This is a genomic window from Microbacterium sp. NPDC089188, assembly GCF_040685155.1.
Lineage (GTDB): Bacteria > Actinomycetota > Actinomycetes > Actinomycetales > Microbacteriaceae > Microbacterium > Microbacterium galbum.
In genome coordinates this window covers 1-57,671 of the sequence record NZ_JBFBHH010000005.1, presented here as the reverse complement: position 1 = coordinate 57,671, position 57,671 = coordinate 1, and the positions used below count along the sequence as shown (strand labels likewise).

General features: G+C 71.6%; 47 protein-coding genes (1 of these 47 running past the window's edge). 29 read left to right on the top strand and 18 right to left on the bottom strand.

What is annotated here, in order from left to right:
• The 3 genes from AB0N80_RS16330 to AB0N80_RS16320 all read left to right on the top strand — a co-directional run.
• Positions 1–134 carry the 3' portion of an ABC transporter family substrate-binding protein gene (locus AB0N80_RS16330; protein ID WP_315995356.1) on the top strand. Its footprint begins 1,543 nt before the window's first position, so only the last 134 of its 1,677 coding nucleotides appear in the window; the start codon falls outside the window, past its left edge; the stop codon is at positions 132–134.
• 159 nt (positions 135–293) lie between these two features.
• Positions 294–2,207, top strand: coding sequence for a translational GTPase TypA (gene typA, locus AB0N80_RS16325; protein ID WP_315995357.1), 1,914 nt, complete (start codon positions 294–296; stop codon positions 2,205–2,207).
• Positions 2,207–2,932, top strand: coding sequence for a creatininase family protein (locus AB0N80_RS16320; protein ID WP_363579464.1), 726 nt, complete (start codon positions 2,207–2,209; stop codon positions 2,930–2,932). Before typA ends, AB0N80_RS16320 begins: the two co-directional genes overlap by 1 nt.
• Positions 2,933–2,940: 8 nt before the next feature.
• On the opposite strand, the gene AB0N80_RS16315 is transcribed toward AB0N80_RS16320, so the two are convergent.
• Both AB0N80_RS16315 and AB0N80_RS16310 read right to left on the bottom strand, forming a co-directional pair.
• Positions 2,941–4,344, bottom strand: coding sequence for an amidohydrolase (locus tag AB0N80_RS16315; RefSeq protein ID WP_363392165.1), 1,404 nt, complete (start codon positions 4,342–4,344; stop codon positions 2,941–2,943).
• Complete coding sequence (locus tag AB0N80_RS16310) at positions 4,341–5,369, bottom strand: LacI family DNA-binding transcriptional regulator (protein ID WP_363579462.1); 1,029 nt, start codon at positions 5,367–5,369, stop codon at positions 4,341–4,343. Before AB0N80_RS16310 ends, AB0N80_RS16315 begins: the two co-directional genes overlap by 4 nt.
• Positions 5,370–5,550: 181 nt before the next feature.
• Between AB0N80_RS16310 and AB0N80_RS16305 the strand changes: the two genes are divergently transcribed.
• The 5 genes from AB0N80_RS16305 to AB0N80_RS16285 are packed head-to-tail and all read left to right on the top strand — an operon-like array spanning position 5,551 to position 11,689.
• Entirely contained in the window at positions 5,551–6,597 is a 1,047-nt protein-coding gene (locus AB0N80_RS16305; RefSeq protein WP_315995361.1) for a BMP family ABC transporter substrate-binding protein, read from the top strand.
• Positions 6,597–8,129, top strand: a complete 1,533-nt coding sequence (locus AB0N80_RS16300; protein WP_315995362.1) for an ABC transporter ATP-binding protein — start codon at positions 6,597–6,599, stop codon at positions 8,127–8,129. The genes AB0N80_RS16305 and AB0N80_RS16300 overlap by 1 nt, the downstream gene beginning before the upstream one ends.
• Positions 8,126–9,214, top strand: a complete 1,089-nt coding sequence (locus AB0N80_RS16295) for an ABC transporter permease (protein WP_315995363.1) — start codon at positions 8,126–8,128, stop codon at positions 9,212–9,214. Before AB0N80_RS16300 ends, AB0N80_RS16295 begins: the two co-directional genes overlap by 4 nt.
• On the top strand, positions 9,211–10,485 hold the full coding sequence (locus AB0N80_RS16290) for an ABC transporter permease (RefSeq protein ID WP_363579459.1): 1,275 nt from the start codon (positions 9,211–9,213) through the stop codon (positions 10,483–10,485). Before AB0N80_RS16295 ends, AB0N80_RS16290 begins: the two co-directional genes overlap by 4 nt.
• Before the next feature lie 4 nt (positions 10,486–10,489).
• Positions 10,490–11,689 (top strand): amidohydrolase family protein, encoded by a 1,200-nt coding sequence (locus AB0N80_RS16285; protein ID WP_315995365.1) that lies wholly within the window; start codon positions 10,490–10,492, stop codon positions 11,687–11,689.
• A 4-nt stretch (positions 11,690–11,693) separates the two neighbouring features.
• On the opposite strand, the gene AB0N80_RS16280 is transcribed toward AB0N80_RS16285, so the two are convergent.
• A complete protein-coding gene (locus AB0N80_RS16280) occupies positions 11,694–12,062 on the bottom strand; it encodes a DUF2200 domain-containing protein (protein WP_363579457.1) in 369 nt (122 codons plus the stop codon).
• Positions 12,063–12,174: 112 nt separating this feature from the next.
• Positions 12,175–12,726 carry a helix-turn-helix domain-containing protein gene (locus AB0N80_RS16275; RefSeq protein WP_363579455.1) on the bottom strand — a complete coding sequence of 184 codons (552 nt, stop codon included), beginning with the start codon at positions 12,724–12,726 and terminating at the stop codon, positions 12,175–12,177.
• Positions 12,727–12,792: 66 nt separating this feature from the next.
• On the opposite strand from AB0N80_RS16275, the gene AB0N80_RS16270 reads away from it, so the two are divergent.
• The gene (locus AB0N80_RS16270) at positions 12,793–13,506 is read left to right on the top strand and encodes an AzlC family ABC transporter permease (protein WP_363579453.1); all 714 of its coding nucleotides are present in this window, start codon (positions 12,793–12,795) and stop codon (positions 13,504–13,506) included.
• Complete coding sequence (locus AB0N80_RS16265; RefSeq protein ID WP_363579451.1) at positions 13,503–13,817, top strand: AzlD domain-containing protein; 315 nt, start codon at positions 13,503–13,505, stop codon at positions 13,815–13,817. Before AB0N80_RS16270 ends, AB0N80_RS16265 begins: the two co-directional genes overlap by 4 nt.
• A gap of 199 nt (positions 13,818–14,016) precedes the next feature.
• Here AB0N80_RS16265 and AB0N80_RS16260 read toward each other — a convergent pair whose 3' ends face one another.
• On the bottom strand, positions 14,017–16,869 hold the full coding sequence (locus AB0N80_RS16260; protein ID WP_363579449.1) for a hypothetical protein: 2,853 nt from the start codon (positions 16,867–16,869) through the stop codon (positions 14,017–14,019).
• A 654-nt stretch (positions 16,870–17,523) separates the two neighbouring features.
• On the opposite strand from AB0N80_RS16260, the gene AB0N80_RS16255 reads away from it, so the two are divergent.
• The 5 genes from AB0N80_RS16255 (at position 17,524) to AB0N80_RS16235 (ending at position 21,459) form a co-directional block, all read left to right on the top strand.
• Positions 17,524–17,922 (top strand): histidinol dehydrogenase, encoded by a 399-nt coding sequence (locus tag AB0N80_RS16255; protein ID WP_363579447.1) that lies wholly within the window; start codon positions 17,524–17,526, stop codon positions 17,920–17,922.
• Between the two features lie 52 nt (positions 17,923–17,974).
• Positions 17,975–18,295 (top strand): ferredoxin, encoded by a 321-nt coding sequence (gene fdxA / locus AB0N80_RS16250; protein ID WP_076676249.1) that lies wholly within the window; start codon positions 17,975–17,977, stop codon positions 18,293–18,295.
• A 3-nt stretch (positions 18,296–18,298) separates the two neighbouring features.
• Positions 18,299–19,402 (top strand): succinyldiaminopimelate transaminase, encoded by a 1,104-nt coding sequence (gene dapC, locus AB0N80_RS16245; RefSeq protein ID WP_363579445.1) that lies wholly within the window; start codon positions 18,299–18,301, stop codon positions 19,400–19,402.
• A 321-nt stretch (positions 19,403–19,723) separates the two neighbouring features.
• Positions 19,724–21,019 carry a citrate synthase gene (locus tag AB0N80_RS16240; RefSeq protein ID WP_315995373.1) on the top strand — a complete coding sequence of 432 codons (1,296 nt, stop codon included), beginning with the start codon at positions 19,724–19,726 and terminating at the stop codon, positions 21,017–21,019.
• A gap of 155 nt (positions 21,020–21,174) precedes the next feature.
• Positions 21,175–21,459: a hypothetical protein gene (locus AB0N80_RS16235; RefSeq protein WP_363579443.1), complete on the top strand. Its 285-nt coding sequence runs from the start codon at positions 21,175–21,177 to the stop codon at positions 21,457–21,459.
• 88 nt (positions 21,460–21,547) lie between these two features.
• Here AB0N80_RS16235 and dapD read toward each other — a convergent pair whose 3' ends face one another.
• Positions 21,548–22,468, bottom strand: a complete 921-nt coding sequence (gene dapD / locus AB0N80_RS16230) for a 2,3,4,5-tetrahydropyridine-2,6-dicarboxylate N-succinyltransferase (protein ID WP_363579441.1) — start codon at positions 22,466–22,468, stop codon at positions 21,548–21,550.
• Between the two features lie 43 nt (positions 22,469–22,511).
• On the opposite strand from dapD, the gene dapE reads away from it, so the two are divergent.
• The 3 genes from dapE to AB0N80_RS16215 all read left to right on the top strand — a co-directional run bounded on the left by dapE (position 22,512) and on the right by AB0N80_RS16215 (position 25,089).
• The gene (dapE, locus tag AB0N80_RS16225; protein ID WP_363579439.1) at positions 22,512–23,588 is read left to right on the top strand and encodes a succinyl-diaminopimelate desuccinylase; all 1,077 of its coding nucleotides are present in this window, start codon (positions 22,512–22,514) and stop codon (positions 23,586–23,588) included.
• Positions 23,585–24,808, top strand: coding sequence for a hypothetical protein (locus AB0N80_RS16220; protein WP_363579437.1), 1,224 nt, complete (start codon positions 23,585–23,587; stop codon positions 24,806–24,808). Before dapE ends, AB0N80_RS16220 begins: the two co-directional genes overlap by 4 nt.
• A gap of 107 nt (positions 24,809–24,915) precedes the next feature.
• On the top strand, positions 24,916–25,089 hold the full coding sequence (locus tag AB0N80_RS16215; protein WP_076490128.1) for a DUF3117 domain-containing protein: 174 nt from the start codon (positions 24,916–24,918) through the stop codon (positions 25,087–25,089).
• A gap of 81 nt (positions 25,090–25,170) precedes the next feature.
• Here the strand turns inward: AB0N80_RS16215 and AB0N80_RS16210 are convergent, their stop codons facing one another.
• Positions 25,171–25,809 (bottom strand): class I SAM-dependent methyltransferase, encoded by a 639-nt coding sequence (locus AB0N80_RS16210; RefSeq protein ID WP_315995378.1) that lies wholly within the window; start codon positions 25,807–25,809, stop codon positions 25,171–25,173.
• A 72-nt stretch (positions 25,810–25,881) separates the two neighbouring features.
• Here AB0N80_RS16210 and AB0N80_RS16205 point away from each other — a divergent pair, with 72 nt between their 5' ends.
• Complete coding sequence (locus AB0N80_RS16205; protein ID WP_315995379.1) at positions 25,882–26,253, top strand: Sec-independent protein translocase TatB; 372 nt, start codon at positions 25,882–25,884, stop codon at positions 26,251–26,253.
• Between the two features lie 150 nt (positions 26,254–26,403).
• On the opposite strand, the gene AB0N80_RS16200 is transcribed toward AB0N80_RS16205, so the two are convergent.
• Genes AB0N80_RS16200 through AB0N80_RS16190 form a run of 3 tightly spaced genes read right to left on the bottom strand, consistent with a single transcriptional unit; the run spans position 26,404 to position 29,413 of the window.
• Positions 26,404–27,552, bottom strand: coding sequence for an Mrp/NBP35 family ATP-binding protein (locus tag AB0N80_RS16200; RefSeq protein WP_363579435.1), 1,149 nt, complete (start codon positions 27,550–27,552; stop codon positions 26,404–26,406).
• Positions 27,549–28,094 carry a DUF1003 domain-containing protein gene (locus AB0N80_RS16195; RefSeq protein ID WP_315995381.1) on the bottom strand — a complete coding sequence of 182 codons (546 nt, stop codon included), beginning with the start codon at positions 28,092–28,094 and terminating at the stop codon, positions 27,549–27,551. The genes AB0N80_RS16200 and AB0N80_RS16195 overlap by 4 nt, the downstream gene beginning before the upstream one ends.
• The gene (locus tag AB0N80_RS16190; protein ID WP_363579433.1) at positions 28,094–29,413 is read right to left on the bottom strand and encodes a CBS domain-containing protein; all 1,320 of its coding nucleotides are present in this window, start codon (positions 29,411–29,413) and stop codon (positions 28,094–28,096) included. Before AB0N80_RS16190 ends, AB0N80_RS16195 begins: the two co-directional genes overlap by 1 nt.
• A 71-nt stretch (positions 29,414–29,484) precedes the next feature.
• Between AB0N80_RS16190 and AB0N80_RS16185 the strand changes: the two genes are divergently transcribed.
• A complete protein-coding gene (locus AB0N80_RS16185) occupies positions 29,485–30,282 on the top strand; it encodes a general stress protein (protein WP_315995383.1) in 798 nt (265 codons plus the stop codon).
• A 77-nt stretch (positions 30,283–30,359) separates the two neighbouring features.
• Complete coding sequence (locus tag AB0N80_RS16180) at positions 30,360–30,965, top strand: alpha/beta family hydrolase (protein WP_363579565.1); 606 nt, start codon at positions 30,360–30,362, stop codon at positions 30,963–30,965.
• Between the two features lie 35 nt (positions 30,966–31,000).
• Here the strand turns inward: AB0N80_RS16180 and AB0N80_RS16175 are convergent, their stop codons facing one another.
• The 3 genes from AB0N80_RS16175 to AB0N80_RS16165 form a co-directional block, all read right to left on the bottom strand.
• Positions 31,001–32,782, bottom strand: a complete 1,782-nt coding sequence (locus tag AB0N80_RS16175) for a gamma-glutamyltransferase (RefSeq protein ID WP_363579431.1) — start codon at positions 32,780–32,782, stop codon at positions 31,001–31,003.
• Complete coding sequence (locus tag AB0N80_RS16170) at positions 32,779–34,224, bottom strand: aminopeptidase P family protein (RefSeq protein ID WP_363579429.1); 1,446 nt, start codon at positions 34,222–34,224, stop codon at positions 32,779–32,781. Before AB0N80_RS16170 ends, AB0N80_RS16175 begins: the two co-directional genes overlap by 4 nt.
• A 75-nt stretch (positions 34,225–34,299) precedes the next feature.
• Complete coding sequence (locus AB0N80_RS16165; RefSeq protein ID WP_363392120.1) at positions 34,300–35,331, bottom strand: endonuclease/exonuclease/phosphatase family protein; 1,032 nt, start codon at positions 35,329–35,331, stop codon at positions 34,300–34,302.
• 192 nt (positions 35,332–35,523) lie between these two features.
• Between AB0N80_RS16165 and AB0N80_RS16160 the strand changes: the two genes are divergently transcribed.
• A complete protein-coding gene (locus tag AB0N80_RS16160) occupies positions 35,524–36,384 on the top strand; it encodes a PHP domain-containing protein (RefSeq protein ID WP_315995387.1) in 861 nt (286 codons plus the stop codon).
• A gap of 74 nt (positions 36,385–36,458) precedes the next feature.
• On the opposite strand, the gene AB0N80_RS16155 is transcribed toward AB0N80_RS16160, so the two are convergent.
• Positions 36,459–37,913, bottom strand: coding sequence for a DEAD/DEAH box helicase (locus AB0N80_RS16155; protein ID WP_363579427.1), 1,455 nt, complete (start codon positions 37,911–37,913; stop codon positions 36,459–36,461).
• Between the two features lie 149 nt (positions 37,914–38,062).
• Here AB0N80_RS16155 and AB0N80_RS16150 point away from each other — a divergent pair, with 149 nt between their 5' ends.
• Entirely contained in the window at positions 38,063–38,779 is a 717-nt protein-coding gene (locus tag AB0N80_RS16150) for a ferritin-like fold-containing protein (protein WP_315995389.1), read from the top strand.
• Positions 38,780–38,993: 214 nt separating this feature from the next.
• Here the strand turns inward: AB0N80_RS16150 and AB0N80_RS16145 are convergent, their stop codons facing one another.
• Both AB0N80_RS16145 and AB0N80_RS16140 read right to left on the bottom strand, forming a co-directional pair.
• Positions 38,994–39,278: a hypothetical protein gene (locus AB0N80_RS16145; protein WP_363579425.1), complete on the bottom strand. Its 285-nt coding sequence runs from the start codon at positions 39,276–39,278 to the stop codon at positions 38,994–38,996.
• 10 nt (positions 39,279–39,288) lie between these two features.
• Entirely contained in the window at positions 39,289–39,513 is a 225-nt protein-coding gene (locus tag AB0N80_RS16140) for a DUF3107 domain-containing protein (RefSeq protein ID WP_315995391.1), read from the bottom strand.
• A 417-nt stretch (positions 39,514–39,930) separates the two neighbouring features.
• Here AB0N80_RS16140 and AB0N80_RS16135 point away from each other — a divergent pair, with 417 nt between their 5' ends.
• Together AB0N80_RS16135 and AB0N80_RS16130 are read left to right on the top strand one after the other, a co-directional pair.
• Positions 39,931–43,074, top strand: coding sequence for an ATP-dependent DNA helicase (locus AB0N80_RS16135; RefSeq protein WP_363579423.1), 3,144 nt, complete (start codon positions 39,931–39,933; stop codon positions 43,072–43,074).
• Entirely contained in the window at positions 43,071–46,358 is a 3,288-nt protein-coding gene (locus AB0N80_RS16130) for an ATP-dependent DNA helicase (protein WP_363579421.1), read from the top strand. Before AB0N80_RS16135 ends, AB0N80_RS16130 begins: the two co-directional genes overlap by 4 nt.
• A gap of 231 nt (positions 46,359–46,589) precedes the next feature.
• Here the strand turns inward: AB0N80_RS16130 and AB0N80_RS16125 are convergent, their stop codons facing one another.
• Positions 46,590–48,044 (bottom strand): phosphotransferase, encoded by a 1,455-nt coding sequence (locus AB0N80_RS16125; RefSeq protein ID WP_363579419.1) that lies wholly within the window; start codon positions 48,042–48,044, stop codon positions 46,590–46,592.
• 109 nt (positions 48,045–48,153) lie between these two features.
• Between AB0N80_RS16125 and nudC the strand changes: the two genes are divergently transcribed.
• Both nudC and AB0N80_RS16115 read left to right on the top strand, forming a co-directional pair.
• Positions 48,154–49,077: an NAD(+) diphosphatase gene (nudC, locus tag AB0N80_RS16120; protein ID WP_363392109.1), complete on the top strand. Its 924-nt coding sequence runs from the start codon at positions 48,154–48,156 to the stop codon at positions 49,075–49,077.
• The gene (locus tag AB0N80_RS16115; RefSeq protein WP_363579417.1) at positions 49,074–50,825 is read left to right on the top strand and encodes an ATP-dependent helicase; all 1,752 of its coding nucleotides are present in this window, start codon (positions 49,074–49,076) and stop codon (positions 50,823–50,825) included. Before nudC ends, AB0N80_RS16115 begins: the two co-directional genes overlap by 4 nt.
• A 933-nt stretch (positions 50,826–51,758) precedes the next feature.
• Here the strand turns inward: AB0N80_RS16115 and AB0N80_RS16110 are convergent.
• Entirely contained in the window at positions 51,759–53,195 is a 1,437-nt protein-coding gene (locus AB0N80_RS16110; protein WP_363392106.1) for a zinc-dependent metalloprotease, read from the bottom strand.
• Between the two features lie 128 nt (positions 53,196–53,323).
• Here AB0N80_RS16110 and AB0N80_RS16105 point away from each other — a divergent pair, with 128 nt between their 5' ends.
• Both AB0N80_RS16105 and AB0N80_RS16100 read left to right on the top strand, forming a co-directional pair.
• Positions 53,324–54,451, top strand: a complete 1,128-nt coding sequence (locus AB0N80_RS16105) for a S16 family serine protease (RefSeq protein WP_363579415.1) — start codon at positions 53,324–53,326, stop codon at positions 54,449–54,451.
• 43 nt (positions 54,452–54,494) lie between these two features.
• Positions 54,495–57,446: a UPF0182 family protein gene (locus AB0N80_RS16100; protein WP_363579413.1), complete on the top strand. Its 2,952-nt coding sequence runs from the start codon at positions 54,495–54,497 to the stop codon at positions 57,444–57,446.
• The last annotated feature ends 225 nt before the right edge of the window (positions 57,447–57,671 follow it).

The window sequence follows — 57,671 nt, the reverse complement described above, 5'->3', positions numbered from 1 at the left end:
TGTGGGAGTCGGTGCCGATCATCCCGATCGCGCCGCTGCCCAACGTCTGGGCCGTCAAGCAGGGCCTCGTGAACTGGGGCGCCACCCAGTTCGAGACCGTCGACTGGACGATCGTCGGCTTCCAGAACAGCTGAGTCCGACTCGGCGATACGGGGGCGGGATCCCACGGGATCCCGCCCCTTTCGCGTGCGTGCGCGCTTCCTGAACGTGCGCTGCCGGGAGTGTTGCGGGCGCCCGGTAGACTGTGAGGGCCCGATTCCGGGCGCCACCCCTCACTTTCCTGGAGACCCTCCATGGCGCACGCCCTTCGTCCTGACCTCCGTAACGTCGCGATCGTCGCGCACGTCGACCACGGCAAGACGACCCTCGTCGACGCCATGCTCCGCCAGACCGGCTCGTTCGGCGACCACGCGCACGTCGAAGAGCGCGCGATGGACTCCAACGACCTCGAGCGCGAGAAGGGCATCACGATCCTCGCCAAGAACACGGCGATCGAGTACAACGGTGTCCACACCGAGGTCCCCGTCACGATCAACGTGATCGACACCCCCGGCCACGCCGACTTCGGCGGCGAGGTCGAGCGCGGTCTGTCGATGGTCGACGGTGTCGTGCTGCTCGTCGACGCGTCCGAGGGTCCGCTGCCGCAGACCCGCTTCGTGCTGCGCAAGGCCCTCGAGGCCAAGCTCCCCGTCATCCTCCTGGTCAACAAGACCGACCGCCCCGACGCGCGCATCGCCGAGGTCGAAGAGGAGGCGCACGACCTGCTGCTGGGCCTCGCCTCCGACCTGGTCGACGACGTGCCCGACCTCGACGTCGACGCGCTGCTCGACGTGCCGGTGGTCTACGCCTCCGGCCGTGCCGGCGCGGCATCCCTCACGCGTCCGGACAACGGCGCGCTGCCCGACAACGACGACCTCGAGCCCCTGTTCGGCGCGATCCTCGAGCACGTGCCCGCTCCGTCGTTCGACGACGAAGCGCCGCTGCAGGCCTGGGTCACCAACCTCGACTCGAGCCCCTTCCTCGGCCGCCTCGCGCTGCTGCGCGTCTTCAACGGCACGCTCAAGAAGGGCCAGACCGTCGCCTGGGTGCGCGCCGACGGCACCACCAGCAACGCCCGCATCACCGAGCTGCTCAAGACCCGCGCCCTCGAGCGTTTCCCCGCCGAAGACGCCGGCCCCGGCGACATCGTCGCGATCGCCGGTTTCCCCGACATCACGATCGGCGAGACCATCGCCGACCCCGAGGACGTGCGCCCGCTCAAGGCCATCACGGTCGACGACCCGGCCATCTCGATGACCATCGGGACCAACACCTCGCCCCTCATGGGCAAGGTCAAGGGGCACAAGCTCACCGCCCGCATGGTGAAGGACCGCCTCGACCGCGAGCTCATCGGCAACGTCTCGCTCAAGGTCGTCGACATCGGACGCCCGGACGCCTGGGAGGTCCAGGGCCGCGGTGAGCTGGCTCTCGCGATCCTCGTCGAGAACATGCGCCGCGAGGGCTTCGAGCTCACCGTCGGCAAGCCCCAGGTGGTCACCAAGCGCGGCGAGGACGGCAAGCTCAAGGAGCCGTACGAGCACCTCACCATCGACGCCCCCGAGGAGCACCTCGGCGCGATCACGCAGCTCATGGCCGCGCGCAAGGGCCGCATGGACAACATGACCAACCACGGCACCGGCTGGGTGCGCATGGAGTTCGTCGTGCCCTCGCGTGGTCTCATCGGCTTCCGCAGCGAGTTCCTCACGATCACGCGCGGTACCGGCATCGCCAACGCCATCTCGCACGGCTACGACGACTGGGCGGGATCGATCACGACCCGCCAGAACGGCTCGATCGTCGCCGACCGCATGGGCGTCGTCACCCCGTTCGCCATGATCGCCCTGCAGGAGCGCATGAGCTTCTTCGTGCAGCCGACCGAAGAGGTCTACGAGGGCATGGTCATCGGCGAGAACTCGCGCGCCGACGACATGGACGTCAACATCACCAAGGAGAAGAAGCTCACGAACATGCGTTCGTCGACCTCGGACTCCTTCGAGTCGATGACGCCCCCGCGCGTGCTCACGCTGGAGGAGTCGCTCGAGTTCGCCCGCGACGACGAATGCGTCGAGGTCACGCCCGAGAAGGTGCGTATCCGCAAGGTCGTGCTCGACGCGACCGAGCGCGGCCGCGCCGCCTCGCGCGCCAAGCGCCAGGATGCCAACGCCTGATGCTCGAACTGGCCGGTGCCTCGTCCGCCGATGTGCGTGAACACGTCGCGGCGGGCGGGCGCCTGGCCGTGCTGGCCGTGGGCGCCCTCGAGGCCCACGGCCCGCATCTGCCCCTGAGCGCCGACACGATCGTCGCCGAGCGCATCGCGCGGGCGGTCGCGGAGCGCTGCGACGGGGCCCTTCTGCCGGCGATCGCCTATGGCGAGACGTGGGCGACGTCGGGGTACCCGGGCACCATATCGCTGTCGCCCGAGACCGTGCGGGCCCTCGCTCTCGACATCGTCCGCGGCGCGGCGGCGTCCGGCCTCGATCGCGTGGTCATCGTCAACGGCGACTTCGGCAACCGCCTCCCGCTCGCGGCTGCCGCGCGCGACCTCGCCGCCGAGGGCCTGCGGGTCCTCGTGCTCGACCACCCCGGTCTCGCCGACGCCGCCGACGCGGTGCGCGAGAGCGCCCCCGCCGCGCCGGGGATGAACCACGCCGAAGAGATCGAGACCTCGATGGTGCTGGCATCCGCACCCGAGCTCGTGCGGATGGAGCGCGCGGAGCCGGAGTATCCCGCGTTCCCGGTCGACTTCGGACTACGGCCCGTGCGTCTGCACGAGATCGGCGCGAGCGCGGTCTTCGGAGACCCTCGTCCGGCCACCGCGGCGAAGGGCGAGCGCCTCTTCGCCGCGGTGACCGACGCCGCCGTCGCGCAGGTCGAGCGCTTCGTCGCGGGCTGAGGCCGGGCTCAGGGCGCGTAGTCCTGGACGCGCCGTCCGTGCGAGCGGTCGGTCAGCGCCGGAAGACGCTCCGAGAGCTCCGCGACAGCCTCCTCGAGATCGATCGTCAGCAGCCGACGGTCCCGGACGACGACCCGGCCGTCGACGATCACGGTCGTCACGTCTCCCTGGTGCGCGCTGAGGGCGAGCGAGTGCGCGAGGTCGTGCACGGGTTGCAGGTGCGGGGTGCGGAAGTCCACGAGCACGATGTCGGCGCGGAGCCCCGGCCGTAGCGCGCCGATCTCGCCGGCGAGGCCGAGCACCTCGGCGTTCTGACGCGTCGCGAGGTCGAGCAGGTGCGCAGAGGTCGCCCAGGTGGCATCCCCCGACGCGTACTTCTCGATCATGCCGAGAAGGCGCATGTTCTCCCACACGTCGAGGGTCATGCTGCCCGCGGCTCCGTCGGTGCCGATGCCGACGCTGATGCCGGCGTCGTGAAGGAGACGCAGGGGAGTGGTGCCCTCCTGCGCGTGGAGCAGATACGTCTTCGTGCACGACGCGACACCCACGCGGTCGGCGTAGGGGGTGAGCAGCTCCGCGTCCTCGGCGACGATGCCCGCGCCGTGGGCGATGAGCGCGCCGGCTTCGAGCACGCCGGTCTCATGCAGGATGCCGATCGGGGTGCGGCCGTCGCGCGAGCGGCTGGACGCGGTCTGCGTGAGGTTCTCGGCGGCATGGATGTGGATGCGCACGCCCAGGCGCTCGGCATCCCGGGCCGTCGCCCGCAGGTCGTCGTCGTCGACGGTGTAGGGCGCGTGCGGGCCGAGGGCCGTGGTGATGCGTCCGTTCGCCGAGCCCGCGGCGTCGCGCGCGAACGCCGCGCTGCGCTCGCGACCGGCCGCGCCCTCGGACGAGAAGAAGGTGTCGGCCAGCAGAGCCCGGATGCCGGAGCCCTCGACCTCTTCGGCGATGGTCGACATGCCGAAGTAATGGTCGGCGAAGGTGGTGACGCCGCCGAGGAGCAGCTCGCCGATCGCGATGCGCGCGCCGAGGCGGATGTCGCGGTCGGTGAGGTTGACCTCCATGGGCCACACGTGGTCGTTGAACCACTCGGCGGTGGGGACGTCGGAGGCCGCGCCGCGGAACATGACCATCGGCGTGTGGGTGTGACTGTTCACCAGACCGGGGAGGGCGACGAGGCCGCTTGCGTCGATGATCTCCGCGTCGGTCAGTGCCGCGAGGTCGACCTCGTCGTCGGGGAGGATCCAGGCGATGCGTCCCGCGCTCACACCGATGCTGTGACCGGGCAGATCGCGGACACCGCCCCTCGAGGCGGTGTCCGCGCGCGGCAGGTCGGGGTACCCCGGAGCGGGGCGGTGCGTCTCGGCGGCGACGCGGGCGTGACGGATGACGAGGTCCACGGGTGCGGTCATGACTCCTCCTGAGGGGTCCGGGTGCTCGCGCCCACGACGAGGTCGGCGCTCAGGGCGGTGCGTCGCCGCGCGGCGACGCGCGAGCGCTGCGCGTGCTCGAGCATCTCGACGGCCTCAGCGCCCATCTGACGCCAGGGGTGCCGGAGCGAGGTGAGGGGCGTGCCCTGGGCGTCGGGATACAGCTGCAGCAGGCTGGCGATCTGCACGTCGTCCGGGACGCGGACTCCGCGCGCCCGCAGGACGGTGAGTACACCGGTGGCCACGTCGTCGTTGGCGCACACGAGCGTCTCGCCCGGGGTGACGGCATCCCACAACTCCTCCGCCGCGGTCACTCCGGCGAGCAGATCGCTGCCGCGGTACACCACGGCGCCGGGCGCGATGCCCCGCGCGGCGCACGCGTCCCCGACCGAGCGGATGCGCGTCGCGTCAGCGGGCGCGTCGGGATCGAGGCCGACCGTGATGATCTTGCGGGTGCCGGTGCGGGCGAGGTGGTGCGCGAGGAGACCGGCCGAGCTCGTCTCGTCGAGGCTCACCGCGCTGGGGGTGTCGGGATCGAGGAAGCGCCCCACCTGCACGATGGGCAGACCGTGCGAGAGGCGCTGGGCGTGGCCCGAGGCTTCGATGGTGGGAGGACAGACGATGAGCCCGTCGACCCGGCGGTCGAGCAGGTCGGCGACGCGCTCGTCGTGGTCGGCGCCGTCGGGCGCGACGTACCGGAGCAGGGCCCCGATGCCCTGGGCGTCGAGACTCTCGGTCACCGATTCGATGAGGGCGGACAGGAAGACCGTGGCGTAGCGGGGGAGGACGATCCCCACGCTCTGGGTGCGGTTCGAGCGGAGCGCGCTGGCGACGGCGTTGTGGCGATACCCGAGACGCGCGGCGGCGGCGCGGACGCGCTTGAGGGTGTCGGGGGAGACGGGTCGGGATCCCGAGAGCGCGCGCGACACGGTCGCCGTCGAGACCCCTGCCTCGGAGGCCACATCGGCGAGGGTGGCGAGCTCGTCGGAGGGCGCGGAATCGGTCACTCGCTCAGCGTACGCAATCGATTACCAACCCACGTGTGACGAAATCGAACCGCAACACGACTGAAATCGGCAGCAATGACGGGTATGAGTAAGGTGACTCTCGGTCGCATCCCCCTCATTCGTCCGACCAGTGTGCAATCGATTACATGACCTGCGCCCCACCCGAACCGAAGGAGTCCCCATGTCACGCCCCCTGACCCGATCCCTGCTCACGATGGGCGGCGTCCTCACCGTCGCCGCTCTGGCGCTCACCGGCTGCGGCGGCAAGACCGCCGACACCGGGTCGGCCTCGGCCGCGTCCGACGGACCGACGATCGCGCTGCTGTACGGCACCACCGGTGACTTCTCCTTCATGGACAGCGCCTACAAGGGGTTCACCGAGGCCCAGCAGGAGGACTCGTTCGCGCCGCTGGAGCTCTCCAGCCCCAACACCGACGACTACCAGGACCGCGTCGACCTCGCCCTGTCGCAGAACGCGTCTCTCGCGATCGGCATCGGCTTCCAGTGGCAGCAGCCCATGTCCGAGACCGCCCACCCCGACACCGCCTTCGTGCAGGTCGACGCCGACACCGGCACGGTCATCGACGACGTCACCACGATCTCCTTCGCGGCCGAGCAGTCGTCCTACCTCGTCGGGGTCGCGGCGGCCCTGGCCTCGACCTCGAAGCACGTCGGCTTCGTCGGCGGAGTGGACCAGCCCAGCATCCAGAACTTCTTCACCGGCTTCGAGGCCGGAGCGAAGTCGGTCGACCCGTCGATCGTCGTCGACAAGACCTACCTCGCGCCCCTCGGCGACTTCACCGGCTTCTCCGACCCGACGAAGGGCAAGGAGGCCGCGGCGTCCATGTACGCCGGCGGCGCCGACGTCGTCTACGCGGCCGCCGGTGGATCCGGTCAGGGCGTCTACGAAGAAGCGGCCGCCAGCTCGACGGATGCCAAGAAGAACTGGGCCATCGGTGTCGACGCCGACGTCTACCAGACGGTCTCCGACACCATCAAGCCGTTCATCCTGACCTCGGCGATCAAGAACGTCGACGTCGCGGTGAAGACCTCGATCTCGGAGTTCCTGGACGGCTCGCTCCAGCCCGGCGAGGTGCGCTACGACCTGTCGAACGACGGTGTCGGATACTCGACCTCGGGTGGCTTCCTCGACGCGTACGCCGACCAGCTCGCCGCGATCGAGAAGGACATCGTCGACGGCAAGATCACGGTTCCGACGGCCCTGTGATGACCGACGAGCAGGAGGTGCTGGTGCGCCTGAGCGGCATCGTGAAGCGCTTCGGGACGTTCACCGCGAACGACCGGATCGACCTCACGGTCCGCGCGGGAAGCGTGCACGCGGTGGTGGGTGAGAACGGCGCGGGCAAGTCGACGCTCATGAAGATCCTCTCCGGCGAGGAGAGCCCCGACGAGGGGACGATCGAGATCGACGGCGCTCCCGTGACCTTCCGCTCGCCGCGCGACGCGCAGGCGGCCGGCATCGGCATCGTGCACCAGCACTTCCTGCTCGCTCCCGCCCTGCGGGTGTGGGAGAACGTCGTCCTCGCCGACGAACCCGGTCCGCCGGTGCTGATCGACGCAGCGCGCGCACGCCGTGAGGTGGGCGAGCTCGCGGAGCGCACCGGCTTCCCGGTCCCCGTCGACGCCGAGACCGAGGATCTCGGCGTCGGTACGCGGCAGCGCGTCGAGATCCTCAAGGTCTTGTACCGCGACGCGCGCATCATCATCCTCGACGAGCCGACCGCGGTGCTCGTCCCCGCCGAGGCCGAGGCCCTCTTCGCCGCGATGCGCGACTTCACGCGCGCCGGCGCGGCGGTCATCTTCATCTCCCACAAGCTCGACGAGGTGCTCTCCTTCGCCGACGACATCACGGTGATCCGCGCGGGTCGGGTGGTCGGCACCGCCGTGCCCGCCGAGACGACTGCGCCCCAGCTGGCGCGGCTGATGGTGGCATCCGAGATGCCCGTCGTGACCCCGCGCGAGTCGCCCGTCTCGGACCGGGTGGTCCTCGAGACGCGCGGGCTGACGGTCGCGGGAACCGAAGCCGTCCCGCTGCTCTCCGACGTCGCCTTCCGCGTGCACGCGGGCGAGATCGTCGGCGTGGCCGGGGTCGAGGGCAACGGGCAGTCCGAACTGCTCGCCGCCCTCATCGGACGAGCGGATGCCACGGGCACGGTGCTCCTCGACGGCGACGACGTCAGCGCGGCGACGACCGTTCAGCGGCGGGCCCGCGGCATGGGCTACATCTCGGAGGACCGCCACCGCGACGGGATCGTGCTGCCACTGCCCCTCCGCGACAACGCCGTGCTCGGCTACCAGCAGCTCGCCCCCGTGCGGCGCGGGCCCTGGTTCTCCCGTGCCGCCGCCGCGAAGGCGGCGGCCGAGATCATCGCGGCCTTCGATGTGCGCGGCGGGGGGCCCGCCACGAGAGCGGCGACCCTGTCGGGTGGAAACCAGCAGAAGTTCATCGTGGGCCGCGAGCTCCTGCGCTCCCCGCGCCTGCTCCTGGCCGCCCACCCCACGCGTGGCGTCGACATCGGCGCGCAGGCCGCGATCTGGAGCGAGCTCACGGCCGCCCGCGACCGCGGCCTCGCGACCCTCCTCGTCTCGGCCGACCTCGACGAGATCCTCGCGCTGTCCGACCGCATCCTGGTGCTGCACCGCGGACGCATCGTGGCCGAGCTCGACGCCCGCGGCGTCGACGCGGGCACCGTCGGCGAGTACATGACCGGCGCGCGCGGCGGGGAGGAGGCCGCATGATCGCCCGCATCCTCCGCACCGTCGCCGGCCCGGTCATCGCGATCGTGCTCGCGCTGGTCGTCACGGCCCTGTTCCTCACCGTGTCCGGATACTCCGCGGCATCCGCCTTCGAGGTGATGTGGACCTACGGCACGACGCCGGAGTCCCTGGCATCCACCGTCAACAACGCCATCCCGCTGTACTTCGCCGGGATCGCGGCGGCCTTCTCGCTGCGCATGGGGCTGTTCAACATCGGTGTCGACGGGCAGTACCGCGTCGCGGCGCTCGTGGGCGCCGTCGTCGCCGCCTCGCTGCCGTTCCCGCTGTGGATCACCCTCCCGCTGACGCTGCTCGCGAGTGCCGCGGCCGGGGCCGCGTGGGCTCTCGTGCCCGCCCTGCTGAAGGTGTACCGCGGGGTGAACGAGGTCATCACCTCGATCCTCATGAACGCGATCGCCACCACGGTCGTCGCCGTGCTGCTGGCCGACGTGTTCCGCTCCGGCGGGGGCCAGAACACCGGCTCGGCGCCGATCGGCGGGAACGGCTCGATGCCCGCGCTCATCGACCTCGGCGGACGCGTGCAGATCTCGGGTTTCCTCCCGCTCGCCGTGCTGCTCGGCATCGGGTTCTTCCTCCTGCACGAGCGCACCGTGTGGGGCTACACCGTGACGGTGGCGAACCTGTCTCCGGATGCCGCGGAGTCCGCCGGCATCTCGGTCCGGCGCCGCATCGTCACCTCGCTTCTCGCCTCGGGCGCCATCGCGGGGCTCGTGGGCCTGCCGCACGTGCTCGGAACCGCGCACCGGCTGGACGGCACCCTTCCGACCGACCTGATGTTCACGGGGCTCGCCGCCGCCCTGCTCGGCCGCTCGCACCCGATCGGCACGGCGCTGGGTGCCCTGGTCCTGGCGTTCGTGGAGCGCAGCGCCCAGGTGCTCGGCATCGTGAAGCTCCCCACCGAGGTCGGCACGCTCTTCCTCGCGGTCGTGCTGCTGAGCTCGGCCCTCGGCTACTGGGTCGTGGAGAACGGCGAGCGTCGTCTGGCGCTCATGGCGGCGATCCGGCGCACCCGCGTCGGTCGTGCGAAGGAGGCGTCGACGAGATGACCGCAGTGACCACCGCCCCCGCGGCGTCCCGCGCCCCCTCCTCGGCGCGCCGACGCGCGCGCAGCGTCCTGTCCTGGGTGCTCCTCGGCTTCGCACTCCTCCTCATCGCGCAATGGGTGTGCGATGCACCCGGCCTGTCGTCCTCGTCGACGTGGGGCTCCGCCCTGCGCCTGACCGTCCCCATCGCCGTCGTGGCCGTCGGCGCGTTGTACTCCGAGCGCGCGGGCGTCATCAACGTCGGCCTCGAGGGCATGATGATCGGCGGAACGTGGGGAGCCGGCCTCTTCGGCTGGTTCGGCGGCCCGTGGGTCGCCCTGATCGGCGGTGTCGTCGGCGGGCTCGTCTTCGGGCTGCTGATGGCGGTGCTGTGCCTGGAGCTCGGCCTGAACCAGCTCGTCGTCGGTGTCGCGATCAACGTGCTCGCCGCGGCCCTCGCCCGCTTCCTCTCCGACATCGTCTTCAGCGGACTCGACGGCGGCAGCGTCGCGCGCTCGCCGCGCATCGAGGGCAACGTCCCGCGCGTGAGTCTGCCGTTCCTCTCCGGCGGCTTCGGCACCCCCGATCCTCTGCGCGACCTCGAGGCCACCGGCATCCCGGTCCTCTCGCCCCTCGCGGGCATCGTCGGCGGTCTCACCCGGGATGTGTCCCTGGCCGCGATCATCGGCCTCGCCCTCATCCCGCTGACCGCGTTCGTGCTGTGGCGCACGCGCTTCGGTCTGCGCATGCGCGCGTCGGGGGAGGAGCCGGCCGCGCTGCAGGCGCTGGGCGGACACGTGCACCGCACGCGCTACCTGGCCGTGCTCGTGGGCAGCGGCATGGCCGGCTTCGCCGGCGGCTACCTCGTGCTCATCTCACAGGGCTATGTCGAGAACCAGGTCGCCGGTCGCGGCTTCATCGGCCTCGCGACCCTCATCTTCGGAAACTGGATGCCGGGAGGTGTCTTCGCGGGATCGGCCCTGTTCGGCTTCAGCGACGCCGTCGGTCTCGGCCGTCCGGAGACCTTCCGCGGCATGCTGTTCGTCCTGGGCGCCGTGTTCGTCGTTCTCGGCGCGGTGCGTCTGCGCCGCCGCCTCGGGGTCCGCGCGGCCGTTCCGTCCCTCATCCTCGGGGCGGTCCTGCTGGTCGCCGCCCTCGTCCTGCCCCTCCCGAGCGCGCTCGCGACGGCCGCCCCGTACCTCGTCACCCTCGCGGTGCTCGTGGTGGCCGGGACGCGTATGCGTCCGCCGCGTGCCCTCGGCAGATTCTTCCCCCGTCAGAACTCCTCGAGGTGATCGCGTGAGCGTCAATGAACTGTCCGGTGTCCACATCTGGGACGGGAACGCGCATCGCGGCGTCGGAGCGGTGGGCTGGAGCGCGGGCCGGATCTCGTCCGTCGACATCACCGCGTCCGCCGGCGACGCGGACCTGACGGTGATCCCCGGTCTGATCGACACGCACGTCCACCTCATCGGCAACGCCTCCGACACCCCGGCCGACTTCCTGTCGTGGCCGCTGACGACGCGCCCCGAGGAGCAGGTGCTCCACGGCCTCGCCCACGCCCGGCGCGCGCTCGCCGTGGGCGTGACGACGGTGCGCGACTTGGCGGCGGACGACATCCAGTTCTCGCTCTCCCGCGCCCTCGAGGCGGGCGTGATCGAGGGTCCTCGCGTGCTCGCGCACGGCCTGGTCAACATGACCGGAGGCCACGGCGACCTCTTCACCCCGCCCGCGGTGGTCGACCGCAAGCCGGTGGCCGACGGCCCCGACGCCTGTCGGGCTCTCGTGCGCCGCTGGGCGCGCTCGGGCGCCGACGGCATCAAGGTCCCCGTCAGCGGTGGGGTGCTCTCCGTCGGCGACAAGGCGTCGTGGCGCAACTACACGGATGCCGAGATCGCGGCGATCGTCGACGAGGCGCACGCGCTGGGGATGCGCGTCGCCGCGCACGCCCATACCGAGGACGGCATCCGCCGCGCCCTCGCCCACGGCGTGGACTCGGTCGAGCACGCGACGAAGCTCACCGCCGCCCTGGCGGCGCAGATGGTCGCCGGCGGCACGACGGTCGCACCGACCCTGCTCATCAACGACCGCATCGCCGATGGATCGGTGCCGGTGGCCCCCGGTCAGCGCGAGATCGCGCAGGAGCTCGTCTCGGGGCGCGACCCCGTCTTCCGCGCCGCCGCGGCGGCCGGGGTGGAGTTCGTCCTCGGCACCGACGCGAACGGTTTCCACGTGGGCTTCGACGACCAATGGGAGGAGCTGCGCGCGATGGCGCGGGTCTTCGACTGGGATGCCGCTCGCGCGCTGCAGTCGGCGACGTCGCGCGCGGCCGCCGCGATCGGCCGTGGCCACGACCTCGGCCGCATCGCCGACGGCTTCGCCGCCGACCTCGTGGTGGTCCGCGGGCGTCCCTGGGAAGACGCGGGGGCGCTCCGCGCCGAGTCGGTCGTCGCCGTCGTGGCGCGCGGACGGCTGGTGGCGGGCTCTCTCCCCGGATAGGGGCTCACCCCGCGGGTGACGAGACGCCCTCTCCGCCCCGAAGGACCTTCGCGAGCGGCCGTCCCTTCGCGAGTTCGTCGACGAGCTTGTCGAGCACGCGGATGCGGTGCATCAGCGGATCCTCGATCTCTTCGACCCGGATGCCGCAGATCACTCCCGTGACCTGATTCGCGTGCGGGTTGAGCGTCGCCTCGTCGAAGAACGCGCGGAAGGTCGTCGTCCCCTCGATGTGCCGCGCGAGGGCGGCGTCGTCGAACCCGGTCAGCCAGCGGATGACGGCATCCAGTTCGTCCTTCGTGCGCCCCTTGCGCTCGACTTTCGCGACGTACAGCGGATAGACCGACGAGATGGTCATGTCGAAGACGCGGGACATGACCCGCACACTACGCCGCGCACCGACCCCTGTCATCGAGCGAGCCCGTCCATCCGAATGCCGTCGGTGAAGCCCGTCCGGCAGGGTCGAGCGGGAGTCACCGGCCAGCGAGTCAGTGCGACTCGACCACGCACACCGCGCTCATACCGGGGGTGAGGGCCTCGAAGACATGCGCGGCATCACCGGCGTACGAGAGGTAATCACCGGGGAAGAGCTCGAAGGGGGCGTCGGCGGGACCGACCCGCCCGCGACCGCTCACCATCACCAGATGCTCGACGGTGCCGCGGGGGTGCGGGTCGGACACGCGCGGCGAGCCCGGCTCGGCACTCAGGAGGTAGATGTCACGGCGGGCGTGCGGAGGGCTCGCCGACAGCAGAACGGCCAAATAGTCGGATGCCGAGGACGGCACCGCCGTGGCTGCTTCTCCGGCGCGGATGAGGGTGGGGGAGCGGATGCCCTCGTCGACGAAGACGGCGAAGGGGACGTCGAGCGCGCTCGCCAGCGCCCAGAGCGTCTCGACGCTGGGGTTGCCGCCGCCGTTCTCGAGCTGGGAGATCGTGGCCTTCGCGACGCCGGCGCGCCGGCCGAGTTCCGAGACGCTGAGGTCGCGTCTCTCGCGCTCGCGCCGGAGCGTCGTCGCGATGCGGTCGCCGAGCTCGGTCATACGTTCATTATGCTCGGCGAACGTTCGACTTGACGAACGACGCGAATGTCGTTCACGATGATGACTATGCGTTCGCTCTCCCGAACACCCGAGGGTGTCGCGGCCCGCCAAGGTCTCGCCGTGGCTCTCGCCACCAGCGCGTACGGCATCTCGTTCGGCGCTTTGTCGGTGGCATCCGGTCTCGATGTCTGGCAGACCTGCGTGCTGAGCCTGCTGATGTTCACGGGTGGGTCGCAGTTCGCCTTCGTCGGGGTGATTGCCGCCGGAGGAGTCGCCGCGGCTCCCGCGGCCATCGCCTCGGCGGTGCTGCTGGGTGCGCGAAACGCGGCCTACGCGATGCGGATGGCCCCGGTGGTGGCGGGAGGCTTCTGGCGCAAGGCCGGCGCGACGCACTTCACGATCGACGAGTCCGTCGCCGTCGGCCTGGCGCAGACCGAGCCGCGCGCGCGTCGAGTCGGGTTCTGGGTCACCGGGGTGGCGATCTGGCTCGGCTGGAACCTTTCGACGCTGCTCGGTGCTCTCCTCGGCGACGTCCTCGGCGACCCGCGCGCGTACGGTCTGGATGCGGCCGCAGCGGCGGCCTTCCTCGCGCTGCTGTGGCCGCGGCTGAGGGGTCGACAGCCTCTCGCGGTCGCGGCCGGCGCCGCCGTCGTCGCGGTCCTGCTCACCCCCGCACTCATGCCCGGTATTCCGGTCATCGCCGCCGCAGGGGTGGCCGTCGCGGTGGGGGTGCTCGACCGGTCGCCCCGTGCGACACCCGACGAGGGGCGGATGCCATGACTCTGTGGACGGCCGTTCTCGCGGCATCGGTGATCTGCCTCGCACTGAAGGCGACGGGATATCTGCTGCCCGCGCACTGGCTGGATGCGCCGCGCCCCGCGCGCGTCGCCGACTTGCTGACCGTCGCGCTCCTGGCGGCCTTGGTCGTCGTGCAGACGCTCGGTGCGGGTCAGGCGGTCGTGGTCGATGCGCGCGTGGCCGCCGTCGGCGTCGCCGCCCTGCTGCTGGGCGTGCGCGCGCCGTTCCTCGTCGTCGTCGCGGGGGCGGCGGCGACCGCGGCGCTGCTGCGCCTCGCGGGCTGGGCGTCCTGACGGCCCGCGGGCGAGTCGATGGTCGCCGCGGTCTCGAACGTTCGAGGATGCGCGAGGCGATGAGGCCGAGCGAGACGGCGCGCGGTGGATGTCCCGGCCGAGGGGCGGATGCCGCAGCACCCGCCCCTCGGATCATCTGCGAGAACGGGCTCCCGCCCGGGAATTGGTGGGAGCCCGTCTCTTCACGCGGACAGGGCGATCAGCCGTTGGCGCTCGTCCCAGACGGGGACGAGCTGCCGGGCGCGTTGTCGGACGGCGCGGGCTCGGCAGCGTGCAGAACAGGAGCATCGGCAGCCGTCGGCTGCGGGGGCTGCTGTCCGTCGGATGCCTGGGGTCCGGCGGGAGCGTGAAAGCCCGACAGTGACTGCGTCGTGATCTGGCTTGGCGCGACGCGGCGCGGGTAGACCGTCCACGACGAGTGACTCGCCGGCGAGATCTGCGTGACGACGCCCCTGATGGAGGCCATCTCGACCGGCGTCGCCGAGTCCGTCTGCGTGCCATCGCCCAGCTGGCCGTCGCCGTTTCCGCCCCATGACATCACGGTTCCCGACGACGTCAGTGCGTATCCGCTCACGACGCCCGCGGAGATGTCGACGATGTCCGTGAGACCGTTGACCGTCCGGGGCGAGCCCGAGGCAGCCAGGCTGGTGTCCGGCTCGCCGGTTCCGAGTTGCCCATACGTGTTCGTGCCCATTGAGCGAACCTCGCCGCTGGTGGTGCGGACAAAGACCGTGAACTCCGCGCAGGCGATCTGCGCCGCCTCTTCCGTCAACGCTTCTGCCCGCAGCGGCCTCCGGGAGAAACTATAGGAGCCGTACCATCCGAGGCCGAGCTGCCCGACGGCGTTGTCACCCCAACCCCAGACTTGACCGTTCCGAAGGAGCACGTGTGCCGAGCTGGCCGCGGCTGTGATCGCCGAGATGTCCGTCAGGGTGTCATCCAAGACATGTGGCTGCCATGTGTAGTCATCGAGGACGAGCCTGCCCAGCTGACCGCGGTCATTCCCTCCCCAACTCGCCACTTTGCCGTCTGCGAGGGCATAACCGGTGAAGCGTCCGGCTGCGATCTGATCGACACCGTTCAGCCCATGGATGAGCATCGGAGTATCGAAGACGGAGTCGTACGACACCTTGTCAGACCCGATCTGGCCGTAATCGTTCCGACCCCACGCGAAGACGAATCCGCCCTGGTCGGCCGAAGTGAGCGCCAGAGCCCAATCCCGTCCGGCTGCGATCTGCACGATGTCGTTCAGACCCGGTATCTGGGCCCAGGTGGTCCTCGTCGTCAGCTGTCCGGTGCCGTCCGCGAGCTGCCCCGCGCTGTTCGACCCGGCCGACCACACGGTGCCGTCGCTGAGCAGCACGAGGGTGAAGGCCGCTCCGGCGGCGACCTGAACGATCGGCTTCGGAAAGATCCGGGGGAGCTGATCCGGCTTCGATGACCAGTTCCCCGCCTGTCCACTGCCGAACTGGCCGGAGTTGTTGACGCCTACGGCGTATGCGTTCGCGCCGCGCACGTTGATTAGGCGCGAGTCGCTGGAGTAACCCGACTTTGCTTGCACAGGGACGACGGTTCCCGGAATCGTCCACCGGTCTGCCGCGACGAGCGCGTACGCCTCGTTGCCCTTGGTGTAGAGGGCGTTCAGGGTGAGGCCCGGCGTGTTGAAGTGGATGTCCTGGGCAGGCCAGGGATCGCCATGGGCGCTCGCGACCCGTGCGTAGAACCACGCGTCTTCACCGGCCGTCAGGTACGTAGGGTCGTAGCGGATGATCTCGACGCGTCGGTCCTCGACGAGCAGGTAGGAGGACGTGCCCGTGGTGGACGACGCCCCGAGACGCGCGACCCCATCGGTGCCTGGGGTGGTGACGGGCGAGGTGCGGGTGGTGGTCGTTCCGTCTCCGACGATGCCCGCGCCGTTGCCGCCCCATGAGCGGATCTCGCCGTTGGACAGCAGGGCGCGAGCGCTGTCACCGTTCGCGGCGATGTCGACGACGTTCTGCAGGCCGGGGATGGCGATGGGCCGGTTCCTGTTGTCGGTCGTGCCGTCGCCCAGCTGACCGACGTTGTTGCGCCCCCAGGCCCACACCGTGCCGTCGCCGAGGAGGGCGTAAACGGACTGATGCCCCGCGGCGATTCGGACGACGCCGGCGACGCCAGCCTGATGCGTCCAGGTCGCCCAGTTCCAACCGTCTTCGTCTCCGCCCGTGCCATTGCCCCACTGACCCTTGTCACTGCTCCCCCATACGAAGACGTAGCCGTCCTCAGTGAGGGCGTAGCCCGTCTTGTCTCCGGCCGCGATCTGCACGATGCCCCGCAGTTTGCGGACCGTTTGGTCGCCGATCTGTCCGTGGTCATCGGAGCCGACAGCCCAGACCACACCTTCGCGATCAAGGACCATCACGAAGTCGTCGCCCGCCGCGACCGCCACCATGCCGGACGTCACCAGCTGGGGGGTGAGCTGATCGTCGGTCGTACCGGTCCCCAACTGCCCGGCCTCGTTGGCGCCCCACGCGTACAGGTAGCCGTTCGCCAGCAGCACGTACGCTGATTGACGCCCCGCGGCGATCTGCACGGGGGCGGTATCGTCGGACGTGCCCCACCAGGGGCGGTTCTCCGGGTCGTCGTTCGCGCTGCCGCCGAGGTCGACCCAGGTCGATCGATCGGTCCTGTCGCCGAGGCCCAGTTGCCCGCGGTCGTTGGCGCCGATGACGGAGATGACGTTGCGGTCGGCGCTCCACGCGATGGAGAAGTCCGCACCCGACACCACGGTCTCGAGCGTCCCGCGGAACGACCGCGACAGTTGCTCCACGCTCGCGCCATACGCGGCAGTTGATCCGGTGCCGAGGTGGCCCTTGGTGTTGTCACCGAGACCGTAGGCATTCGACCCCGCGATCTGTATTCCCATCGATGCGGTGACGGAGTGTCCCTTGTATGCGGCCTGCGCGTTCTCGCTGGTGGAGGTTCCGGGGCGCTCCCAGGGGTCAGTGGACGTCAAGGTCGCCGTGGCGATGCCGCTGCTGTCGGTGAGGACCGACGTCGGCGAGATGGTCACGTTCGCCGACGAGGAGAACGTCACGAGGGTTCCGACCGCCGGCTTTCCGTCGGTGAACACGCTTGCCTGCACGGGCGCAGAGGCGCCGGCTTCGAGCGAGTCGGGCCCGTTGAAGTTGATAGTGATCGACCAGGCATCGGACGCCGCCGCGGCAGCGGGGATCGCGGTCGCCGTGACGATGGCGGGGACGGCCCACGCACCGCTTGCGATGAGCGTGCGGCGCGAGACGCTCGGTCCGGCTTGCGCGAGTGAGTCGGGTGTCGAGGAAGGGGGCGTGGGCGAGAGAGAACTCATCAGGGTTCCTTTGGTCATGGCGACAGCGATGCCCTCAGCGTGCCGCTCGCCGGCCGTGTCCGAGACCGCGCCGGGAGGTTGTGCGAGGCGGGGTGAGCACGTTTGGGCGAGGTTTTCCCGGCATCTACGTGTCCTCGTTCGTCATGGATTCACCCGCGAGAGTCGAGTCGGCCGCGGTGGTTTCACCCGCGGCGCCTCGTGGATCCTGATGCCGGCAGCCCGTCCGATCGGGCTTCCGCGGCCGGTCATGCCGGGCCAGGCTCCCTCGACCTCGCGTGTCAGGGCAACAGAGGCAGAGGGGGTGTGCCGCGCGACCGTGCTCACAGCCGCGCCATCGGCGGCGACCGTAGGATCGGACTCGTGAAGTACGGCATTCTCCGCGTCGTCGGCTGGATCGTCGCGGCGGCGATCGGTTCCTTCTACGGCGCGGCCGGCACGGTGACCCAGGCGTTCCTCCTCGGTCCGGTCCCCGTGGGCCTGCTGCTCGCGACGGTCGGCAGCGCCGCCCTGCTCATCGCGCTGCGCACCCTGACGGGCGACCGCGTGAACGCCCTGGCCGGTGGGCTCGGGATCACACTCGCGACCTACGTGTTCTCGCAGGTCGGCCCCGGCGGATCGGCGATCGTGGCCGCCCCGACCGCGGGGACCGAGTGGATTCCGCTCGTGTGGACGGTCGTGGGTCCCGCGCTCATGGTGCTCGTGGCGTTGTGGCCCGACTTCTCCCGGCTCCCGGCCCCGGCTCGTACCAGCGGATCATAGGTCCGCGGCTCGGCGGAAGGGCCGTGCGCCGCAGCGCGATTAGACTGGGCGCGTGACTTACGTGATCGCCCTCCCGTGTGTCGATGTGAAAGACCGCGCCTGCATCGACGAGTGTCCGGTCGACTGCATCTACGAAGGCGAGCGGTCGCTCTACATCCACCCCGACGAATGCGTCGACTGCGGTGCGTGCGAGCCGGTCTGCCCCGTCGAGGCGATCTACTACGAGGACGACTTGCCCGAGGAGTGGTCCGACTACTACAAGGCCAACGTCGAGTTCTTCGACGACATCGGATCTCCCGGTGGCGCGGCCAAGGTCGGCGTGATCGCCAAGGATCACCCGGTCGTGTCGTCGCTGCCCCCGCAGAGTCACTGAGCCGTGGGCGTCGCCGACCTCGCCGACTACCCCTGGGACGCGGTCGCCCCCTACGCGGAGCGTGCGCGACGGCATCCTGACGGGATCGTCGACCTGTCGGTCGGTTCACCCGTCGATCCGACGCCCACCGTCATCGCCGATGCCCTCGCCGATGCGACCGACGCGCACGCCTACCCGCAGACCGCGGGGACGCCCGCGCTGCGCGAGGCCATCGCGGAGTGGTACCACCGCCGGCGCGGGGTTCCCGCACTGAACGCCACGCACGTGCTCCCGACCGTGGGGTCGAAGGAACTCGTGGCCCTGCTGCCGCTGCTGCTCGACCTCGGTCCGGGCGATGCGGTCGTTCACCCGCGCGCCGCCTACCCCACGTACGAGGTCGGCGCCCGTCTCGTCGGCGCCGAGGCCGTGGCATCCGACGATCCGCAGGAATGGCCGGAGAACACGCGGCTCGTCTGGATCAACTCACCGGGAAACCCCGACGGGCGCGTGCTCTCCGTCGCCGAGCTCCGGGATGCCGTGCTTCGGGCGCGCGAACTCGGAGCCGTCCTCGCCTCCGACGAGTGCTACGCCGAGCTGGGCTGGGAGGCGCCGTGGGACGCGCAGCGCGTGCCCAGCGTGCTCGACCCCGCCGTCGTGGGCGATGACCTCACCGGGGTGCTGTCGGTGTACTCGCTCAGCAAGCAGTCGAACCTCGCGGGGTACCGCGCGGCGTTCCTCGCCGGCGACCCCGCGCTCGTCACGCGCCTGCTGACCGGCCGCAAGCACCTGGGCCTCATGCCCCCCGCGCCCGTGCAGCGCGCGATGACCGTCGCCCTGGGCGACGACGCCCACGTCGAGGAGCAGCGCGAGCGCTACGCCCGACGTCGGGCAGTACTCAAGCCCGCCGTCGAGGCGGCCGGGTTCACGATCGACCACAGCGAGGGCGGGTTGTACCTCTGGGCGACCGAGGGTCGCGACGCGTGGGAGAGCGTCGGGCGTCTGGCCGACCTCGGCATCCTCGTGGGACCGGGGCATTTCTACGGCACGCACTTCCCGAACCACGTGCGGTTCTCGTTGACGGCGACGGACGAGCGGATCGCCGCGGCGGCGGAGCGCCTGGCAGGCTGAGCGAGCCGGGAGCCCGCGAGCTGCGGGGGCGGTGACTCGTCCACGCGCGCTGCCGGCCGACCCGCCCGGGCTGCAGCGTCGTGGTGGACGGCATCCGGTGCGCTGATCAGGAGGATCCCTCCATTCGATGGGGGGATCCTTTGGCGGTGTCATCTGTACGTCGGCGTGCCTACTAGGCTGTAAAAGCACTGTGTCCGGGTACCTTCCGTGCGCGTGCCGACCCGGAGGCCATACCCGTGGCATCCACCGGTCGAGAAGACCGCGGGTGCCGCCGCTCCCGCGATCGACCACATGGGCGACCAGAAATCGCAAGGAGGCGCGGTGAGCGACGCGGGCACGCAGCAGGACAAGGCCACTCTGACGGTAGGGGGCTCCACCGCCGAATTCCCGGTCCTGCGAGGCACCGACGGCGTCCCGAGCATCGACATCGCGTCGCTGACGAAGCAGACGGGGCACACCACTCTCGACTACGGCTTCGTCAACACCGCGTCGACGAAGTCGGACATCACCTTCATCGACGGCGACCAGGGGATCCTGCGCTACCGCGGGTACCCCATCGAGCAGCTGGCGAAGAACAGCACCTACCTCGAGGTCGCCTGGCTGCTGATTTACGGCGAGCTGCCCTCGGCATCCGAGCTGGCGTCGTTCGACGAGCGCATCCGCCGTCACACGCTCCTGCACGAAGACCTCAAGCGCTTCTTCTCGGCGCTGCCGCCGACCGCGCATCCCATGTCGGTGCTGTCGGCCGCGACCGCCGCGCTCTCGACCTACTACGAGGCCGAGTCCGACCCGCACAACCCCGAGCACGTCGAGCTCAACACCGTGCGCATGCTCGCCAAGCTCCCGGTGATCGCGGCATACGCGCACAAGAAGAGCATCGGCCAGGCGTTCCTGTACCCCGACAACTCGCTCGGCTTCGTCGACAACTTCCTGAAGCTCAACTTCGGCGTGCTGAGCGAGATCTACCAGGTCAACCCGGTCATGACGAAGGCGCTCGACCTTCTTCTCATGCTGCACGCCGACCACGAGCAGAACGCCTCGACCTCGACGGTGCGTCTTGTCGGCTCGACCGGGGCGAACCAGTTCGCGTCGATCTCCGCCGGCATCCAGGCCCTCTCCGGCCCGCTGCACGGCGGCGCGAACGAGGCCGTGCTGCAGATGCTCGGCCGCATCCGCGATTCCGGCGAGAGCGTCGAGCGCTTCGTCGAGCGGGTGAAGAACAAGGAAGAGGGCGTGAAGCTCATGGGCTTCGGCCACCGGGTCTACAAGAACTACGACCCGCGCGCCAAGCTCGTCAAGGAAGCCGCCGACGAGGTCCTCGAGGCCCTGGGCGTCAGCGACCCGCTCCTCGACCTCGCGAAGGAGCTCGAGCAGATCGCGCTGCAGGACGACTACTTCAAGGAGCGTCGCCTGTACCCGAACGTCGATTTCTACACCGGCGTTATCTACAAGGCGATGGGCTTCCCGACCCGCATGTTCACCGTGCTGTTCGCCATCGGGCGCCTGCCCGGCTGGCTCGCGCAGTGGCGCGAGGCCATCACCGACCCGCAGACGAAGATCGGCCGCCCGCAGCAGCTGTACACGGGTGCCGCGGAGCGGAACTACCCCGGCGTCTGACCGGCACGCGGAACGCCCCGTCCCTCTCGCGAGGGTCGGGGCGTTCTGCTGTGCGGGCTGGCCTTCCGGCGGTTCAGTGGCCGCGACAGCGGGCATAAACGGCATCCGTGTGCAGAAACGCGGGGACGGGGTGTTTCTGCCGATGAACAGCGTTTATGTGTCGGGCAAGGCGCGGGTCGCGATCGCTGCCCGAGGTACGCCGGGACCGACTGTCGACCATCACCCCCGGCGCGATCGTGTGGATCGTGGCGGCCGCGGTGGGAATCACCCTGACCGAGGTGGACGCGGGCGTCCTGACATCGCTCGCCCCCTCGGTGACGGTTCTGATCGCGGGCGTGGGTGCCGTGCTCGTGTTCCGCACCTGGCCGCCACGCTCCATCGAGGAGAACGGCACGGATGCCGCCGACTCGCTCGAACTCGACGAGCAGCACCTGCGCTGACCGGCATCACCGCGCCCGGCCCCGCCCCCTTTGGAATGGGGCGGGGCAGGGCTGCGCGAGCGGTGCGGCTCCGGCTGCCCGGCCCGGGTCAGGCGTGCAGCGCCTCGTTCAGGGTGACACCGACACCGGCGCGGGCCGACGCCTCGACGGCGCCGGTGAGGGAGTTGCGGCGGAACAGGATGCCGTCGCGGCCCGACAGCTCGCCGGCCTTGACCGTCTCGTCGCCGACGCGCACCTTCGTTCCGGCCGTGACGTAGAGGCCGGCCTCGACGACGCAGTCGTCGCCGAGCGAGATGCCGATGCCGGCGTTCGCGCCGAGGAGCGTGCGCGCCCCGATCGAGACGCGGTGCGTTCCTCCGCCCGACAGGGTGCCCATGATCGAGGCGCCGCCGCCGATGTCGGTGCCGTCGCCGATCACGACGCCCTGCGAGACGCGGCCTTCGATCATCGACGAGCCGAGCGTGCCGGCGTTGAAGTTGACGAAGCCCTCGTGCATGACGGTCGTGCCGGGGGAGAGGTGCGCACCGAGCCGCACGCGCGAGGCGTCGGCGATGCGGACGCCCGCGGGCAGGACGTAGTCGGTGAGGCGCGGGAACTTGTCGAGCCCCTGGAGCTGGATGCCGTGCCGCTTGAGCTGCGGGAGAGCACGCGCCGCGGTCTCGGGATGCATCGGGCCGGCGGTGGTCCACGCGACGTTGGGGAGGTGCCCGAAGATGCCGTCGAGGTTGATTTCGTTGGGGCGCACGAGCAGGTGCGACAGCGCGTGCAGACGGAGGTACGCGTCAGCCGTCGAGGCGGGGGCCGCATCGACGTCGATGGTGAGGGCGATCGCCTCGACGACGACATCGCGTCGCTCGTCCGCCCCGGCCGAGGGCTCCAACGCCGCGACGGCGGCATCCAGGTCACCGGGGTCGCCGAGGACGGGGTTCGGGAACCAGGCGTCGAGCACCGTCCCGTCGGTGGTCCGTGTCGAGAGGCCGGCAGCGCTGATGCGTCGTTCGTTGCTCACAGGCCCAGGCTACCGGCGGGACCGCGTGTGAAATGATCGGGGCATGGCCGCGCTCGATCTGACCTCCTCCTCCGTCGCCCTCACGCGGGCCATCTGCGACATCCACAGCGAGTCGGGCGACGAGACCACGCTGGCCGATGCGATCGAGGCCGCGGTCTCCGCCCACGACCACCTCGACGTCGTTCGCGACGGCGACACGATCGTCGCCCGCACCGCCCTGGGTCGTGAGCGCCGGGTGGTCATCGCCGGGCACATCGACACCGTTCCCATCAACCGCAACCTGCCCGTCGAAGAACGCGAGATCGAGGGCGAGGCCTACCTCTGGGGACGCGGCACGGTCGACATGAAGGCCGGGGTCGCGGTGCAGCTGAAGCTGGCGGCCGAACTCACCGAGCCCGGGGTCGACATCACCTGGATGTGGTACGACCACGAAGAGGTCGACTCCTCGCTCAACGGCCTCGGCCGCCTGTCCCGCAACCGTCCCGACCTCTTCGCGGGCGACTTCGCGATCCTCGGCGAGCCCAGCAACGGCGAGGTCGAGGGCGGATGCAACGGCACGCTGCGTGCGCTCGTCCGTACCGACGGCGTGCGGGCCCACAGCGCCCGGTCGTGGATCGGCGAGAACGCCATTCACAAGGCGGCGCCCATCCTCGCCCGGCTCGCCGAGTACCGCGCCCGTGAGATCGAGGTCGAGGGTCTCGTCTACCGCGAGGGGCTGAATGCGGTCCGCATCACGGGAGGCGTCGCGGGCAACGTCATCCCCGACGCCTGCGAGGTCGAGGTCAACTACCGCTTCGCTCCCAGCCGCGACGCGGCCTCCGCGTCGCGCGTCGTCCACGATGTCTTCACCGGCTTCGAGGTCGAGATCGTCGACATCGCCGAGGGGGCGCGACCGGGTCTCGACGCGGAACTCGCGAAGGAGTTCGTGGAAGCCGTGGGCGCCACGCCGAAGCCCAAGTACGGCTGGACCGACGTGGCGCGGTTCTCGGCCCTCGGCATCCCGGCCGTCAACTACGGCCCCGGCGACCCGCACCTCGCGCACCACGACGAGGAGCGCGTGCCGGTCGCGCAGATCGATGCCGTCGAGCGGGGTCTGCGCGCCTGGCTGAGCGGGTCGTGACCGCCGCGGCCACGATCTCCGCTCCCGTGCGCGCATGGGAGCGTCTGCCCGTCGCCGCACGTATCGCGCTGATCTACGTCGCGGCGCGGCTGGTGACCACCGGCTTCTTCCTCCTCGCATCGGCCCTGTCGGGCCCGGGCTCGCGGTACGGCGTCTCCCCGTCGCTCGGTGACCTGGCCCTCGGGTGGGATGCGCAGTGGTACTGGTTCGCGGCGGTGTCGGGGTATCCCGAGCATCTGCCGATCACCACGACGGGCAACGTGGCGGAGAACGCCTGGGCGTTCATGCCGCTGTACGCCTTCCTCTCCGCCGGCCTGGGGTCGCTCCTCGGTTCGTGGGGCGCGGGAGCCGTCGCGATCTCGCTGGCGGCGGGCTACGGCGCGAGCGTCATGCTGTATGCGCTCCTGCGCGAACGGATCGGCGGATCCGCGGCGATGTGGGCCGTCGTGTTCTTCGCGAGCGGCCCGCTCGCCGCTCTGTTCCAGGTCGGCTACGCGGAGGCGCTCTTCCTCTTCCTCCTCTTCCTGGCGCTGTGGTGCGTCCAGCAGCGACGGTGGGGGTGGCTCTACGTGCTCGTGCCCGTCATGGGCTTCACGCGCCCCGGTGCGCTGGCCTTCGCGCTCTTCCTCGGGCTCTACGGCATCCATCGTTTCCTGCGTCGCCGCGCCGAGCCGCTTCCAGTGTCGGAGATCGTGCACGTCGTCGCGCTGGGCGCGCTGTCGAGCGTGGTGGGGTTCGCCTGGCAGGCGATCGCGGCGGTGGTGACCGGGCAACCGAGCGCCTACCTCGCGACCGAGCTGGCCTGGCGCCGCAACTGGATCGCGGATGCCGGCGGCACCTTCGTCCCCGTGGAGGGGTGGGTGCAGGGGGCCCGGTTCTGGTTCACCCAGTGGGGGCTCGGGCCGCTCGCGGGCGTGATCGCCCTCGTGCTGCTCGTCGGCGGCATCACCGTCGCGCTCGTGGTGCTGCCGCAGGTGCGTGCGCTCGGGATCGAGGTGCGCCTCTGGTCGGCGAGCTATCTGATCTACCTGCTGCTGGTGTTCTTCCCGCAGTCGAGCATCTTCCGCCTCCTGGTCCCGGTGTCGCCGCTATGGGGGGCACTCGCGATCCCGCGCTCTCGCGCCTGGCGCCTCGGCGTGCTCGCCGTGGCCCTGCTCGGTCAGTGGTGGTGGATCTACAACATGTACGCGCTGGGGAACGCCTTCTGGCAGATCCCCTGAACGCGGTTCCGCGCCGGCGCAGATGACGGGCGGGGACGGCGATACGTCGAGCGCGCGCGCCGACACAGTAAACTACTTCACAGACCAACGAGGAAAAGGGGGCCGCGATGGCAGCCATGAAGCCGCGTACCGGCGACGGACCGATGGAGGCCGTGAAGGAGGGCCGGTTGATCATCGTGCGCGTGCCGCTCGAGGGCGGCGGGCGTCTCGTCGTCTCGGTGAACGACGCCGAGGCGAAGGAACTCTACGACGTGCTCGGCGGTGTCGTCGGCGCCGCCTGACGAACATCTCCGCACGAAGGCCGGTCCCCACGGGGGCCGGCCTTCGTCGTGTCGGCGGGGCGACGTCGTGTCGGCGGGGCCTCAGGCGTCGGTCGGGCGCGTCGTGAGCTGCAGCAGGCCCTCGCCGGTCGTGGAGAGGGCGCCGATGACGGCGGGGGAGGCCTGGACCTCCTGGATCAGGGAGCGGTAGGCCGTGGTCACGGCGTCGCGGCGAACGGGATCGGCCACCGCGCCACCCGCGAGCACGCGCGGGATGAGCACCGTTCCGCCGGCGCGCACCAGGCGGAGACCGTACTCCACGTATTCGATGACGCCCTCGGGGTCGGCGTCGATGAAGACGATGTCGTACGACGCCTCGTTCATGCGCGGGAGGACGTCGGAGGCGCGGCCCGTGATGAAGCGGGCGCGAGCTGCGGGCACGCGCGCGTCGAGGAAGGCCTGACGGGCGGCGCCGAGGTGCTCGGGCTCGCTGTCGATGGTCGTGATCGTCGCGCGCGGGGAGCCGTGCAGCAGCCAGAGTCCGGAGACACCGCCGCCGGTTCCGACCTCGACGATGTTCAGGGCGCGCGACGCCGCCGAGATCACGGCCGCCTGTGCGCCGACGGCGGGGCTCACGGGCGCAGCGCCCAGTTCGAGCGCGTGCGCCCGGGCGCGAGCGATGTGCTCGGGCTCGACCGTCGACTCCTGCACGAACCGTTCGTTCGCCTGTTGACCGCTCACGTGGACCTCCTCGACTCAGGCTAGACGGACGAAGGGTGCGCACCCCCCAGGCGCGGCCGGTAATCTGGTGCCATGTTCTTCGGCCTCACGATCGAGAAGCTGCTGCTGATCGGCGTGATCGCCGCCGTCCTCGTGGGCCCCGAGCGGCTCCCGCGCTACGCGGAGACGCTCGCCAAGTTCACCAAGCGCGCCAAAGAGACGCTGCAGGGGGCCCGGACGCGCATGCGCGACGAGATGGGCCCCGAGTTCGACGACGTCGACTGGAAGAAGCTCGACCCGCGTCAGTACGACCCGCGGCGCATCATCCGCGAGGCGCTGCTCGACGACACTCCCACGGCGACCATGCGGGCGGCAGGCGCCGCCGCGCTCGCGGCGAAGCCGAAGCCGACCGTGCCGCCGTTCGCGCCCGGCGAGCGCCCGCCCTTCGACGACGAAGCGACCTGAGCCGGGGCTCGTGAGGGAGGTCCCGGAGCGTGTCGAAGGGACCGGTGCCGCCCTGCGGCGGTGGCTTCGACGGGCTCAGCCACCTGGCGTGGGCGTGTGCAGGCGGTAGCTTCGACAGGTCGGGACACCCGACCGCGCCGAGCCGAGCCGTCAGACGTTCAGGCGCAGGGGCTTGCCCGCCAGACCGCGGGGGCGGATGGCGAGCGCGGCGGCGGCGGCGTCGATCGCCTGCGCGGCGGGGTCGTCGGGCTGCGAGAGCACCACGGGTCGACCGTCGTCGCCGCCCGAACGCAAGGCCGGGCTGAGGGGGACGGATGCCAGCAACGGCACCGACGACTCATCGTCCGAGAGCGCGCGGGCGACCTCGTCGCCGCCACCCGCGCCGAACAGATCCAGAACGGTTCCGTCGGGGAGGGTCATGGCGGCCATGTTCTCGATCACACCGATCGGGCGCTGCCCGGTCTGCCGTGCCACGAGCCCCGATCGAACGGCCACCTCGGCGGCGGCGGCCTGCGGTGTCGTCACCACGAGCACATCGGCGTGGGGGAGCAGCTGCCCCACCGAGATCGCCACGTCGCCCGTCCCCGGCGGCATGTCGAGCAGCAGCACGTCGAGGTCGCCGAAGAAGACGTCGGTGAGGAACTGCTGCACCGTCCGGTGCAGCATCGGACCGCGCCACGCGACCGCGCCCGCGGCATCCTCTCCGGGGCGGCGGAGGAACATGCCGATCGAGATGACCTTCACCCCGTACGCCACGGGAGGCAGGATGAGGTCGTCGAGGCGGGTCGGTGCCGGCGGCAGGCCGTCGGTGTCGACGAGGCCGAGAAGACCCGGGATCGAGAACCCGTGCACGTCGGCGTCGATGAGACCCACCCGTAGGCCGCGCGCCGCGAGCGCGACGGCGAGGTTCGCGGTGATCGTCGACTTCCCGACGCCGCCCTTGCCGCTGGTCACGGCGATGACGCGCGTGAGGGAGTCGGGTCCGAAGGGCATCTCGCGCTTCGCGCGGCCACCGCGCAGCTTCTCGGTCAGCGCTTTGCGCTCGTCGGGCGACATGACGCCGACGCGCACGTCGACCGCGTCGACCCCGGCGACCGAGGCCGCGGCATCCCGGACGTCGCGTTCGATGCGATCGGCGGCGGGGCACCCCACGATCGTCAGGGCGATACCGACCTCGGCCACACCGTCGCGCACCGCGATGTCGCGGAGCATGTCGAGCTCGCCGAGGGGGCGTCGCAGCTCCGGGTCGGTGACGCCCGCCACCGCGTCGTGGACCCGGGCGGTCAGCTCGGCCGTCACGGGGTCGCCCGCGGCGAGGCCGGGCGCGCTCCCGTGTCGGGCTGCTCGTCGAGGCGCTCCAGGAGGGCCTTCAGCTCGGTGCGCAGCGTGTCCTTGGTGATGACCTCGTCGGTCAGGTCCCTCACCGCCATGCGCAGCGCGACGATCTCGCGTGCGAGGTACTCGGTGTCGGCGAGGTTGCGCTCGGCGCGCTGGCGGTCCTGCTCGATCTGCACGCGGTCGCGGTCGTCCTGACGGTTCTGGGCCAGCAGGATGAGCGGAGCGGCGTAGGACGCCTGCAGCGACAGCACCAGCGTCAGCGCGGTGAACCCGATCGCGGCCGAGTCGAAACGCCAGTCGTCGGGGGCGATGGAGTTCCACCCCATCCACAGAACGCAGAACATCGTCAGCGAGAGAAGGAACGTGGGCGTGCCCATGGCCCGGGCGACCCACTCGGTGAACCGACCGAAGCGGTCACGGGAGGGCTGCGGGGTGCGGGGGGCGAGCACGCCGGTGCGCCCGCGGGGCGCATCGAGGGCGGGCGTCTTGTTGTTGCGTGCCATCAGCGCCTCCTCGGGGTCTGCGGGATTTGGGTGGGGATGCTCTGCGTCTGCAGGGGCCTGACCGAGGTCGGGGGTTTCGGATCGTCGCTGTCGTGCGTGCGCCAGTCGTCGGGCAGCAGGTAGTCGAGCACGTCGTCGACGCTGACGCAGCCCAGCAGGCGATGCGCCTGGTCGACGACGGGGAGCGAGACGAGGTTGTAGCTCGCGAGCAGGCGTGCGACCTCGGCCGCCGTCGCGTCGGAGGGGACCGGCTCGAGCGTGTCGTCGATGATCGCGCCGAGGCGCTCGTGCGGCGGGTAGCGCAGCATCCGCTGGAAGTGCACCGTGCCCAGCAGACGCCCCGTGGGCGTCTCGTAGGGCGGGAGGGTGATGAAGACGGATGCCGCGAGGGCGGGGTGCAGCTCGTGACGGCGGATGAGGGCCAGGGCCTCGGCCACGGTGGCATCCGCTGACAGCACGATGGGCTCGGGGGTCATGAGACCACCGGCCGTGTCGGGGCCGTACTGCAGCAGGGCGCGGACGTCGTCCGCCTCCTCCGGCTCCATGAGGTCGAGCAGTTGCTCCGAGCGCGACTCGGGGAGCTGACCGAGGAGGTCGGCCGCATCGTCGGGCTCCATGGCATCCAGGATGTCGGCGGCACGTTCGTCGCCGAGCTGCTCGAGGATGTGCACCTGCTCGTCTTCGGGCATCTCTTCGAGGGCGTCGGCGAGGCGGTCGTCGCTGAGCTCCTCGGCGACTTCGATGAGGCGCTCCTCCGGCAGGTCGAGGAGCGTGTTGGCGAGGTCGGCGGGCTTGAGCTCGGAGTAGGTGGCGACCAGCTGCTCGGCGGACTGCGCCTCGCCGGGGGTCTGGTTCTCGCGCACCTCGCCCCACGCGGCGAAGGTGGTCGCCCCCTTGGCGAAGGGCGACGCGCTCGTGCGCGGGCGGCGCAGGAACAGCTGCCCCACGTCCCACTCGCCGAGGCGGTTGCGCTCGATCGCGACGTCTTCGATCACGGCGCCGCCCGAGCCGTCGACGAGGCTGACGCGCCGGCCGAGCATCTCGGCCATGACGCGCACCTCGCCGCCGCGCTGTTGGAAGCGACGCACGTTGATGAGGCCGGTCGTGATGACCTGACCGGCCTGTATCGAGGTGACGCGTCCGATGGACACGAACACATGTCGGCGCCCGGGGATCTCGACGACGAGGCCCACGACGCGCGGTGCGGCCGACGCGCGGTAAATTACCACGACGTCGCGCACCTTGCCCAAGCGGTCGCCCGCCGGGTCGAACACCGTGCAGCCCGCCAAGCGGGCGACGAAAACCCTTTGCGTGCTCACCGGTCCAGCGTAGTCCGCGCCTCATGCGCAACACCTCGGAACGCCCCAGGCGCGCGTGACAGGATGGTGAAATGAGTATGTTCGCGCAGCGCCCGGGTGCCGGTCGAGACGAGGTCGGCGAGAAAGTCGCCTCGTTCCCGACGTACGAGCAGGCCCAGAAGGCCGTCTCGTCGCTCATCGCGGGAGAGGTCCCCGCCCGCGACATCGCGATCGTGGGGTCGGGGCTGCGCTCGATCGAACGCGTGACCGGGCGTCTCGGCTACGCCACGGCCGCGCGCTCGGGCGCGCTGAACGGTCTCATGCTCGGACTGCTGTTCGCCTTCATCTTCGTGCTCGGGCAGCCCACCCTGCAGATCTCGCTGTTCGTCGGCGTGCTGCTCGTCGGCATGGCGCTCGGCATGCTCCTCAGCCTCGGCACGTACTCGATCGTGCGCCGTCGTCGCGACTTCGCGTCGGTGATGCAGGTCGCCGCCGATCACTACGACGTGTGCGTGGCGGCGACGAGCGTTCACAAGGCTCGGGGGATCGTGGGTCCGTCCGGCGCGCCGCGCACGGTCGTCTCGCGTCCCTCGGCGTCGCCGTCCGACCCGCCGCGGTACGGCGAACGCGTGACCCCCGGCTCGAGCGCTCCCGCCGCGCCGCCGCGGCCGCCCGCACCGACGGCGGCGCCCTCGGACGACGAACCGCCGCGATACGGCGAACGCATCGCGCCGCAGGCGCCGACGCCGCAGGGTGACGCGGCGGCCGACCGAGGAACGCACGGTGAGGAGAGGACGGCCGACGAGCCGACGCCCGCCGCACGCCCGGACGACGCTGACGCCTCCACCGCCAGCGGCACCGACCGCGGCTCGCGACCGACCGAGCGGTGAGCGCCGACGCAGCCCCTCCCACCGAGGCGGTCCGCATCGCCGTCGAGCTCCCGGCCGGCGCGACGGAGGTCTCGGGGCTGTGGTCACCGGCATCCGGATCCGACAGCACCGTCGCGCTCGCGCACGGCGCGGGCGCGGGCATGGAGCACCCCTTCCTCGCCGGGCTCGCCGACGCCCTCGTCGCGGACGGGGTGTCCGTGCTGCGGTTCGTCTTCCCCTACGTGGAGGCCGGACGACGGATGCCGGGACCCGCCGCGCACGCCGTGGCGACGTGGGCGGGCGTGGATGCCTGGCTCGCGGAGACGGCTCCGGGACCGTACGCGGCCGTCGGCAAGTCGTACGGCGGGCGCATGGCATCCGTCGCCGCCGCCGAGGGTGTCATCTCTCCCGCCGGACTCGCGTACCTCGGCTACCCCCTGCACGCGCCGGGGCGGGCCGACAAGCCCCGCGGCGCGCACCTGCCGGCGATCGGGTTGCCGCAGCTGTTCGTCGAGGGCGAGAACGACCCGTTCATCGACCCGCGCGAGCAGTTCGACGAGGTCGTGGGGTCGTGTCAGGACGCGCGGGTGCACTGGATCCCCGGGGGCGGTCATTCCTTCGAGGTGACGGGTGCCCGCCGGCCGGCCGACGAGATCGGCGCGGGGCTGGCGCCGGTGGTGGCGGAGTTTGTGCGATCGCTGTAACGGTGCGCCGGCGAGCCGCACCCCCCCCGTTCCGGTCAGCGACCCGCTGCGTAGCCTTGGGCGCCGCGCGGGTTCGCCGCGGCCCACAGCGTGCCGTCGGCGGAGCGTCCGACAGCGGTGACGCGCCCGAGCGACCAGTCGCCCGAGCGGTGCACCCGGTGTCCACGCTGCTCGAGGCCCGCGATCACCGCGGCACCGAGGCGATCCTCGACCGCGACACCCGCCGGAGCCCACGTGCGCGGCCAGAACGAGTCGACGAGCGCCGTCGTGTGCAGATTCGGGGCGTCGATGGCCTGCTGAGGGCTGTATCCCCCGACCAGCATGCGCAGCAGCACGGTGAGCTGCCACTGGTCCTGTTGGTCGCCGCCAGGGGATCCCAGCGCGACGACCTCGTCCGCGCGCGACATCAGCGTCGGGGTGAGCGTCGTGCGCGGACGGCGACCGGGGGTGAGTGATGCCGGGTGCCCCGGCACGAGCCACGTCGCCTGCAACCGCGTGCCCAGGCAGAAGCCCAGGGACGGGACGGTGGGGGAGGACTGCAGCCATCCGCCCGACGGCGTGGCCGAGACGACGTTGCCCCAGCGGTCGATCACGTCGATGTGGCACGTGTCACCGCGGGTCTGGCCCGACCGGTCGACGGTGGGCTCGCCGGTGGAGCCGTCGTTCACCCCGTGCGCGGTGCGCAGCGGCGGACGGACCGGGTCGCGGCCGTCGGGGGAACCCGGCCGCCACTGCGTGGAGGCCTCGTCGCCGATCAGTGCGCGGCGGGTGGCGACGTAGTCATCGGCGAGCAGGGCCTCGACCTCGACCGCGCCCCCGGCGTCTCCGAACCACGCGTCGCGGTCGGCGAAGGTCAGCTTCTGCGCCTCGATCACGAGGTGCGCCCCCTCGACGGTGGCGGGGTCGAGCTCGGCGTCATCGACGTCGTCGAGGAGCCGCAGTGTGTGCAGCAGCGCCGGTCCCTGCGTCCAGGTGCCGGCCTTGAAGACGTCCCATCCGCGGAAGCGCGCGGTCACCGCGGGTTCCCACCCGGCACGCCAGGATGCGATGTCCTCAGCCGCCAGGACGCCCGGGTGATCGGCGCCGTCGGCATGTCGGTGCGGCCGCGCGATGAACGACGCCGCCTCCGGGAGCACCTTCGTCATCCAGTGCTCACGCGCTGCGTCGATGCGCTCCGCGCGGTCGGGCAGGGCGGCACCGGCGATCACGAGCGCATCGAGCACGTCGGCCCACGCCGGGTTGGTCACGAGGGTGTCGGGCGCGGGCGGGCGGCCGGTCGGCATCCACCTCTCGGCGGACGTGGGCCAGTGGTCGCGGAACAGGTCGGCGACCCGCGCGATGGTCGTGGCGGCTCCCGCCACGAGCGGGTGACCGTCGCGGGCGTAGCCGCTGGCGAAGGCGAGGACGTCGCCGAGGTCCCACGTACCGTGGTCGCGCAGCAGGAGGAGCCACGCGTCGACCGCGCCGGGCACCGCGGCGGCGAGACCACCGGCGCCGGGCACGAGATCGAGGCCACGGCTGCGGAAGTGCGCGAGTGTGGCTCCGGCCGGCGCCGGCCCCTGCCCCATCAGCACGACGGGGACCGACGCGCCGGCGGGTCGGACGAGCGCGACGAGGTCGCCACCCGGTCCGTTCAGGTGCGGCTCGACGACGTGCAGCACGAACGCCCCGGCGACGGCCGCGTCGAACGCGTTGCCGCCGCGCTCGAGCACGGCCTGCGCCGTCGCGGTCGCCGTCCAGTGCGTGGACGCCGACATGCCGAACGTGCCCCGGAGGGTCGGCCGCGTCGTGAACGGCACCGGGGGCGTGAAGGTCATCGCGACTGCCGGGCGATCCACTCCTCGATCTCGTCGGCGGTGCGGGGGATGCCCGCCGACAGGTTCACCGGGCCGTCCTCGGTCATGACGATGTCGTCCTCGATGCGCGCGCCGATGCCGCGGTACTCCTCGGGGACCGTGAGGTCGTCGATCTGGAAGTACAGGCCGGGTTCGATCGTGAACACCATTCCGGGCTCCAGCAGGCCGTCGTAGTACATGTCGCGACGCGCCTGCGCGCAGTCGTGCACGTCGATGCCGAGGTGGTGGCTCGTGCCGTGCACCATGTAGCGGCGGTGCTGGCCGCCGGAATCGGCGTCGAGCGCCTCTTCGGCGGTCACCGGCAGCAGTCCCCACTCGGCGACGCGCGCCGCGATGACCTCCATGGCGGCCTCGTGAAGTCGACGGAACGGCACGCCGACCCGCGCAGCCGCGAACGAGGCGTCAGCGGCCTCGCGCACCGTCTCGTAGATGCGGCGCTGGATGTCGGTGAACGTGCCCGAGACCGGGAGCGTACGCGTGATGTCGGCCGTGTAGAGGCTGTCGACCTCGACGCCCGCGTCGATGAGGATGAGATCCCCCGGCTTCACGATGCCGTCGTTGCGCGTCCAGTGCAGGTAGCAGGCGTGGGGGCCCGACGCGGCGATGGTGTCGTAGCCCACGCTGTTTCCGTCGGAACGCGCACGCTGGTGGAAGACGCCCTCGACCACGCGCTCGCCGCGCGGGTGCTCGATGATGCGCGGCAGCTCGGCGACGATGTCGTCGAACCCGCGTCCGGTGACCTCGACGGCCAGCGCCATCTGCGCGAGCTCGTACTCGTCTTTCACCAGGCGGAGCTCCGAGACGAAGCGGGTGAGCTCGTCGTCAGTGCCGACGGTGCGGTCCTCGTCGCCGGGGGCGAAGTCGTCGAGGTGGGCGGTCGCGAGGCCGAGGTCGGCGGCGACGCCGTCGAGGGCGGGGCGCGGGCCGATCCAGAACTCGCCGATCGTGGCATCCGAGTAGAACTCGGCGGTGGTGCGGTCGGCGCGCTCGCGGAAGTACAGCACCGCCTCGTGGCCCTCGTCACGCGGCTCGAAGACGAGCACGGCGTCGGGCTCGGCGTCGCTGCCCCACCCGGTGAGGTGCGAGAACGCGGAGTGCGCGCGGAACGGGTAATCGCAGTCGTTGCTGCGCTGCTTCAGCCCGCCGGCGGGGACCACGACGCGCTGGCCGGGGAAGGCGCGCGACACGCGCGCACGACGACGTGCGGCCCAGGCCGCCTGCTCACGGGGCTCGGGCGTCGACGCCGGGTGCTCCGCCCAGCCGGTGGAGATCGTGTCGAGGAATCCGCGGGGGAACGGCGCCTTGCGATTACTGGGGGCCTCGAGGGCGACCTCATCGGTCTGCGGCTCGGCGGTCGTGGGCTCGGCGGGGGCGGTCGTGTCGCTGGTGGAGGGGGCGTCCATCGTTCCAGTCTCGCACCCGTCGCCCTCTCGTGCACGGATGCCGCCGCACCGGCGCGGGCGGGGGAGGAGCCGTACTCAGCCTCCGGTGCGTTCCAGCTGCACCACGATCGGCCGATGATCGCTGCCCGACCCGTCGAGGGAGCGCATGACGACCGACGCCGAGACGGTCCAGTCGGGCGTGGCCATGACGTGGTCGATCGGTGCGCCGAGGAGGGCGGGGGCATCGGTGGGCCACGTGCCCACTCCGCCGTTTCCGCTCTCGGACGCCGCATCGTGGCATCGGCCGAGCGTGCCGCCGTCGACACCCATCCCCGTCATGTGGTCGAGGGTGGCGTTGAAGTCGCCCGCGAGGATGACGTTGTCGCTCGCGCACTGGTCGGCGAGCCACTGCAAGTCGCTGCGCCACTGGGGCATGTACTCCTCGCGCGGAGCGACGGCGTGCGCGGCGACGATGATCGGACCGTCTCCCGACACGGGCATCGCCACAGCGCTCGGAACGGTCGAGGTGTTGCTCGACCCGTCGAGCGAGGACTGGATGACGGAATAGTCGCCCAGCTCGGGCCGGATCAGCACGGTGGTGGAGGTGGCATCCCACCCGGTGATGCCGTACTCGCCGTACTCCGCGTGGTGCGCCCACATCGGCTGCCCCATGCCGCGCATGAGCTCGGCGACCTCGGCCCCGGTGTCGATGGTCGTCTCCGGGAGGGTGACGACGTCCGCCTGCATCCCGACGGCGAACTGGGCGATCGTCTCCGCCGAGGTGGCCGATCCCGCGGTGTTCCAGGTCATCACGCGCAGGCTCGTGTCGGTCTTCGCAGGAAACCCTTCGGTGCCGAGCCCCCGCCCGGAGAGCAGGGCGACGTTGACCCCGCCCGCGATCCCCAGGATCAGCGCCAGCACCAGCGCGAGCGCGCGGATCGGCCGGATGAGCGCAAACAGCAGCATCAGCAGCGTCGCGGCGACCAGCACGGCCGCCAGAGCGGCGCGGAAGGAGATGATCTGCGCCAGCGGGAACGTCCGCTCGAGTCCGAAGGCCGACGGCCACGTCAGCACCGCAGCGCCCGCCGCGACGACGAGCGCGACGAGGAATCCGAGCAGTCGACGCACCCGATCGACCCTAGGGGAGCCGTCTGGGAGATCGACGGATGCCGGCAGGGTGCTGTCCGAGCGTCGTGACGGTCGAGGGGACGGGCGTGCGGACGGGGTGTCGTCGCCGCATCGGTGGGCGGCGCGGACCGGCAGCACGTCCCGGGCATGGACGCTGCGCCCGGGCGCGAGCCGGAGCGATACGCTCGACGGGTGCCACGCGATCGTCGATTCCTCGGACCGACCGATCTGCACCTGCACTCCTCGCACTCCGACGGCACGGAGCCGCCCGCCGAGGTCATGGCCGCCGCGCACCGCCACGGCCTGCGGACCGCCGCCCTCACCGATCACGACACGACCTCGGGCTGGGCCGAAGCCGCCGAGGCGGCCACCTCGCTCGGGATGACGTTCGTCCCGGGAATGGAGCTGTCGGCGCGGCACCGGTGGCGCAGCGTGCACCTGCTGGCCTACCTCGTCGACCCCGACGACGGGGCGTTGCGAGCCATGACCGATCGCATCCGTTCGTCCCGCGTGGATCGCGCGCAGATCATGGCGGAGCGCATCTCGCACGACTACGACATCGCCTGGGACGACATCGTCGCCCAGACGACCGACGGCGCGACCGTCGGGCGCCCTCACATCGCCGACGCGCTCGTCGCGCGCGGGATCGTGGCCGACCGCACGGAGGCGTTCGCCGGCATCCTGCATCCGGCCGGCGACTACTACGTCGCCCTCTACGCCCCCGACCCCGTCACGGCGGTCGAACTCGTCGTGGGTGCCGGGGGCGTGCCGATCATCGCCCACCCGGCGGGGCGGGCGTTGCTGCCCGACGGCGTGCTGCGGGCGATGCTGGACGCGGGACTCGCGGGCTTCGAACTCGCGCACCGCGAGAACCTGCCCGAGCCGACCGCCCTGTTGGCGGACCTCGCCGCCGAGCGCGACCTCATCGTGACCGGGTCGAGCGACTACCACGGACTCGGCAAACCGAACGTGCCCGGCGAGAACACGACGGCCGACGACATGGTCGCGCGCCTCTTCGCGCGCGGTCGCGGATCGGTGCCGGTCTTCCCGTAACCCGCGGCTCCGGCGGACCCAGACGCCGAACGGCGCCGCCCCCGAGGGGAGCAGCGCCGTTCGGCGAGTGTGCGTCAGGCCACGGGAGCCGTCGGGGTGCCCGAGCTGCCCCCGCCGCTGCGACGGCGGCGACGGCGGCGCGGGGCCGCGTTGCCGTCGTGATGCTCCTTGCCCGCTCCGTCGTGCGTCCCGGCGCCGCCCTCGGTGCGCGGGGCACCCTCGCCGCCCGCCTCGCCGGTCGACGATCCGCCACGACGACGGCGACGGCGCGGGGCGCGGTCGCCCTCGGCATCCTGGCCCTCGGTCTTCTTCTCGACCTGCTTGGGCGTGACGGCCTTCGGCGCGGTGACGAGACGGCCCTTCGTTCCCTCGGGGATGTTCAGGTCGGTGTAGAGGTGCGGGCTCGACGAGTAGGTCTCGGTGGGCTCGGGCTGGCCGAACTCCAGAGCACGGTTGATGAGCGCCCACTTGTGCACGTCGTCCCAGTCGACGAAGGTCACGGCGATACCGGTGTTGCCGGCGCGGCCGGTGCGGCCCGCGCGGTGGAGGTAGGTTTTCTCGTCGTCGGGGATCGTGTGGTTGATCACGTGGGTGACGTCGTTGACGTCGATGCCGCGGGCGGCGACGTCGGTCGCGATCAGCACGTCCTTCTTGCCGGCCTTGAACGCGGCCATCGAGCGCTCGCGCGCCTCCTGGCTCATGTCGCCGTGGACGGCGGCGGCGTTGAAGCCGCGGTCGCCCAGCTCGTCGACGAGCTTCTGCGCGGCGCGCTTGGTGCGGGTGAAGATGACGGCCTTCTCGCGACCCTCCGACTGCAGGATTCGGGCGATGACCTCGTCTTTGTCGAGCGAGTGCGCGCGGTAGACGAGGTGCTTGATGTTCGCCTGGGTGAGTCCCTCGTCGGGGTCGTTGGCGCGCATGTGGATGGGGTTCGACATGAAGCGGCGCGCGAGGGCGACGATCGGCCCGGGCATGGTCGCCGAGAACAGCTGCGTGTGACGGACGGCGGGGACCTTGGAGAAGATCTTCTCGATGTCGGCGAGGAAGCCGAGGTCGAGCATCTTGTCGGCCTCGTCGAGAACGACCTCGGTCGCGTTCGAGAGGTCGAGCAGACGCTGGTTCGCGAGGTCGATGAGGCGGCCGGGGGTGCCGACGACGATCTGCGCACCGGCCTTCAGCTGGTCGATCTGCCCCTCGTACGCCTTGCCGCCGTAGATCGCGACGACGCTGGTCGAGCGGTTGCTCGTGAGCATGTCCATGTCTTCGTAGACCTGCACCGCGAGCTCGCGGGTGGGGACGACGATGAGCGCCTTCACGCCGGGCTCGGGGTCGAGACCGAGGCGCTGGACGACGGGGATGCCGAAGCCGAAGGTCTTGCCGGTACCGGTCTTGGCCTGGCCGATGATGTCCTGTCCGGGGAGGCCCAGGGGGATCGTCTGCTCCTGGATGGGGAAGGCATCGACGATGCCCTTCGCTGCCAGGGCATCGACGATGTCCTGATCGATGCCGAGCTCGGCGAATGTCGTCATGTGCGTGCCTGTTCCGGCGGCGAGAGACCGCCTGGGGGAGTCGTATCCACGCCTCACTCGTCCACAGGCGCGGGGTCCCGATCCATCGCCGGGACGTGTCCACTCTACCCGGCGTGTCTCCGCGGGCCCCGACGCCTAGGCTGTCGTACGTGTTCGCGTGGTTACGTCGTCGTCAGCGCCCGGTGGGTCGCACGCTGCAGTTGCGGTCGCGAGGGGACCTCGGCGAGGCGATGCGCGTCGACTTCGCGGAACTCGCGCCCGACGTCGAGACCTTCCTCGGCCAGGCGGCCTATCTGCAGCTGGGGTTCTTCGAGACCCTGAGCGAGTTGATCGCCCTCACGCCCGAGCTGGCGGAGAAGGAGTCCCTGTCGCGCGCGGCCGGCGCGGCGCTCATCAAGCACCAGGAGCTCGTCGCGGTCATCCGTGAGCGCGGTGCCGATCCGACGCAGCTCATGCTGCCCTTCCGCGAGTCGCTCGACGCCTTCCGCCGCAACACCCACGGCGTCCGGCCGCAGGAGACGATGCTCACCGTGCACATCACGGCGGGGCTGCTCGACGACTTCTACCTCGCGCTGTCGTCGAGCTACGGCGACACGGGACGCCGCGTCGCCCGCATCCTGCAGGCCGATGACGACCGTCAGGCGATCGTCGACATCCTCGGCGCCACGATCGAGAGCGACGAGGAGTGGCGGTGGCTGCTGGCGCTGTGGGGACGACGTCTCGTGGGCGACACGCTCCTCGTCGCTCGGACGGCGCTGCGCCACGGACACCTCGACCGCGCCGAGGAGGCCAAGGTCGAACCCGTCTTCAGCGAGCTGATGGGCGCGCACGCCCGGCGGATGGATGCCATGGGATTGGCCGCCTGAGGGCGCGCGGCCCAGCCGTGTGGCCTGGGCGCGCGGCACCCGCGACCCTCTGAGCGCGTGTCGCACCGGTTTCGAGCGCGTCGGCCGCGATGTCCGGCGTCTGGGGGCGGGTGGGTGCGCGGCATCCGGAACGACCGATCGCTCGGCGGTGGGGGTTCCGGCGGGCGCGGTGCGGGCTTCGAAAGGGCGGGGCGCGAGCGCCTTCGCCGAGGGTTCAGACGGGCAATCGCGAACGGTCGGCGTCGTCGTGCGCGAGACGCGAACGCGTGACGAGGGTCACCAGCAGCACGGTCGTGACGACCGGCGCGATCACGGCAAGCACCCAGGTCAGCGGCGAATCGCCGAGGCCCGCCCACGTGAGGACGGTCCAGACGACGCCGGCCGACGACGCCCCGGCGAACGGTGCCAACGCCGCACCGCGCAGGTGCCGGCCGGGGAGCGCGACGTGCGCGGCCAGGCCGATCACCGCGCCGATCAGGAGACCGAGCAGGATCTGCACGGCGGGAAGGTCAGGCGACGAACCCGACGCGACGCGACTCTTCGGTGCCGAGTTCGACGAAAGCGAGGTTGGCGGTCGGGACGAGGTAGGAGTTGCCCTTCACATCGGTGAAGGTGACGTGGCTGGCAGAGCTGTCGAGGGCCGAGGCGATGGTCGACTTGACGACGTCGGAGCTCTCGTTCGTCTCGAAGTTCAGCTCACGGCCGGTGTTGATGATGCCGATGCGGATCTCCACGATGCGTCCTTTCCCCGCGGGCCGCGGTCGGCCCGGCGCGTGATTCGACTCTAGGGCAGGGTTCCGACACCACAGCCCGTCACGCGGGGCGCTTCGCGGACGGCGAACGCGGCGCCTCCCGGCACCGTCCGGGGCCGGGTGACTCGGTGGGCTCGGCTCCGAGCGGCCGGTGAGGTCCGCCCCGCTCCGGCCGCCGCGGCCCGCCCTGCTCCGGCCGCCTCGGCCCGCCCTCCTCCGGCCGCCTCGGCCCGCCCCTGGCGGTCGCCTCGGCCCGCCTCGGCCTGGCCGCCGCGGCCCGTCCCGGCCCGGCCCGGCAGCGCGCCCGCCGGCCGCCGCGGCCCGTCCCGGCCGACGTGGGAGACCGCAGCCGCCCGTCGCGCCCGGCCGATGTCGGAGGTCGCGATTACCGTGGAGCACATGCAGATGACGGATGCCGCCGCCCTCGGCGCCGTGCGTGAGGGCGCGGGTCTCGATCGCGATCAGCGTGCCGTCGTCGCCTGGCCCGCCGACGCGAGCGGCGTGGTGGTCGGGGCACCGGGGTCGGGCAAGACGACCACCCTGCTCTCGCGCGTGCGCGAGCTCGTGGCATCCGGTGTCGACCCCGACGACCTGCTCGTGCTCACCCCCACCCGGCCGGCGGCCACGGCCTTGCGCGACCCCCTCGCCCTCGCGGTCGACCGCGCCACCTCGGGCGCGCTGGCGCGCTCGGTGGCGTCGTTCGCCTTCCAGCTGGTGCGGGGGGCCGAGGTGCGGCGGGGCGCAGAGCCGCCGCAGCTGCTCACCGGCGGCGACGAGGACCAGATCATCCGCGATCTGCTCGAGGGCGATGCTCTCGACGAGCTCGCGGGCGTGTCGCGCTGGCCCGAGTGGCTGGGGCCGACGATCCGCGCCACCCGCGGGTTCCGCGGCGATCTCCGCGCCTTCCTCGCCGAGTGCACGGAGCTCGGCGTCACCTCGAACGACCTCGCGCTGCTCGCCGAGCGCCACGACCTTCCGGTGTGGGCATCGTTGGCGTCGTTCGCCGACGAGTACCGCGCGGTGCGGTCGGCCATGCGCGGCGCTCACCGCGACGCGGCCGATCTCGCGCGCGAGGCCGTCGCCGTCCTCGACGCCGCGCGCTCCGAGCGCGACCTGCTCGGGCGCTTCTCGACGTTGCGGTGCATCCTCGTCGACGACGCGCAGGAGCTCACCGCCGGCGGGATCGATCTGCTGCGCGCATGCCGCACCTCGGGCATCGGAGTCGTCGCCTTCGGCGATCCGGACGTCGGGTCAGGGGCGTTCCGCGGCGCGACGCCCGAGAACTTCGCGCGGCTCGCCCGTGAGCTCGGTACGACCGCCGCACTCGGCACGCCGCACCGCGGCACGCCCGAGCAGATCGACCTGGTGCGGCAGGTGGCATCCCGGATCGGGGCCGCCGGCGTCGTCGCCCATCGTCGCGCGCCCGAGGGGGCACCCGCGCAGGGATCGGTGCGCACCTACCTGCTGCGCTCGCCCGCGGAAGAGGCCGACGCGATCGCGCGTCTGCTGCGCGAGCGGCACGTTCTCGAGGGGATCCCGTGGAGTTCGTGCGCCGTCATCGCCCACGACTCCCGGCAGGTGGCGACGCTGGAGGCCGAGCTGGCCGCGCGCGAGGTTCCGGCCCGCGCGAGTGGACCCGGGCTGGCGCTGGGGGCGCAGCGCCCGGTGCGCGACCTCGTGCGCCTGGTCGAACTGGGCATGACGGATCCCGACGAGTGGGTGGCCGACGAGGTCGTCGATGCATTGCTGGGCACCTTCGGCGGGCTCGATGCCATCGAGCTGCGGCGTCTGCGTACGGCTCTGCGCCATGACGAGGTCACGGCCGGGGGCACGCGCCCCGCGACCGACCTGCTCGTGTCGGGGGTGCGCTTCCCCCTCGAGCTCGCCGTGATCGACTCGCGCGAGGCCCGTCGTGCGATCCGTCTCGGCGAGACGTTGAGCGCTCTGCGCGGGCAGGCCCTGCAGCAGGCGACCGCGCACGAGCTGCTGTGGACGGCGTGGGAGCGCAGCGCCCTTTCGCGCACCTGGCGCGAAGCGGCGAGAGGACACGGTGCGGTCGCCGAGCAGGCCGATCGCGATCTCGATGCGGTCGTGGCGCTGTTCCAGGCGGCGAAGCGCTACACGGAGCGTGAACCCGACGGAGAAGCGTCGGTGTTCCTGCGGTCGGTGCTCGACTCCGACGTCGCCGAAGACCGCATCGAGCAACCGGCCGTCGTCGACACCGTGCGGGTGCTCACCCCCGCAGCCGCGGCCGGAACGGCATTCGACACCGTCGTCATCGCGGGGGTGCAGGACGGCGTGTGGCCGAACACGCGGTTGCGTGGGGGGCTGCTCGAGACCTGGCGTCTGGCCGACGCCGTGCAGAATCCCGACCTTCCCGCCGCGGGCATGCTCGACCGTCGCCGCGCCGCGATGCACGACGAGCTGCGATTGTTCGTGCGCGCCGTCAGCCGTGCGGACGCCCTCGTGATCGTGACGGCCGTCGACGACGACGACACCGGGCCCAGCGTGCTGTTCGAGATGCTCCCCACTCCCGAACCGGCCGCGGCCATCCCCGAGCATCCGCTGTCGCTGCGCGGGCTCGTCGCCCGGCATCGCCGTTCCCTGACGGCCCCGCGCGTTCCCGCGGGCGAGAGGGCGCACGCCGCCGGCCAGCTCGCGATCCTCGCGGGCGCCGGGGTCGCCGGTGCCGCCGTCGAGGACTGGTACGGCGTCGCGCCGCCGAGCTCCACGGCGCCGCTGCGCGACCTCGAACGCGAAGACGTCCGCGTCTCGCCGTCCCGCTTGCACGCGCTGGAGGAATGCCAGCTCGACTGGGTGATCGCCGACCTCGGCGGCGACCGCGGTGGCACGACGGCCGGCATCGGGACCATCATCCACGCGGCGCTCGAGACCGCGGCATCCTCGTCCGAAGACGACCTCTGGGCCGTGGTCGACGAGCGGTGGGGCGAGCTCGTGTTCGACGCGGCGTGGCGCGAGCGGGCGGAGCGCACCCGCGCCCGCGACCTCGTGAGACGGCTCGCCGCCTACCTGCGGCGCTTCGACGACGCCGGCGGCCGCCTCATCGGCGCGGAACGGCATTTCGAGGTCCCCATCCCCGTTCCCGATGCCGGTGAGCACGGCGCCGTTCTCAGCGGCGACATCGATCGGGTGGAGCTCACGCCGGCCGGCGAGGTCGTCATCGTCGATCTGAAGACCGGGAAGAGCGAGCCCCAGACCGACGCCAAGGTCGCCGACAACCCTCAGCTCGCGGCCTACCAGCTGGCGTTCTCGTCGGGTGCGATCGAACAGGTCGCCGGCCTGGCCTCCGGCGGCGCGAAGCTGCTCGTACTGCGTCCGACCGCCGCGACGAAGGATTACGCCGAGCCGACGCAGAAGCCGTTCGACGACGAGCAGCGGGCGGCCTTCGTCTCGCGGGTGCAGGGAGCGGTCGACATCATGCGCGGCACGTCGTTCGCCGCCCCCTACGAGGTGCACTGCCGGGACGAGTTCTCCTACGGTCTCTGTCGCATCCACACGGTCTCAGCGGTGAGCGCCTCGTGAGCGAATCGCTGTCAGCGGCGACGATCGCCGCAGCCCTCGGCCAGTTCCCGCCCACCGTCGAGCAGACCGCCGTCATCGAGGCGCCGCTCGCGCCCGCCCTCGTCGTCGCGGGGGCCGGCAGCGGCAAGACCGAGACCATGGCCGGTCGCGTCGTGTGGCTCGTCGCGAACGCCCTCGTGCGCCGCGACGAGGTGCTGGGGCTGACTTTCACGCGCAAGGCCGCGGGGGAGCTGGCCGAGCGCATCCAACGCCGACTGCAGCGCCTGTCGGAGTTCGAGGTGCGGGGGCTCCTTCCCTTCCTTCCGCGCCTGCACGCGGACGGCCGCCTCGCGGTCTTCGCCGAGCTCGCCGCCCTCGAGGGCGCGCGGGGCGACGCGGCGCGCCGGGAGGCGCTCGATGCCCTGGTGGCGGAGACCGGTGCCGAGGTACCGGATTCGCACGACGGCGATCAGCTGCTGCACCGGCCGACGGTGTCGACGTACAACAGCTTCGCGGACGCGATCGTGCGCGAGCACGGCCTGCGGATCGGTCGGGATGCCGAAGCCGCGGTGCTGTCGGAGTCGGCGGCGTGGCTGCTCATGCGACGCGTGGTGTTCGCCTCCGACGATCCACGCCTCGAGGAGCGCCAGGAGTCGCCCCGCACGCTGATCGACGCCGCGTTGCGCATCGCTCGCGACGGGGTGGACAACCTCGTCGATCTCGACGAGCTCGCCGCGTTCCCCGAGCAGTTCGGACGGATCGTGGAGCGGCCCTCGACCTCCGCGCGGGTGAGCGTCTACAAGGAGGTCGGGGATGCCGCCGCGAAGGTCTCGGCGCTGTCGCTGCTGGCGACCCTCGCGGCCGCCTACGACCGCGAGAAGGCCCGACTCGGGGTGATGGACTTCGCCGACCAGGTGGCCGGCGCCCTGCGGATCGCACGGGAGCACCCGGCCGTGGTGGCCGAGCTGCGCGCCCGCTATCGCGTCGTGCTGCTCGACGAGTACCAGGACACGTCTGTCGTGCAGACCGACCTGTTGGCGACGCTGTTCGGCGGCACGGGCGTGATGGCGGTGGGCGATCCCCACCAGGCCATCTACGCCTGGCGCGGGGCGAGCGCGGGCAACCTCGGCGGATTCCCCGACGCCTTCGCACCCGGCACCGAGTGTCAGCGCTTCGCTCTGCTCACGAGCTGGCGCAACAGCGCGCAGGTGCTCACCGCGGCCAACGCGGTACTCGCCCCCCTGGCGCCCCGCGCGGCGGTGGCGGTCGAGGAGCTGCGCTCCCGCCCCGGCGCGCCGGAGGGACTCGTCGAGACGGTCTTCGAAAACGACCTCGATGCCGAGGCCGATCGCGTCGCGGCCTGGTTCGTCGGCGTGCGCGCCGCGCGTGCCGCCCACGGGCGCTCCACGACCGGTGCGGTGCTGTTCCGCAGCAAGAAGCACATGGTGCGCTTCGGCGACGCGCTCGGCCGACGCGGCATCCCGCACCGCATCCTCGGACTCGGCGGGCTCCTCACCACGCCCGAGGTGGTCGACGTCGTGTCCGTGCTCCGGGTGATCAGCGACCCCGAGGCGGGGTCGGCGCTGATCCGACTCCTCTCCGGACCGCGGTGGGCGGTGGGTCTCGCCGACCTGCGTGCGCTGGCCCAGTTGGCACGGCGTCTCGCCACGCACGACGTGACGCTGCAGCCGCTGGCGCCCGAGGTCGTCGATCGGCTCCGATCCACCCCGGGTGCCGACCGCGCGTCGCTCGTCGACGCACTCGACTTCGTCACCCGGCAGAGCGACACGCACGGGTGGCTGGCCGACATCACCCCCGACGGACGCGCGCGGCTCCGCGAGGCGGGGGCGGTGTTCGCGGGGCTGCGTCGCAGCGTGGGCGCTCCCGTGCCCGAGCTCATCCGCCTGATCGAGACGGAACTGCGGCTCGACATCGAGCTCGCGGCGAACGAGGCACGCGGTCCCGCACGCATCGCGTCGGCGCAGCTGCGGGCCTTCGTGGACGAGATCCGCGGCTTCCTCGCCGCCGACGAGTCCGGGTCGGTCTCGAGTCTGCTGGCCTGGCTCGACCACGCCGAGCAGGCCGATGAGTTCGCTCCGCGGACCGAGCCGCCCGAGGACGACGTCGTGCAGTTGTTGACGATCCACGGGTCGAAGGGGCTCGAGTGGGATGCCGTGGCCGTGGTGCGTCTGGTGACCGACGAGCTGCCCTCTCTCGCCCGCGATACCAAGGGGTGGCTCGGCTTCGGCATCCTTCCCTCGGAGTTCCGCGGCGACTCGGCGTGGCTGCCGGTGTTCGCGTGGCGCGGCGCCGAGACGCAGCAGGACCTGAAAGCGGCGATCGACGCCTTCGTCGCCGACAATCGGGCGCGTCAGCTCGACGAGGACCGCCGCCTCGCCTACGTCGCGTTCACCCGCGCCCGCGACCATCTGCTGCTGTCGGGGTCGAGCTGGTCCGGGACGAAGCGCCCCCGTCGTCCGAGCGTCTTCCTCGACGAGGCCGTCGAAGCGCTCGGTCTCGATCCGGTGATCGACGAACCGGGCGACGACCCCTACGACGGCGAGCGGCGGCTCCTGCACTGGCCGCTCGATCCGCTGGGCTCCCGCCGCACCGCGGTCGCCGCCGCGGCGACGCAGGCGCAGGCCGCGAGGGCGCAGCCGGCGGCTGACGCCGATCCCGACCTCGAGCTGCTCCTGGCCGAGCGGGCCGCTCGGCTACGCCCTGCCCACGCGCCCGCCCCGACGCGCATCCCGGCATCCAAGTTCAAGGACTTCGTCGCCGACTACGGGGGCGCCGTCGACGACCTGCGCCGCCCCATGCCGGAGCGTCCGTACCGGCAGACACGCCTCGGCACCCTGTTCCACGCGTGGGTCGAGCAGCGCTCGGGACTCGTCGGATCGAGCATCGGCCTCGACGACGACGCGCTCTGGGATGACGACGAGGGAGGCGCATCGACCGCCGACGCCGCCGAGCTGCAGCGCTTGCGCGAATGTTTCGAGCGATCGGAGTGGGCACCGCTGCGCCCCCTCGAGGTCGAGACCGAGATCGACTTCGTCACGCGGCGACTCGACGGGCGCGATCACGTCGTCATCTGCAAGCTGGATGCCGTGTACCGACGCGGCGACCGATACGAGATCGTCGACTGGAAGACGGGCCGCCCGCCCGCGAGCGAGGCCGAACGCCGTGCGCGCATGGTGCAGTTGGAGCTGTACCGGGAGGCGTACCACGCCAAGCACGGCATCGATCTCGACCGCATCGACGTCGCCCTGTTCTACGTCGGTGACGAGTTGGTGCTGCGCGGCTGACGGGGCCTCTGCCGGGCCGAGGTGCACGCCTTGCGCGGGTGAAGTGGGGCGAGGCGTCCTGCCCGCGTGGCTGTCGGCCACGGGCGACGTGGGATCGCGAAGAGGCCGGGGCGGGAACGCAGCCGAGCCAGCCGGCCCCGAGCCGTTCGGGTCGGGCGCGCGAGACGCCGGCTCGGGCGGTGTCACCCGATGCGCCCGCAGGATCTCTGGTCGGGTGCGCGCGAGGCGGACTCAGACGGTGTCGTCCGACACGCCCCAGCGGCGGAGCGCCGCGCGACTCGCACGCGCAGCGTCCTCCTCATCGTCGACCGCAGTGACGGCCGGGTCGTCGGAGGGGCGGGGCTGGCGGAGGGGGGTCTCTTCGTCGGTGACGGGGGTCTCCGAGGCACCGGGGAGGTCCGACATCGCCGACGGCGCGCTGGACTCTGCGCGCGGGATCGGCGTGGATTCGCGCGCGGCATCGTCCCACCCGTCGAGGTCGATCGGTGCAGTGGCCTCGGGGTCGATATCGTCGCGCGCCGGCAGTTGGTCGATGTGGATCGCGCCGGTGTCGGTATCCGGTCCGGGGGTGTCGAGGGCCTCGGCGAGCGCTTCGGCTGCTGCCACCCGATCGCGCTCGGCGGAGAGGTACAGCGAGAGAGCCTCGGGATCGTAGGCGTCGGTCTGCATCGACGTGTCGACGACGGCGGGCGCGACGACGGGCGGAACGGCCTCGACGAGGGCCAGGGCGTCGTCGATGTCGCTGCGCGAGTCCGGGACGATGTGGTCGCCGCGCACGCCGTCCGCCAGGGCGTCGAGAAGGGCGACCGCGTCGGCGACGACCTCGCTCTCACCGGCGTCGTGACCGTGCACGAGCCATCGGGCGAACTCGAGCTCCGCGTACAGGCGGGCACGCTCGCGCAGCAGCGGATCGGGCGAGCGTTCGCCGGCGGCGGCGTACCCCGCGTGCACGTCGTCGGCTGCCAGCGGCGAGGAGGCCAGCCAGCGCAGGTCGACGGCGGGATCGCCGACGCTGAGTCCCGCCCAATCCAGGATGCCCACCACGTGCGGCACATCGTGCTCATCGTCCGCGAGCACGATGGAGGAGCTCGTCGCTCCGCCGAGGATCACGGCGGACTCGAAACGCCAGAGGTCGTCGACCTCGAGAGCGCGCCGCCAGCGCATCATGAGATCGTCGCCGACCCGGCCCGTCGCATCGGCACGGTCGAGGAGGCGTCGGACATCGTCGCGCACCTGCTCGGGGGAGCGCACGGGCAGTCCGTCGGTGCGCACGATCGACACGGGGAGGGCGTGCACCGCGGCCAGCGCTCCACCGATCGCGGGGGCGTAGCCCGGGCCCTTCGGCAGGTGCGCGGGGTCGATGCGGTATCCGTCGATGTGATCGACGACGAGGACGCGCTGGACGCCGGAGCCGGCCTCGCCGAGCACCTCGGGCACCGCGAAAGGAAGTAGTGCCCGCACGCCCGCGGTGAGCGCGTGCAGCGCCCGGGTCTCCGCGGCGAGGTCGGCCGAGGCCTCCTCGGTCGCGGGCATGCGCACCACGACCTCGCGCCCGTCATCGGTTCGAGCGAGGGCGGAATCGAAGCGTCCGCCGCTGTTCTCGGTCAGCGCGCTGACGTTGGTGATGGCGGTGCGCGGGAGGGCCGCCGTCGCCGACGCGGCTAAAATGAGGGGCGAGCGTGCCATGCCCCCAGGGTAGGTCGGGCTTTCTCCCGTCTGCCTGCGCCACGCCCTTCTGCGGTGAGGTCGGGCCGTCGATCCGCCCGTCCGCGTCCGCCCGTCAGAGAGGTGTCCGATGCCGCATCCCGCGTCCGCCCCGGCCGAGTCCCCGCTTCCGCTGCACGTCGACCGCTCTGGAGCGGAGCGCGACGACGAGGGCCTCCTCGAGCGCGCTCGAGCCGACGCGGCGACCCGGATCCTGGCGGTGCGGCGAGACGCGGCACCGGTGCGTGCCGGTCGCCTCGCGCTCCTGGAGCGCGGGCACCTGGCATCCGCCGGCGTCGAGGTGCGCGAATGGGCGTTCCTGGGGCACGCCGTCGACGGCGTCGCGCTCCTGCTCGCGGTGCTGCCCGACGACGCCCCCGACGATCTCGTCCGGGATGCCGAATGGGCCGCGCTGCGTACCGCCGGAGGCGATCTGCCCGAGTCGGAGGCGGAGGTCCTCACCACCGCCGTCGCTCTGGCGGGCTGGCTGCGCGACGCGCCCTTCTGCCCCGCGTGCGGGGCGCGTACCGACCTCCGGCACGCCGGATGGTCACGGCACTGCCCCTCGTGCGGACGCGAGCACTTCCCCCGTACCGACCCCGCGGTGATCGTGCTGGTGCAGTCGGCCGAGTCGGATGACCGCATCCTGCTCGGCGCGAACGCCGCCTGGGGTGGAGACCGATACTCCTGCTTCGCCGGATTCGCCGAAGCAGGGGAGTCGCTCGAAGACGCGGTGCGCCGCGAGGTCGGCGAGGAATCGGGCGTGCGGCTCGACGACATCTCGTACCGCGGCTCGCAGGCGTGGCCGTACCCGCGTTCGCTGATGCTGGGCTTCCGTGCGCGCGTGGTGGCTGATGACGAAGCACGTGCCGATGGCGAGGAGATCGTCGAGGTGCGCTGGTTCGACCGTGAGGAGATCGGCGCCGCCCTGAGGGGCGAGGGATCGGTGCAGCTGCCGGGGCCGGCCTCCATCGCCCGAAAGCTGATCGACGACTGGTTCCGGGGCGTCGCGTGACGGGGCCTCTCGACGGCCTCGACGAGCACCAGCTCGAGGCGGCGCGCGCCCTGCGGGGTCCGGTCTGCGTGCTCGCGGGTGCCGGAACGGGCAAGACCCGCGTCATCACGCGGCGCATCGCGCACGGGGTCGACACGGGGGCGTATTCGCCGCAGCGGGTGATGGCGGTGACCTTCACCGCGAAGGCGGCGGGGGAGATGCGGGGCCGACTCCGTGCACTCGGGGTGTCGGGGGTGTCGGCGCGCACGTTCCACGCCGCGGCCCTGGCCCAGGTCAACTTCTTCTGGCCCACGCTCGCGGGCGACCAGGCCCCGTCGATCATCGACAACAAGGTGCGGATGCTCGCGCATGCCGCCGACGGGGTGGGGCTGGCCCCCGATACCGCGACGTTGCGCGACGTGGCGGCGGCGATCGAGTGGCGGAAGGTCACCCTGCGCTCGATCGAGCAGTATGCGACGGATCGACCTGAGGGTGTCGGTCGTCTCGGCGTCGACCAGGTGGTCGCGCTGCAGCGTGCGTACGAGAAACTCAAGGACGAGCGTCGACAGATGGACTTCGAAGACGTCCTGCTGACCTGCGCGGGCATGATCGAGGCGGAGCCGAGGGTCGCGGCGGCGGTGCGCGAGCAGTACCGTCACTTCACCGTCGACGAGTACCAGGACGTCTCGCCCCTGCAGAACCGCCTCCTGGAACTGTGGCTCGGCGACCGGCGCGACCTCTGCGTCGTCGGCGACGCGAGCCAGACGGTGTATTCCTTCACCGGAGCCGACGCGCGATACCTGCTGGAGTTCGAACGCACGCACGACGACGCACGGGTGGTGCGCCTCGAGCGCAACTACCGTTCCGCCGCGCCCGTGCTCGCCGTCGCCAACGACCTCATGCGGGGCCGGGTGGGCGCCCTCGAGCTGGTCGCGGCCCGCGCCGACGAGGCTCCGGTGCCGACCGTGCGCGCCTACGACGACGACGAGGCCGAGGCCGCGGCCGTCGCGCGCTCGATCGCCGAGGCTATGGCCCGCGGCGTCGATCCGCACGACATCGCCGTGCTGTATCGATCGCACGCGCAGTCCGCCGCGGTGATCTCGGCTCTCGCCGCGGTGGGGATCGCGGCATCCGTGCTCGGAGGACGCAAGTTCTTCGACCTGCCCGAGGTGCGCCAGGCGCTCATGGCGTTGCGGGCTGCCTCGGTCGCTCCGATGCAGACGGGATTCCTCCCGACGGTGCGCGACGTGCTGCGCAGCGTCGGCCTCACCGACGACCCGCCGGAGGCGGGCGGCGCCCTGCGCGAGGCGTGGGAGGCGCGCGCGGCGCTGCTGCGCCTGGCCGAGGAGGCACCGGAGGGCACCGACCTGCGCGGCTTCACCGATGATCTGCAGGCACGCGCGCGCGACCAGCACGAGCCGACGACCCGCACGGTGACGCTGGCCACCCTGCACGCCGCGAAGGGTCTCGAATGGAGCCACGTCTACCTCATCGGTGTCAGTGAGGGGCTGCTGCCCATCTCATATGCGAAGACGTTCGAGGCGGTCGACGAGGAACGTCGTCTCGCCTACGTCGGGGTCACGCGCGCCGCGCGGACGTTGTCGGTGAGCTGGGCTCGTGGCTACGGGCGGATGGAGCGGTCGCCGTCGCGCTTCCTGCGGGAGATCGGCAGTGGCAGTCTGCGCTCGGCCGATGAAGCTCCCAGACCCGCGGGAACGAATCGACGTCGAGGCGCAGCGACCTCGTCGTCACCCCGGTCGGGGCGCTGAGCAAAAACCGCGCGGCGCGCCCGGCCTCGGCGGCGAGGGCGACGTCGACGTCGGGTCGGGGGCGTCCGATCAACTGCGGGGCCACGACGGGCCACTGCGGATCGTCGCGACGTCGATCGGCGTCGAGGCAGGCCAGGCAGGCCGTGCGGCCCGGCCGTACCACCGGGCCGATCCGCGCCCGCCCTCCGTCGAGCGTGAGCGGGAGGTGCGTGACGTCGTCGCGCATGTACGTCGCGGCCCGACGCGGGTCGACGCGGTAGGCGCCGAGCATCACGACCACGGTGCCCGGTGGGGCCGTTTCCGCCAGCGGCCCGGCCCACGGGAGCACCCGGCTGCGCGCGGGGAGGGCGGCCAGGACCGCGCGGACAGCGCGTGGTGGCAGGTCGTCGGCGGTCTGGAGCGCGATCGGGGGATGCCGTCGACGCGTGCGCAGCGCGGGGCCGACGGCCGCGAGCAGCTCATCGGCCTCGTTCTCTGGCGCGCCGTGCAGGCGCGCCAGGCTGCGGACGGCCGCGTGCGTCGTGCCCTCGACGAGAGCGCTCACGACGACGTCGACCCACTCTGCGGCGGAGGGGGTGACGGCAAGAGCCGGAGCGCCGAACTGCACGCGGCCGTCATCGCGCCAGAGGGGGACGGCGGAGGGGGAGAGGCGGATCATGGCCCGATCATCGCGCGACCCTCGCCCCGGGATGCCGTTGTCCACACGTACCCGTCGGTGAGGACGGGGTGGGGAGGAGGCGTCACCGCGCCGGCCGACCCGTGTACGCCGCGACGAACCCGCCCCGCGCCGACCAATCCGCCCCCGCGCCGACCCAGCCCGCGCCGATCCAGCCCGCGCCGCGCCCACCGCCACGCGCTCGCGTGCCCCGCGCGACCGCACGCGCATGAACGACCGTGGCGAGGAGCCTCAGCCCCTCGCCACGATCATCGCCGTCACACCGGTCGTTGGTCTCCCGGTGCGGCGTCGTCGTCGGGGTCGGCGTCGGGCGCCGCGCCGTCCGCATCGGCCGAGGTCGTCGTGGAGTCGGCATCCGATCGGCCGCCGCCGGCCTCCTCGGCCAGCAGCTGGGCGAGCGCGTCGTCCATCGCGTCGGCGGGGGCGGCCTCGCCGCGGGAGGCGGCGGTGACACGGGCGATGAGGGCGGCCGGGTCGTCGATGTCGTCGGACGAGGGCATGAGGTCGGGGTAGTCCCACAGCGCGTCACGGCCCTCGACGCCGACGGCCGCGGTCACGGCGCGCCACATGGCGGCGGCTTCGCGCATGCGCCGGGGGCGCAGCTCCAGGCCCACGAGCGAGCCGAGGGCCTGCTCGGCGGGACCACCCACCGCGCGGCGGCGCCGCACGGCCTCGGCGATGCGGGCGGCCGAGGGAAGGCGCGAGGTGGCGTCCTCCGTCACGACGTCGACCCATCCCTCGATGGTCGCGAGCAGGTTCTCGAGTCGCGTGAGCGCCGCCGTCTGCTCCTCGGAGCGTTCGGGCAGCAGCGCTCCGCTCTCGAGCGCGCCGCGGAGCTCGTCGGGCTGCGACGGGTCGAAGCGCGTGGCGAGCTCCTCGAGCGCGTCGGTGTCGACGCGGATGCCGTGCGCGAAGTCGCGCACCTGCGAGATGACGTGCAGCCGCAGCCACCGCGCGTGCCGGAAAAGGCGTGCATGGGCGAGTTCGCGCGTGGCGAGGTAGAGGGCGAGCTGATCGTCGGGGATCTCGAGGTCGCGGCCGAAGTCCGCGAAGTTCTGCGGCAGGATCGCCGCGTCGCCGTCGGGCATGAGCGGGATGCCGACGTCTCCGCCGCCCACGACCTCGGTCGACAGGCGTCCGACGACGTGACCCAGCTGCGTGGCGAACAGCGATCCGCCGACGGTGCGCATGAGTCGTCCGGCGCCCGCGATCATGTCCTGCATGTCGTCGGGAGCCTGCTGCCCGAGGGCGGCGGTGAGCGCGTCGGCGATGCTCGTGGCCACGGGCTCCGCGAGCTCCTGCCACACCGGCAGGGTGGCGCTCACCCAGGCGCCGCGCGTGACGGCGCGCGGGGGGCGCGGGAGGTCGCTGATCGCCGTCGCCTCGCCCAGCCAGAGACCCGCGAGGGTGAAGGCCTGATCCAGGTCGGTGCGCTGGCCGGTGGTCACCCCGAGACCGTCCTGGTTCGCGATGTGCAGGGCCTGGCGCTCCGCGAGGCTCCAGTCCACGCCCTCCTGCGTGCCGTTGAACGCGCCCTGGAGCTGATTCATCACCTGCTGCAGCATCGCGGGGTCGATCTGCATGCCCGACAGGCGCGAGAGCTGTTCGGGATCGATGCCGCTGGTGTCGCCCGACATGAGGCGACGCATGAGCTCCTGGAACTCTTCTTCGGGGCTCTTGTCGTCGTCTGCCACTTCAGCCGCCTTTCAGCCAGGTCTGGGGGAACGAGATCTACGCTAGTCGCACGTTTCCCCGCAACAGTCGGCCCGGCCCCTCGCCGCTTACGCCGCGCGCGAACGACCCCGACGAAGGACTCCCCACTGTGACGCTGTTCGACGAAAACGCCTCTCCCGCGCCCGCGCCCCGACAGCGCTGGCGACGCGGCTCCGTCATCGGCGTGTGGTCGCTCGCGGTGGCGTTCGTCATCCTGCTGGTGATGTCGTTGCTGCCCTCGGCCTACGTCATCCAGCAGCCCGGCCCCGTCTTCAACACCCTCGGCACCACGACCACCGCCGACGGCCAGGAGGTCCCGCTCATCTCGGTACCGGAGGAGAAGGACAGCACGACCACCGGCCAGCTCGACCTGCTCACGGTCCAGGTCAGCGGCAACCGCGAGCGCACGCCCTCGTGGCTCGAGCTCGCCCAGGCGTGGTTCGACCGCTCGCGCGCCGTCGTGCCGATCGACCGCATCTTCCCCGCCGGGCAGACCACCGAGCAGCGCAACACCGAGAACGCCGCCCTGATGAGCGATTCGCAGCTGGAGGCCAGCGCCGCGGCGCTCCGCGAGCTCGGGTACGACGTGCCCGGCGAGATCGCCGTCGGAACGGTCGACGACGCCGGAGCCGCCGCGGGAGCGCTGCAGGTGGGCGATGTCGTCACCTCGGTGGATGCGGTGGCCGCGGCCAACGTCGACGCGGTCCGCGCCGCGGTGCAGGCCGCGGCCGGAGCGCCGGTCACGGTGGCGTACACCCGCGACGACACCCCGGGCACGGTCACCGTGACGCCGAAGCAGACGGAGGTGGACGGTCAGCCGCAGTGGCTGCTCGGCATCGGCCTGCAGGAGTCCTTCGACCTGCCCGTCGACGTGAAGATCCAGCTCAATGACGTCGGCGGACCGAGCGCCGGCATGATGTTCGCCCTCGGCATCATCGACAAGATGAGCGACGGAGACCTCACCGGCGGCCAGCACATCGCCGGCACCGGCACGATCGACGCCGACGGCAACGTGGGCCCGATCGGCGGCATCCGCCAGAAGCTGTACGGAGCGCGGGATGCCGGAGCGACGGTGTTCCTCGCCCCGGAATCGAACTGCAACGAGGTCGTCGGCCACGTGCCCGACGGCATCCGGGTGTTCTCGACCTCGACCCTGGAACAGTCGATGACGGTGCTGCGGACGATCCGCGAGGGCGGCGATCTCGACGCGCTGCCCACGTGTGCTTCGGGAACGTAGCATTCACGGCGAACCCCCGGAAGGCCGCGCCTAGGATGAAGGGGTGACCACGACCTCAGCGCCGAACCAGGCCACGCCCCCGAATCGCTCTCGACGGATCATCTCGATCACCCTGGCGGTGATCGCCGCGCTGGTCGTGGCGTTCTTCGTCTTCGCGAACCTCTACTCGGACTGGCTGTGGTTCTCGCAGCTCGGATTCACGGGCGTGCTGACCACCCAATGGATCGCGCGGACGGTGATGTTCGTCGTCGGCTTCCTCGCCATGGCGATCCCGGTCTGGGGCGTCATCCAGCTGGCGTACCGCCTTCGTCCCGTCTACGCGCGGCTGAGCTCGCAGCTCGACCGCTACCAGGAGGTCGTCGAGCCGCTGCGTCGCCTGGCGATGTGGGGCATCCCGATCTTCTTCGGCTTCTTCGCCGGCTTCGCCGCCTCGGCGCAGTGGGAGACCACGTGGCTCTGGGCCAACGGCGTCGCCACCTCGACCACCGACCCCCAGTTCGGCCTCGACACCGGCTTCTACCTGTTCGGGATGCCGTTCTACGCCGCCGCCCTCGGATTCGCGTCGGCGGTCGTGCTGGTGTGCCTGCTGCTGACCGGCGTCGTGTCCTACCTCTATGGTTCGGTCCGCATCGGCCAGCGCGAGCTGCGCATCTCCAAGGCGGCACGCATCCAGCTCGCCGTGCTCGCGGGCCTCTACCTGCTCCTGCAGGGCGCGAGCCTGTGGCTCGACCGGTTCCGCCAGCTCGTGGAGCCGTCGGAGCGCATCACCGGTCCGGGATACGTGGGTGCCAACGCCGTCATCCCCGGTCAGACGATCCTCGCGATCGCGGCGGTCATCGTCGCCCTGGCGTTCTTCGTGACGGCGTTCATCGGACGCTGGCGCTACCCGCTCATCGGAACCGCCCTCCTGGTCGTCTCGGCGATCGTGGTGGGGGCGGCGATCCCGTGGGCCGTGACCACGTTCCAGGTGCGTCCCAACGAGCTCACGCTCGAGAGCCAGTACTACCAGCGCAACCTCGACGGGACGAAGGCCGCCTACGGCATCGACAACGTCGAGAAGGAGAACTTCCAGGCCACCACCGAGGCCGAGGCCGGTCAGCTGCGCAACGACGCCGAGTCCACGGCGCAGCTGCGCATCATGGACCCGGCGATCATCGGCCCCACCGTCCGCCAGCTCGAGCAGTACCGGGCCTACTACCAGTTCACGAACCCCCTCGACGTCGACCGCTACACGATCGACGGCAAGACGCAGGACACCGTGGTGTCGCTGCGCGAGCTGAACATCGGGCAGCTGGGCGACGCCGCGTCGTGGCAGAACACCACCCTCGTCTACACGCACGGCTACGGCATGGTCGCGGCCGCCGGTAACGAGCGCACCGCCGACGGCGACCCCGTGTTCCTCGAGCAGGCGATCCCGGGGACGGGCTTCCTGACCGACCTGAACTACGAGCCGCGCGTGTACTTCGGCGAGAGCTCGCCGCAGTACTCGATCGTCGGGGCGCCCGAGGGCACCGACCCGATCGAGCTCGACTACCCCCTGGGCGCCGATGGCGGCACCGAGACCCGCACGACGTTCACCGGCAACGGCGGGCCGAGCGTGGGCAACGTCTTCAACCGCCTCATCTACGCGCTGAAGTTCCAGTCGGAGCAGATCCTCTTCTCCGACAGCGTCAACGCCGACTCGCAGATCCTCTACGACCGCGACCCCAAGGAGCGCGTGCAGAAGGTCGCGCCGTACCTGACGCTCGACAGCGACCCGTACCCCACGGTCGTCGACGGTCGCATCAAGTGGGTCATCGACGGCTACACCACGAGCTCGAACTACCCGTACTCCACGGGTGTCTCGCTCTCGCGCGCCATCGCGGACTCGAACAACCCGGCTCCCACCTACGCGCTGGATGACATCAACTACATCCGCAACTCGGTGAAGGCCACGGTCGACGCCTACGACGGTTCGGTGCAGCTCTACGCGTGGGACGACCAGGACCCGCTGCTGCAGGCATGGCAGAACATCTACCCCTCGTCGCTCAAGCCCTGGAGCGACATGTCGGCCGACCTCATGAGCCACGTGCGCTACCCGACCGACCTCATGAAGGTGCAGCGCTCGATGCTCGGCGTGTACCACGTCGACGATGCGACCTCGTTCTACCGCCAGGACAACCGGTGGACCACGCCGAACGACCCGCAGGACCCGGCGACGTTCCAGCCGCCGTACTACCTGACGATGAAGATGCCGAGCCAGGACGAGCCGACGTTCTCGATGTTCACGAGCTTCATCCCGGCATCCCAGGGCGGTCAGGCGAGAAACGTGCTGACCGGCTATCTCGCCGTCGACGCCAACGCCGGTGACGTCAAGGGGACCAAGCGCGAGGACTACGGACGATTGCGCATGCTCGTGATCGACTCGACGACGACGGTGCCCGGTCCGGGTCAGGTGCAGAACACCTTCGACTCCGACACGAACGTGTCGTCGCAGATCAACATCCTGCAGCAGGGCCAGTCGCAGGTGCTCCCGGGCAACCTGCTCACCCTCCCCGTCGGCGGCGGTCTGCTGTACGTGCAGCCGGTGTTCGTGCAGTCGTCGGGTGACACCAAGCTCCCGCAGCTGCGCCGCGTGCTGGTCGCCTTCGGCAACAAGATCGCGTTCGAGAACACGCTGAGCGAAGCCCTCGACACGCTGTTCGGCGGCGACTCCGGTGCCAGCACCGGTGACTCGACGGTCACACCGACGGATCAGAACGCGGGCGACGGGACGACCACGAATCCCACGGTTCCGGCCGGCGACTATGCGGCGGCGCTGCAGGAGGCGCGCGACGCGCTGAGCGCGCGCCAGGCGGCGCTGACCAGCGGCGACCTCGCCGAGTTCGCCACGCAGGACGCCCGCCTGACCGCGGCCGTGCAGCGCTTGCTCGACCTCGAGAGCCAGGGTCAGGGCGGCACGGCGACGCTGTCGCCGACCGCGACGCCGACCCCCGAGGCCACGCCCGCGGGCTGACCTCGCTCCTCACGACGACGCCGGCGTCCCGCTTCGCGCGGGGCGCCGGCGTCGTCGTTGCCGGTGTCTCCGGTCGCTCGCACACGCTCCCGGGCGCTGCCCAACCCGTCGAGTGTCCAGGACACGCCGCATCCTCGCGCGCCGAGCGGCGTCGAGGAAGGTGTCGAGCGCGGGGGCGGGGGGGGGGGTGGCGGCGCGCGGGCGCACCGAGGGGGGCGACCCGTA

Coding starts and splice junctions, on each gene's coding strand:
- typA (WP_315995357.1), top strand. CDS start 294: ATGGCGCACGCCCTTCGTCCTGACCTCCGTAACGTCGCGATCGTCGCG.
- AB0N80_RS16320 (WP_363579464.1), top strand. CDS start 2,207: ATGCTCGAACTGGCCGGTGCCTCGTCCGCCGATGTGCGTGAACACGTC.
- AB0N80_RS16315 (WP_363392165.1), bottom strand. CDS start 4,344: ATGACCGCACCCGTGGACCTCGTCATCCGTCACGCCCGCGTCGCCGCC.
- AB0N80_RS16305 (WP_315995361.1), top strand. CDS start 5,551: ATGTCACGCCCCCTGACCCGATCCCTGCTCACGATGGGCGGCGTCCTC.
- AB0N80_RS16300 (WP_315995362.1), top strand. CDS start 6,597: ATGACCGACGAGCAGGAGGTGCTGGTGCGCCTGAGCGGCATCGTGAAG.
- AB0N80_RS16295 (WP_315995363.1), top strand. CDS start 8,126: ATGATCGCCCGCATCCTCCGCACCGTCGCCGGCCCGGTCATCGCGATC.
- AB0N80_RS16290 (WP_363579459.1), top strand. CDS start 9,211: ATGACCGCAGTGACCACCGCCCCCGCGGCGTCCCGCGCCCCCTCCTCG.
- AB0N80_RS16280 (WP_363579457.1), bottom strand. CDS start 12,062: ATGTCCCGCGTCTTCGACATGACCATCTCGTCGGTCTATCCGCTGTAC.
- AB0N80_RS16275 (WP_363579455.1), bottom strand. CDS start 12,726: ATGACCGAGCTCGGCGACCGCATCGCGACGACGCTCCGGCGCGAGCGC.
- AB0N80_RS16270 (WP_363579453.1), top strand. CDS start 12,793: ATGCGTTCGCTCTCCCGAACACCCGAGGGTGTCGCGGCCCGCCAAGGT.
- AB0N80_RS16265 (WP_363579451.1), top strand. CDS start 13,503: ATGACTCTGTGGACGGCCGTTCTCGCGGCATCGGTGATCTGCCTCGCA.
- AB0N80_RS16235 (WP_363579443.1), top strand. CDS start 21,175: ATGTGTCGGGCAAGGCGCGGGTCGCGATCGCTGCCCGAGGTACGCCGG.
- dapE (WP_363579439.1), top strand. CDS start 22,512: ATGGCCGCGCTCGATCTGACCTCCTCCTCCGTCGCCCTCACGCGGGCC.
- AB0N80_RS16215 (WP_076490128.1), top strand. CDS start 24,916: ATGGCAGCCATGAAGCCGCGTACCGGCGACGGACCGATGGAGGCCGTG.
- AB0N80_RS16205 (WP_315995379.1), top strand. CDS start 25,882: ATGTTCTTCGGCCTCACGATCGAGAAGCTGCTGCTGATCGGCGTGATC.
- AB0N80_RS16195 (WP_315995381.1), bottom strand. CDS start 28,094: ATGGCACGCAACAACAAGACGCCCGCCCTCGATGCGCCCCGCGGGCGC.
- AB0N80_RS16185 (WP_315995383.1), top strand. CDS start 29,485: ATGAGTATGTTCGCGCAGCGCCCGGGTGCCGGTCGAGACGAGGTCGGC.
- AB0N80_RS16175 (WP_363579431.1), bottom strand. CDS start 32,782: ATGACCTTCACGCCCCCGGTGCCGTTCACGACGCGGCCGACCCTCCGG.
- AB0N80_RS16170 (WP_363579429.1), bottom strand. CDS start 34,224: ATGGACGCCCCCTCCACCAGCGACACGACCGCCCCCGCCGAGCCCACG.
- AB0N80_RS16155 (WP_363579427.1), bottom strand. CDS start 37,913: ATGACGACATTCGCCGAGCTCGGCATCGATCAGGACATCGTCGATGCC.
- AB0N80_RS16135 (WP_363579423.1), top strand. CDS start 39,931: ATGCAGATGACGGATGCCGCCGCCCTCGGCGCCGTGCGTGAGGGCGCG.
- AB0N80_RS16125 (WP_363579419.1), bottom strand. CDS start 48,044: ATGGCACGCTCGCCCCTCATTTTAGCCGCGTCGGCGACGGCGGCCCTC.
- nudC (WP_363392109.1), top strand. CDS start 48,154: ATGCCGCATCCCGCGTCCGCCCCGGCCGAGTCCCCGCTTCCGCTGCAC.